The organism is Rhizobium sp. BK049, from assembly GCF_014193135.1.
Taxonomy (GTDB): domain Bacteria; phylum Pseudomonadota; class Alphaproteobacteria; order Rhizobiales; family Rhizobiaceae; genus Rhizobium.
In genome coordinates this window covers 1-57,329 of record NZ_JACHYV010000023.1, presented here as the reverse complement: position 1 = coordinate 57,329, position 57,329 = coordinate 1, and the positions used below count along the sequence as shown (strand labels likewise).

51 protein-coding genes and 4 pseudogenes (1 of these 55 running past the window's edge) are annotated in these 57,329 nt (G+C 58.8%); 31 read left to right on the top strand and 24 right to left on the bottom strand.

Annotated features, from left to right (window positions below; all coding sequences use genetic code 11):
* The 4 genes from FHT70_RS22070 to FHT70_RS22055 form a co-directional block, all read left to right on the top strand.
* Positions 1 to 347: the 3' portion of a glyoxylate/hydroxypyruvate reductase A gene (locus FHT70_RS22070; RefSeq protein WP_183704831.1), read on the top strand. The gene continues 577 nt to the left of window position 1, outside the view; only the last 347 of its 924 coding nucleotides appear in the window; its start codon lies off the left edge, out of view; it ends in the stop codon at positions 345 to 347.
* 27 nt (positions 348 to 374) lie between these two features.
* Positions 375 to 728 (top strand): cupin domain-containing protein, encoded by a 354-nt coding sequence (locus FHT70_RS22065; protein ID WP_113398673.1) that lies wholly within the window; start codon positions 375 to 377, stop codon positions 726 to 728.
* A gap of 107 nt (positions 729 to 835) precedes the next feature.
* On the top strand, positions 836 to 2,311 hold the full coding sequence (locus FHT70_RS22060) for an aldehyde dehydrogenase family protein (protein ID WP_183704830.1): 1,476 nt from the start codon (positions 836 to 838) through the stop codon (positions 2,309 to 2,311).
* Positions 2,308 to 3,351, top strand: coding sequence for a tartrate dehydrogenase (locus tag FHT70_RS22055; protein ID WP_183704829.1), 1,044 nt, complete (start codon positions 2,308 to 2,310; stop codon positions 3,349 to 3,351). The genes FHT70_RS22060 and FHT70_RS22055 overlap by 4 nt, the downstream gene beginning before the upstream one ends.
* Positions 3,352 to 3,521: 170 nt before the next feature.
* Here FHT70_RS22055 and FHT70_RS22050 read toward each other — a convergent pair whose 3' ends face one another.
* Positions 3,522 to 4,799: an FAD-binding oxidoreductase gene (locus tag FHT70_RS22050; protein WP_183704828.1), complete on the bottom strand. Its 1,278-nt coding sequence runs from the start codon at positions 4,797 to 4,799 to the stop codon at positions 3,522 to 3,524.
* 479 nt (positions 4,800 to 5,278) lie between these two features.
* On the opposite strand from FHT70_RS22050, the gene FHT70_RS22045 reads away from it, so the two are divergent.
* A complete protein-coding gene (locus tag FHT70_RS22045) occupies positions 5,279 to 6,109 on the top strand; it encodes a GNAT family N-acetyltransferase (RefSeq protein WP_183704917.1) in 831 nt (276 codons plus the stop codon).
* A 12-nt stretch (positions 6,110 to 6,121) separates the two neighbouring features.
* Entirely contained in the window at positions 6,122 to 7,495 is a 1,374-nt protein-coding gene (locus tag FHT70_RS22040; protein ID WP_183704827.1) for an aspartate aminotransferase family protein, read from the top strand.
* Between the two features lie 293 nt (positions 7,496 to 7,788).
* Here FHT70_RS22040 and FHT70_RS22035 read toward each other — a convergent pair whose 3' ends face one another.
* A complete protein-coding gene (locus FHT70_RS22035) occupies positions 7,789 to 7,989 on the bottom strand; it encodes a hypothetical protein (RefSeq protein WP_183704826.1) in 201 nt (66 codons plus the stop codon).
* A gap of 448 nt (positions 7,990 to 8,437) precedes the next feature.
* On the opposite strand from FHT70_RS22035, the gene FHT70_RS22030 reads away from it, so the two are divergent.
* Positions 8,438 to 10,273 (top strand): HAMP domain-containing methyl-accepting chemotaxis protein, encoded by a 1,836-nt coding sequence (locus FHT70_RS22030; RefSeq protein WP_183704825.1) that lies wholly within the window; start codon positions 8,438 to 8,440, stop codon positions 10,271 to 10,273.
* A gap of 113 nt (positions 10,274 to 10,386) precedes the next feature.
* On the opposite strand, the pseudogene FHT70_RS30450 reads toward FHT70_RS22030, so the two are convergent.
* Positions 10,387 to 11,047, bottom strand: a pseudogene (locus FHT70_RS30450) (DUF3422 family protein); the annotation flags it as partial.
* Positions 11,048 to 11,346: 299 nt separating this feature from the next.
* Here FHT70_RS30450 and FHT70_RS22020 point away from each other — a divergent pair.
* Positions 11,347 to 12,774, top strand: coding sequence for an aldehyde dehydrogenase family protein (locus tag FHT70_RS22020; RefSeq protein ID WP_183704824.1), 1,428 nt, complete (start codon positions 11,347 to 11,349; stop codon positions 12,772 to 12,774).
* Here FHT70_RS22020 and FHT70_RS22015 read toward each other — a convergent pair.
* Positions 12,768 to 13,697 carry a LysR family transcriptional regulator gene (locus FHT70_RS22015; RefSeq protein WP_183704822.1) on the bottom strand — a complete coding sequence of 310 codons (930 nt, stop codon included), beginning with the start codon at positions 13,695 to 13,697 and terminating at the stop codon, positions 12,768 to 12,770. The two genes, FHT70_RS22020 and FHT70_RS22015, sit on opposite strands and share 7 nt — an antisense overlap.
* A 303-nt stretch (positions 13,698 to 14,000) precedes the next feature.
* Between FHT70_RS22015 and FHT70_RS22010 the strand changes: the two are divergent.
* Positions 14,001 to 14,303, top strand: a pseudogene (locus tag FHT70_RS22010) (cupin domain-containing protein); the annotation flags it as partial.
* 291 nt (positions 14,304 to 14,594) lie between these two features.
* Here FHT70_RS22010 and FHT70_RS22005 read toward each other — a convergent pair.
* The 7 genes from FHT70_RS22005 to FHT70_RS21975 all read right to left on the bottom strand — a co-directional run bounded on the left by FHT70_RS22005 (position 14,595) and on the right by FHT70_RS21975 (position 21,406).
* Positions 14,595 to 15,038: an Lrp/AsnC family transcriptional regulator gene (locus FHT70_RS22005; RefSeq protein WP_097601030.1), complete on the bottom strand. Its 444-nt coding sequence runs from the start codon at positions 15,036 to 15,038 to the stop codon at positions 14,595 to 14,597.
* Between the two features lie 19 nt (positions 15,039 to 15,057).
* Positions 15,058 to 15,843, bottom strand: a complete 786-nt coding sequence (locus FHT70_RS22000) for a phosphotransferase (RefSeq protein WP_183704820.1) — start codon at positions 15,841 to 15,843, stop codon at positions 15,058 to 15,060.
* A 29-nt stretch (positions 15,844 to 15,872) separates the two neighbouring features.
* Entirely contained in the window at positions 15,873 to 17,270 is a 1,398-nt protein-coding gene (locus FHT70_RS21995) for an aspartate ammonia-lyase (RefSeq protein ID WP_183704818.1), read from the bottom strand.
* Between the two features lie 12 nt (positions 17,271 to 17,282).
* Positions 17,283 to 18,161, bottom strand: a complete 879-nt coding sequence (gene dapA / locus FHT70_RS21990; protein ID WP_183704816.1) for a 4-hydroxy-tetrahydrodipicolinate synthase — start codon at positions 18,159 to 18,161, stop codon at positions 17,283 to 17,285.
* Between the two features lie 44 nt (positions 18,162 to 18,205).
* On the bottom strand, positions 18,206 to 19,618 hold the full coding sequence (locus tag FHT70_RS21985) for an aldehyde dehydrogenase family protein (RefSeq protein ID WP_183704814.1): 1,413 nt from the start codon (positions 19,616 to 19,618) through the stop codon (positions 18,206 to 18,208).
* Positions 19,618 to 20,679 (bottom strand): homoserine dehydrogenase, encoded by a 1,062-nt coding sequence (locus FHT70_RS21980; RefSeq protein WP_183704812.1) that lies wholly within the window; start codon positions 20,677 to 20,679, stop codon positions 19,618 to 19,620. Before FHT70_RS21980 ends, FHT70_RS21985 begins: the two co-directional genes overlap by 1 nt.
* A gap of 250 nt (positions 20,680 to 20,929) precedes the next feature.
* Positions 20,930 to 21,406 carry an Lrp/AsnC family transcriptional regulator gene (locus FHT70_RS21975; RefSeq protein ID WP_183704810.1) on the bottom strand — a complete coding sequence of 159 codons (477 nt, stop codon included), beginning with the start codon at positions 21,404 to 21,406 and terminating at the stop codon, positions 20,930 to 20,932.
* A gap of 174 nt (positions 21,407 to 21,580) precedes the next feature.
* On the opposite strand from FHT70_RS21975, the gene FHT70_RS21970 reads away from it, so the two are divergent.
* The 9 genes from FHT70_RS21970 (at position 21,581) to FHT70_RS21930 (ending at position 29,960) form a co-directional block, all read left to right on the top strand.
* On the top strand, positions 21,581 to 22,981 hold the full coding sequence (locus tag FHT70_RS21970) for an aspartate aminotransferase family protein (protein ID WP_183704808.1): 1,401 nt from the start codon (positions 21,581 to 21,583) through the stop codon (positions 22,979 to 22,981).
* A 29-nt stretch (positions 22,982 to 23,010) separates the two neighbouring features.
* The gene (locus tag FHT70_RS21965; RefSeq protein ID WP_183704807.1) at positions 23,011 to 23,787 is read left to right on the top strand and encodes an amino acid ABC transporter ATP-binding protein; all 777 of its coding nucleotides are present in this window, start codon (positions 23,011 to 23,013) and stop codon (positions 23,785 to 23,787) included.
* A gap of 38 nt (positions 23,788 to 23,825) precedes the next feature.
* Complete coding sequence (locus FHT70_RS21960) at positions 23,826 to 24,644, top strand: transporter substrate-binding domain-containing protein (protein WP_183704806.1); 819 nt, start codon at positions 23,826 to 23,828, stop codon at positions 24,642 to 24,644.
* Between the two features lie 60 nt (positions 24,645 to 24,704).
* Complete coding sequence (locus FHT70_RS21955; RefSeq protein WP_183704805.1) at positions 24,705 to 25,418, top strand: ABC transporter permease subunit; 714 nt, start codon at positions 24,705 to 24,707, stop codon at positions 25,416 to 25,418.
* A gap of 1 nt (position 25,419) precedes the next feature.
* The gene (locus tag FHT70_RS21950) at positions 25,420 to 26,100 is read left to right on the top strand and encodes an ABC transporter permease subunit (RefSeq protein ID WP_126922462.1); all 681 of its coding nucleotides are present in this window, start codon (positions 25,420 to 25,422) and stop codon (positions 26,098 to 26,100) included.
* A gap of 23 nt (positions 26,101 to 26,123) precedes the next feature.
* Positions 26,124 to 26,477 carry a cupin domain-containing protein gene (locus FHT70_RS21945; RefSeq protein ID WP_183704804.1) on the top strand — a complete coding sequence of 118 codons (354 nt, stop codon included), beginning with the start codon at positions 26,124 to 26,126 and terminating at the stop codon, positions 26,475 to 26,477.
* 42 nt (positions 26,478 to 26,519) lie between these two features.
* A complete protein-coding gene (locus FHT70_RS21940; RefSeq protein ID WP_183704803.1) occupies positions 26,520 to 27,839 on the top strand; it encodes an FAD-binding oxidoreductase in 1,320 nt (439 codons plus the stop codon).
* 142 nt (positions 27,840 to 27,981) lie between these two features.
* Entirely contained in the window at positions 27,982 to 28,965 is a 984-nt protein-coding gene (gene eutB / locus FHT70_RS21935) for a hydroxyectoine utilization dehydratase EutB (RefSeq protein WP_183704802.1), read from the top strand.
* On the top strand, positions 28,965 to 29,960 hold the full coding sequence (locus FHT70_RS21930) for a cyclodeaminase (RefSeq protein ID WP_183704801.1): 996 nt from the start codon (positions 28,965 to 28,967) through the stop codon (positions 29,958 to 29,960). The genes eutB and FHT70_RS21930 overlap by 1 nt, the downstream gene beginning before the upstream one ends.
* Positions 29,961 to 29,986: 26 nt before the next feature.
* On the opposite strand, the gene FHT70_RS21925 is transcribed toward FHT70_RS21930, so the two are convergent.
* A complete protein-coding gene (locus FHT70_RS21925; protein WP_245421376.1) occupies positions 29,987 to 30,640 on the bottom strand; it encodes a LysR substrate-binding domain-containing protein in 654 nt (217 codons plus the stop codon).
* 42 nt (positions 30,641 to 30,682) lie between these two features.
* Positions 30,683 to 30,871, bottom strand: a pseudogene (locus FHT70_RS30445) (LysR family transcriptional regulator); the annotation flags it as partial.
* 430 nt (positions 30,872 to 31,301) lie between these two features.
* Between FHT70_RS30445 and ltaE the strand changes: the two are divergent.
* From ltaE to FHT70_RS21900, 5 genes and pseudogenes are all read left to right on the top strand, one after another.
* Positions 31,302 to 32,336: a low-specificity L-threonine aldolase gene (ltaE, locus tag FHT70_RS21920; protein ID WP_183704799.1), complete on the top strand. Its 1,035-nt coding sequence runs from the start codon at positions 31,302 to 31,304 to the stop codon at positions 32,334 to 32,336.
* 396 nt (positions 32,337 to 32,732) lie between these two features.
* Positions 32,733 to 33,171, top strand: a pseudogene (locus FHT70_RS21915) (ATP-binding cassette domain-containing protein); the annotation flags it as partial.
* A 106-nt stretch (positions 33,172 to 33,277) separates the two neighbouring features.
* Entirely contained in the window at positions 33,278 to 34,780 is a 1,503-nt protein-coding gene (locus FHT70_RS21910) for an NAD-dependent succinate-semialdehyde dehydrogenase (RefSeq protein ID WP_097601015.1), read from the top strand.
* Between the two features lie 109 nt (positions 34,781 to 34,889).
* Entirely contained in the window at positions 34,890 to 35,243 is a 354-nt protein-coding gene (locus tag FHT70_RS21905; RefSeq protein ID WP_183704798.1) for a cupin domain-containing protein, read from the top strand.
* Positions 35,244 to 35,477: 234 nt separating this feature from the next.
* A complete protein-coding gene (locus FHT70_RS21900) occupies positions 35,478 to 36,326 on the top strand; it encodes a GNAT family N-acetyltransferase (RefSeq protein ID WP_183704797.1) in 849 nt (282 codons plus the stop codon).
* 401 nt (positions 36,327 to 36,727) lie between these two features.
* On the opposite strand, the gene FHT70_RS21895 is transcribed toward FHT70_RS21900, so the two are convergent.
* From FHT70_RS21895 to FHT70_RS21880, 4 genes are all read right to left on the bottom strand, one after another.
* A complete protein-coding gene (locus FHT70_RS21895; protein ID WP_183704796.1) occupies positions 36,728 to 37,258 on the bottom strand; it encodes an Lrp/AsnC family transcriptional regulator in 531 nt (176 codons plus the stop codon).
* 304 nt (positions 37,259 to 37,562) lie between these two features.
* Complete coding sequence (locus FHT70_RS21890) at positions 37,563 to 38,243, bottom strand: GntR family transcriptional regulator (RefSeq protein WP_097601011.1); 681 nt, start codon at positions 38,241 to 38,243, stop codon at positions 37,563 to 37,565.
* A gap of 103 nt (positions 38,244 to 38,346) precedes the next feature.
* A complete protein-coding gene (locus tag FHT70_RS21885) occupies positions 38,347 to 39,717 on the bottom strand; it encodes an aspartate aminotransferase family protein (protein WP_183704795.1) in 1,371 nt (456 codons plus the stop codon).
* 8 nt (positions 39,718 to 39,725) lie between these two features.
* Complete coding sequence (locus FHT70_RS21880; RefSeq protein WP_183704794.1) at positions 39,726 to 40,802, bottom strand: phosphotransferase; 1,077 nt, start codon at positions 40,800 to 40,802, stop codon at positions 39,726 to 39,728.
* A 497-nt stretch (positions 40,803 to 41,299) separates the two neighbouring features.
* Between FHT70_RS21880 and FHT70_RS21875 the strand changes: the two genes are divergently transcribed.
* The gene (locus FHT70_RS21875; protein WP_183704793.1) at positions 41,300 to 41,989 is read left to right on the top strand and encodes a haloacid dehalogenase type II; all 690 of its coding nucleotides are present in this window, start codon (positions 41,300 to 41,302) and stop codon (positions 41,987 to 41,989) included.
* A 229-nt stretch (positions 41,990 to 42,218) separates the two neighbouring features.
* On the opposite strand, the gene FHT70_RS21870 is transcribed toward FHT70_RS21875, so the two are convergent.
* The 6 genes from FHT70_RS21870 to FHT70_RS21845 form a co-directional block, all read right to left on the bottom strand.
* Positions 42,219 to 43,541, bottom strand: a complete 1,323-nt coding sequence (locus FHT70_RS21870) for an FAD-binding oxidoreductase (protein ID WP_183704792.1) — start codon at positions 43,539 to 43,541, stop codon at positions 42,219 to 42,221.
* A gap of 19 nt (positions 43,542 to 43,560) precedes the next feature.
* On the bottom strand, positions 43,561 to 43,986 hold the full coding sequence (locus FHT70_RS21865) for a RidA family protein (RefSeq protein ID WP_183704791.1): 426 nt from the start codon (positions 43,984 to 43,986) through the stop codon (positions 43,561 to 43,563).
* A complete protein-coding gene (locus FHT70_RS21860; RefSeq protein WP_183704789.1) occupies positions 43,986 to 45,164 on the bottom strand; it encodes a DSD1 family PLP-dependent enzyme in 1,179 nt (392 codons plus the stop codon). The genes FHT70_RS21865 and FHT70_RS21860 overlap by 1 nt, the downstream gene beginning before the upstream one ends.
* A 78-nt stretch (positions 45,165 to 45,242) precedes the next feature.
* Entirely contained in the window at positions 45,243 to 45,968 is a 726-nt protein-coding gene (locus FHT70_RS21855; protein WP_183704787.1) for a 4-hydroxythreonine-4-phosphate dehydrogenase, read from the bottom strand.
* Between the two features lie 11 nt (positions 45,969 to 45,979).
* On the bottom strand, positions 45,980 to 46,954 hold the full coding sequence (pdxA, locus tag FHT70_RS21850; RefSeq protein WP_183704785.1) for a 4-hydroxythreonine-4-phosphate dehydrogenase PdxA: 975 nt from the start codon (positions 46,952 to 46,954) through the stop codon (positions 45,980 to 45,982).
* Entirely contained in the window at positions 46,951 to 48,162 is a 1,212-nt protein-coding gene (locus FHT70_RS21845) for a four-carbon acid sugar kinase family protein (RefSeq protein WP_183704783.1), read from the bottom strand. Before FHT70_RS21845 ends, pdxA begins: the two co-directional genes overlap by 4 nt.
* Positions 48,163 to 48,268: 106 nt before the next feature.
* On the opposite strand from FHT70_RS21845, the gene FHT70_RS21840 reads away from it, so the two are divergent.
* Positions 48,269 to 49,138, top strand: a complete 870-nt coding sequence (locus FHT70_RS21840; protein ID WP_183704782.1) for a LysR substrate-binding domain-containing protein — start codon at positions 48,269 to 48,271, stop codon at positions 49,136 to 49,138.
* Between the two features lie 121 nt (positions 49,139 to 49,259).
* Here FHT70_RS21840 and FHT70_RS21835 read toward each other — a convergent pair whose 3' ends face one another.
* Entirely contained in the window at positions 49,260 to 49,928 is a 669-nt protein-coding gene (locus FHT70_RS21835; RefSeq protein WP_097601001.1) for an FCD domain-containing protein, read from the bottom strand.
* Positions 49,929 to 50,132: 204 nt separating this feature from the next.
* On the opposite strand from FHT70_RS21835, the gene FHT70_RS21830 reads away from it, so the two are divergent.
* The 6 genes from FHT70_RS21830 to FHT70_RS21805 all read left to right on the top strand — a co-directional run.
* The gene (locus FHT70_RS21830; protein ID WP_183704915.1) at positions 50,133 to 51,803 is read left to right on the top strand and encodes an ABC transporter ATP-binding protein; all 1,671 of its coding nucleotides are present in this window, start codon (positions 50,133 to 50,135) and stop codon (positions 51,801 to 51,803) included.
* Positions 51,804 to 51,834: 31 nt separating this feature from the next.
* Entirely contained in the window at positions 51,835 to 53,505 is a 1,671-nt protein-coding gene (locus FHT70_RS21825; protein WP_097600999.1) for a peptide ABC transporter substrate-binding protein, read from the top strand.
* 72 nt (positions 53,506 to 53,577) lie between these two features.
* A complete protein-coding gene (locus FHT70_RS21820; RefSeq protein ID WP_097600998.1) occupies positions 53,578 to 54,528 on the top strand; it encodes an ABC transporter permease in 951 nt (316 codons plus the stop codon).
* A 32-nt stretch (positions 54,529 to 54,560) separates the two neighbouring features.
* Positions 54,561 to 55,439, top strand: coding sequence for an ABC transporter permease (locus FHT70_RS21815; protein ID WP_183704781.1), 879 nt, complete (start codon positions 54,561 to 54,563; stop codon positions 55,437 to 55,439).
* Positions 55,440 to 55,596: 157 nt separating this feature from the next.
* Complete coding sequence (locus FHT70_RS21810) at positions 55,597 to 56,931, top strand: FAD-binding oxidoreductase (protein WP_183704914.1); 1,335 nt, start codon at positions 55,597 to 55,599, stop codon at positions 56,929 to 56,931.
* 159 nt (positions 56,932 to 57,090) lie between these two features.
* Positions 57,091 to 57,329 (top strand): acetyl-coenzyme A synthetase N-terminal domain-containing protein (locus tag FHT70_RS21805; RefSeq protein ID WP_348649561.1); only part of this gene is annotated, 239 nt, incomplete at its 3' end.

The following is a 57,329-nucleotide window of genomic DNA, read 5'->3' as shown; positions in this document are numbered from 1 at the left end:
TGCCGCTCACGGAAGAGACGCGTGGCATACTCGATGCACGCCTCTTCGCGGCCCTTCCGCCCGGCGCATCGCTTATTCACGTCGGCCGCGGCGCTCAACTCGATCATGATGCGCTGATCGACGCACTCGATATGCATCAACTGTCCGGTGCGGTGATCGACGTCACCGAACCGGAGCCGCTTCCGCCTGAACATCCGTTTTGGCGCCACCCAAGGATCATGCTCACGCCGCACATCGCCAGCGTGACGCAGCCCGGAACCGCCGCCCGCTCGGTCATCGAGAACATCAAGCGCCATCGCGCCGGCCTCGACCCGATCGGACTGGTCGACCGCACCCGCGGTTACTGATCCACAGCAGGACACAAAGGAGAAACCATGTCACTACTCAAGACCATCGACCCGAACAGCACAGAGGCCCCGCGCGAATCCAAACCGGTTCCGGAGCGGCTAATCTCCGGTGACCCCTCATTCAAGACCTGGGCTCAGGATGTGGCACGCGATGGGCTCGTCCATACCGGTGTCTGGGAAGCAACGCCAGGCCTCACCCGCTCGATCAAAGGCGAGACCTTCGAGTTCTGCCACATCCTCCAAGGGGTCGTTGAGCTCACACCGGATGATGGCGAACCGGTTACCTACAAGGCAGGCGACAGTTTTGTCATGAAGCCGGGCTTTACCGGCACATGGCGCACCATCGAAACCGTCAGGAAGATCTACGTGACGGTGATGTAACCGCACCACCGACCACATCCCCACGAGTAACGCACGAGCCTATCGACAGACATAGTCGTCACAAAGGCCTCGTGCGGTCTCGCCCATATATCCGCAAGGACACGGCCATGGCTCTGAGTTTCAATCCCGACACAATCGAGTTGCCGAGAGGTCATTTCATCGGCGGGCGCTACATCGACGCCAAGGGCGAGCTACCGATGCAACGGCCGTCCGATGCCATCGCCTATGCCGACTGCCCCGTGGCCGACGCTGCCCTCGTCGATCAGGCGGTATCCGTTGCAAAGAGAGCGCTCCGCGAGAGCGGCTGGGCCACCCGTCGCCCGCGCGAGCGGACCAATGCGATGCATCGTTGGGCGGACCTGATCGAGGCTGAAGGAGAAACCCTTGCCCGGCTGGAAGCCGTTTCCTCCACGCGCCCGATCGGTCAACTCATTCAGGGCGATGTCGCGGTCACTGCCGAGCAGATACGCTTCTTCGCCGAATTCGCCGACAAGGAAGGCAGCGACCTCGTGCCGACGGACGACTTAAGCCTCGGCATGATCATGACCGAGCCCTATGGCGTCGTCGGCGCGATCACGCCGTGGAATTTTCCACTCTCCATGGCGGGCTGGAAACTGGGTCCGGCACTTGCTGCGGGCAATGCCATTGTCTTGAAGCCCTCGGAGATGACGCCCTTTTCGACGCTCTATCTTGCTCAACTTGCCGTCCGCGCCGGCATTCCGGAAGGCCTCATCAATATCGTTCTTGGCGACGGGCAGACCACGGGCCAGGCGATGACCGGCCATCCCGATATCGGAAAGATCAGCTTCACCGGCTCGACGGGGGCCGGGTCCGCGATCATGGCGAATATTGCCAGGACAGGCGTCAAGCCGATGACGCTGGAACTCGGCGGCAAGAGTCCGCAAATCGTCTTTTCCGACAGCGATCTGACGCTCGCTGCGAATGCGATCGCAAACAGCATCCTCTCCAACGCCGGACAGGCCTGCGTCGCGGGCTCACGGGTTATCGTTGAGGAAGCTGCGATGGAGCCGCTGGTCGCCGCCCTGCGCGCCCGAATGGCAACGATCGAGCCCGGCCCGACCTGGGACGAGCGCTCTAACTACTCGCCAATCATCTCCGAGCGTCAGATCGATCGGATCGACGCAATTGTGCGCGCGGCGCGCGACGCAGGCGCCGAATGCCCTGCCGGCGGCAACCGCCTCGAGCGGGAAGGCTATTTTTATGCTCCGACGCTACTGTCGAATGTCGACCAGGTCTCCCCTGCGATCACGGAGGAAATCTTTGGGCCGGTGCTGACGGTGCAGAGCTTCACCGATGAGGAAGAGGCGCTCGCACTGGCCGATCATCCCTCCTACGGGCTGGCGGCGGGGCTCTTCACCCGCGATCTCAACCGCGCCATCCGAACCACGCGCCGGCTGCAGGCCGGCACCATCTGGGTCAATCGCTACAGCCGCTCCCGCGACCATATCCTGCCGACGGGCGGCTACAAGCGTTCGGGCATCGGCAAGGATCTCGGACGCGAAGCCTATCATGCCAACCGCAAGAGCAAGAGTGTGCTCATCAACCTCCAGGATCAGACATGAAGACCTATTCCATCGCGCTACTGCCCGGGGACGGCATCGGCAAGCCGGTCACCGAGGCCGCCTGGGACGTGCTGCAGGCCACGGCGAAGACTTCAGGCTTTTCGCTTGAAGGGACGGCCTTTCCTTGGTCCTGCGACTTCTACAAACAAACTGGCGCCATGATGCCGAGGGATGGGATCGAAACACTCAGTCGCTTCGATGCGATCCTGCTCGGCGCCGTGGGTTGGCCGGCCGAAGTGCCCGACTCGGTTTCGTTGCATGGCCTGCTGCTGCCGATTCGCAAGGCTTTCACACAATATGCTAATATTCGCCCGCACCGGCTGCTGCCGGGCGTCTCGGGTCCGCTGAAAAGCGGTGCGTTCAATATCCTCTGCATCCGCGAAAACACCGAGGGCGAATATTCCGGCGCTGGCGGCCGCATCCATCAGGGGACAGATGACGAGGTGGCGGTGGAGACCTCCATTTTCACCCGAAAAGGCGTCGAACGCATCCTGCGCTTCGGTTTCGAGCAGGCTCGCATGCGGCGCGGCAAATTGGCCTCGGTCACCAAATCCAATGCCCAGCGATATTCCATGGTTTTCTGGGACGAAATCACCCGAAGACTGGCGGCCGAATATCCCGATGTCGAGGTGACGAGCTATCATATCGACGCGATGGCGGCGCGCATGGTCATGGCGCCGGAATCGCTCGACGTCATTGTCGCTTCCAACCTGTTCGGCGATATCCTCACCGATCTCGGTGCCGCAATCCAGGGTGGGCTCGGCTTTGCGGCGTCCGCCAACATCAATCCGGATCGCTCAGCGCCGTCCATGTTCGAACCGGTCCATGGATCGGCGCCCGACATCGCTCATCTCGGAATCGCCAATCCAATCGCCACGATCTGGTCGAGCGCCATGATGCTGGAGCACCTCGGAGAGACGGCCGCTGCCGCTCGCATAGTGTCCGCCATCGAAGCTACGACGAAGGCCGGGATCGGCGTCATTCCCGGAAAAGACAAGACCGAGACGATCGCGAGGGCAGTGCTCGAACGTCTTCTCTGAGGGGCCGCTTGAGTTCTTTCGCCGGCATCCGCGGAGCTATTCTCCTGGTTCCGACTACGTCAGCAAGCGCGGCAAACTCGGCCTTGATCTTTCATCTATTCTATCGGCGAAAAAGAAGGCGCGGATCGTGAGATCCGCGCCCTAGTTGGCGGCAGGGGAGGAGGGGCCGCTTATTGAAATCTGTCGAGGGTCTTGTAGTAGAGCCCGACGAGTGGCAGGAACCAGGGCTTGCCGAAATGGCCGGGAACGGCGGGCCATTCCAGACCTTTGAGCGGATTGCGATCCGCCTTGCCGAGTATGGCGTCTGCCATAATCATTCCCAGGTGGGTGGAGAGCTGCGCGCCATGGCCCGAATAGCCCATTGCATACCAGACACCATCTACATAGCCCGCCCGAGGAAAACGGTCCTTGGTCATATCGACCAGCCCGCCCCAGCAATAATCGATCTCGACATTGGCGAGCTGCGGGAATATCTGGGCAAGGCTCGCCCGCAAAATGGCGCCGCTCTTTTCGTCCGAACGTTGATCCGATGTCGCGGAAAAGCGGGCGCGGCCGCCGAAGATCAGCCGGTTGTCAGGCGACAGACGGAAGTAGTTACCAATGTTCATGGAGGTGGCGCAGGTCCGGTTGCCCGGCATGGTGGCGGCCACCTCCGCCTCGCTCAAAGGCCGGGTCGCGATCAGGAAACTGCCGATCGCAATGATGCGGCGCTGGAAATAGTTGAAGGAAGGTCCTGACCCATAAGCGCCGGTCGCGACCAGGACATGATCTGCTGTTACCTCCCCCCGGGAGGTCTCCAGACGGTGCTTGGACCCTGTCACTGTGTGCCGTGTTACCGAAGCCCTTTCGAATATCGTGGCGCCATGTCTGACCGCAGAATCGGCCAATCCAACGACATACCTGCCCATATGCATCATGGCGCTCTTTTTCGACAGCATCGCGCCATGGAAGGGAGAGCCAATTTCCGTCTTAAGATCACGCGCCGTCAGCAGCGCGGTATCCGGATCGACCTCCCGATGCACCGCTTCGAAATTCCGGGCGATCGTGTCGAAATGCTGCGGCTTTGACGCGAGTTTGAGCTTGCCCGCGCGCCGGAAATTGCAGTCGATCTTTTCTTCGGCGACGATCCTTTCGATCGTGTCTATCGAGTCGTCGAGGGCACGGTAGAGCGCCACCGCGCGTTCGACGCCGAGTTCACTCTTGGCAGCGATGAAGCTGTGGGCCAGCCCATTGTTGAGATGTCCACCATTGCGACCGGATGCACCCCAGCCAATATGGTTCGCCTCCAGCACGGCAACGCGCGCACCCGACTTTGCGAGCTGCCGCGCCGCGGCCAGCCCCGTGAAGCCCCCGCCGATAACGGCAACATCATAGTGGCCATCGACGGGGCCGATGCAGGCGCCCGCGAATTTCACTGCGGTGTCGTGCCAGTAGGATTCAAACTTCATCGCCTTGCTCCGCTAGAGGCCAATGCCGGCTGAAATGCTCTTGATCTCCACGTAGCCGTTGATCGGCTTGCGTGTACGATCAACTTTGTTCTGGATGTCGATATTGATTGCCGACACGAACATTGGGACTGCACGCCCGTAATCTAAGCTAGTGGATTTCGATCGGGGTCGAATCATCGAGTTGGTCCTTGGTTATGCCCGAGGCGCGTTCGTATGAGCAATTCTACGAGGGTTATGCAGAGTAAGTGGCCGCAGTTGCCACTCTACGAAGCAGATTCTTTCGTATTTCGTCGGTATTTGGCAGAGAGTTCCGACCGCGAGCCGCTGAGGCACCGAGCCATTCGCAGATTTGCTGTCAGCATAAGATGCGGTGACCGCACGCCAACACGGTCAAAGATGTCGCCAGTCTCCATTTGTCGGGACGATCTTCTTTTCGGCCGACGTTATTCTTCCCTTTTAGAAAAGCAGGGATCCAGACAATGCATATGACCCAACTCCACATGGTTCCGTTTGGCGCCGAACATCTTGCAGGCGCGCTGGCGCTTTCGCGACAGGCCGGATGGCCACACAGGCTGGCGGATTGGGAAACGGCACTTGCAATGAGCACAGGCGTCGTCGTGCTGGATAACGAACAGGTCGTCGGCACTACGCTCACGACGCGCTTTGGAGGCTGCGCCACAATAAATATGGTCATCGTCGCCGAAGCCATGCGCGGACGTGGCCTCGGCCGCCGCTTGATGGAAGCGGGTCTTGATGGTGCTCGCGGTGTGCCGTGCAGACTGGTCGCGACCCAGGAGGGCCTGCCGCTCTATGAAAAGGTGGGCTTTCGCCAAGTTGGCGACATCTTGCAATGTCAGGGCATCTGCGCGGCCGTGGAGGCGCCGATGGATGTCGAGTGGATGCAATCCGGCGATCTCCCGGAAATAGCCGCCTTGGACAACGTCGCCTTCGGTGCTGATCGCAGCAAGCTGATTTCCTATATCAAGGATATCGGGCGGTTTGCGGTGATCCGGCGCGATGGACATGTCGTAGGTTTCTCAGCAACGCGTTCCTTTGGCCGCGGTGAGGTCATCGGTCCCGTGGTAGCAAAGAATGCGGAGGATGCCCGCAAGCTCATCCTGTTCCAAATAGCGGCTCGAAACGACAAATTTCTTCGCATCGACACACCCAAGGACCTCGGCTTGTCGCAGTGGTTGGCCGAGTGTGGACTCGTCCATGTCGGTGGAGCGACAGCGATGCAGCGCGGCGGCGAGACCAATCCATCTCCCCATGTCACAACCTTCGCCCTGGCCAATCAGGCTTTCGGCTGAACGGAGATAACGATGCACAGCAACTCCCTTATCGAACTCGACCGCGCCCATCTCGTTCATCCGGTCGCCTCCTATCGCACCCACGAAACGCTCGGTGTGCGCGTCCTGTCCTCTGCGTCCGGCGCGAGCGTAACCGACATGACCGGCCGCCAGCTCATCGACGGCTTTGCCGGCCTCTGGTGCGTGAACGCGGGCTACGGACACGAAAGCATCGTTGAGGCTGCTGCACGGCAGATGCGAGAACTGCCCTACGCCACTGCCTATTTCGGTCTCGGTTCGGAGCCGGCGATCCGCCTCGCCGCGGCGCTTGCTGAGCGGGCGCCGGGCAATCTCAACCATGTTTATTTCACCCTGGGCGGATCGGATGCGATCGATAGCACGGTTCGCTTTATCCGTTATTATTATCACGCCAGGGGAACCCCGCAGAAAGACCAGTTTGTCTCCCTCGAACAGGGCTATCACGGCTCCTCGACCGTGGGCGCCGGGCTCACAGCTCTTCCCGCCTTCCATGCCGGCTTCGGCATACCGTTCGAGTGGCAGCACAAGATCCCCTCGCATTATGTCTATCGCAATCCCGTGGGTACCGATGCACAAACGATCATCAATGCCTCACGGCACGCCCTGCGGCGGAAGGTGGAGGAAATCGGCGCCGAACGGGTGGCCGCTTTCTATGCCGAACCGATCCAGGGTTCTGGCGGCGTGCTGGTGCCGCCGAGGGGCTGGATGAAGGCGATGCGCGATCTCTGCCGCGAACTCGACATCCTGTTCATCGCCGACGAGGTGATCACAGGCTTTGGCCGCACCGGCCCGCTTTTCGCCTGTAGCGAAGACGATGTGGTTCCCGATTTCCTCACCGTCGCCAAGGGCCTGACCTCCGGCTATGCGCCGATGGGCGCGGTCTTCATGACGGACCACGTCTATAGCACGATCGCCGACGGCGCCGGCGGTTCCGCCGTGGGCCATGGCTATACCTATTCCGCCCATCCGGTCAGCGCCGCGGTGGCGCTCGAGGTCCTGCGCCTCTATGAGAGCGGTCTTCTGGAAAACGGCCGGCGGGCAGGCGCTCGCCTTGTCGAAGGGCTGCAAGGCCTTGCCGATCACCCGCTCGTCGGCGACATCAGGGGCCGCGGCATGCTGGCCGCCGTCGAGCTTGTCATCGACAAGGCAAAGAAGACGCCGCTTCCGGCAGCGGCGGATCCTTCCCGCCGGATTTTCGACCGGGCTTGGGAAAACGGGCTGATCATTCGTGCTTTCGGCAATGGTGTGTTAGGCTATGCGCCCCCGCTTTGCTGCACTGATGGTGATATTGACGCGATCATTGCCCGCACGAGAACGACGCTAGATCAGACGCTGAACGACAGGGACGTCAGGGCTCTCATGCCATGACACGGAGTGCATTTGCTCGATCTCAGCTCACAGCTCTCGCTTACGAGGAGGCGCAGCTCGAATATTGCTGGCGTTTGCCGGCCCAAAAGGGAAAGAGGCTGCGGCCGTCGTTATCTCTCCAGGGAGCGGACGTTGGAGGCTGGGCACGCTGGCAGGACGTCGCCGGCACTGTGGTGCTGGCGGGCGGCTCACCCCCTTGTCAGCCAAAAGGGCTCAATCCGGACGATGATCGCTGTGCTTACCGGCAGCGCGTGATCCTCATCCTTCTGCGACTACTCGGACGAGCGCTTTCCTCAGGCCTTGGTGCCAGCTTCAATTCCGTCCTTCGAACCTAGTGTCGACGGCCTGCCGAGTGCGCTCCATACGACGGAGTTTCCAGAGAACGGCATGCCGATGGCGTTTAAGGCGATCAGCGGCCGTGTCAGGTCGACGTTACGGCACAGCAGTTCCGGTTCGCTCGCTATTTCGTGCCGATGTTTGCCGTCGTTGGCCAAGCCGGCGCCAAGGGGGCTGAGGATTGGCGCTCCGGCCGTGAAGCTTCGGCGCTAGCAGCTTGATGAACACACACCAATGGAGCGGATGCGCAGTTTCGAGACCGTCTTATTTTGCCCCTCGGTAGTGGGCCATTAATCAAGAAGCGCCGTATTGCGTCCGCCGACGATTAGCTCAACGTCGCGGGTCTTTGTGGGCAGGCCGGCCGAGCGCAACGACGATTAGCTGTTCGATTCCGCGTGCGAGAATGTCGCGGCATTTAGATCACCGCCCCAATGTATACCCTTACTGGCATCAAAGGAGAGAACTTTCTAGGGCTGGTTTGTAAACGACACATATAATTCCAGGAGCGACGGCTGGACAGTTAAAGTTAATCCTAAATTAGCACATCAGCCGAATTCTTGCGGTTATCTGCGCTGCACAGCCCGCCCTAGAGGACTGGAGAATTCTATGAAACGCCCGACCGTCAAGCAGACCCTCATTGCCGTTTTGTCTGTCATCTGTGCCTTCCTGATTGCATTGTCGTACAATTCTCTCAGTTCAATTTCGACACTGAATGACAGTGCTCAGCAGATTGGCGGCTTCTGGATGAAGCGGATGATCACCGCCAGGGATATCAAGGGAAACTTCTCTGATCTGAAGCTGGCCTATGCGCAGTACTTGCTGGAGGCGTCGCCGGAGAAGCGGGCCGCCGAGGTGAAACTGATCGACGAGACGAACGCCGCAGTCGAGCGGGCAATCCAAGAGTATGTGGCGGGCGTCCGGACGGACAAAGGTCGCGAGCTGATCAATGACGTCAAGTCAGGGCTCAAGAAATATAGCGAGCTCGCCGGGCAAATGGTCCAACTGCAGGACAACGGCAAGACCGCCGAGGCGGCCACTCTCTTTCGGGAGAGTATGGAGGCGCAATCTAATTTGGTGACACAGGAGATTGCAGACCTCGTGGGCTTCATCCTGGGACAGACCGAAACCTATGTGACCACAAGCGACGCAACCGCGAGCTACGCGTTCAGGACCACGGCATTGATTGCCACCCTTTCGATTCTGGTCACCTCGGCTGGAGCGCTCTTTGCCGTTTTCGGCATCGCCAATCCGATCCGCCGAATTGCCTCTTCAATGAAGATCCTCTCCGACGGAGATCTGCAGAGCGAAATCCCGTACGCTGGGCGTGGCGACGAGATTGGGGCTATGGCAGGAGCGGTGGAAGTGTTTCGACAGAACGCCATCAATGTTCTTCGACTGGAACAGGAAGCAGCGGTATCGCGAAGCGAGTCGGAGGCGGCGCGCGCCGCCGCTCAGGAGCGCGCCGAACGGGAGGCACAGCAGTTGCGCTTTGCAACAACGACCCTTGGCGATGGATTGAGACGCCTTGCGGGTGGTGACGTTTCTTTCCAGCTCGCGGAGCCTTTCGCTCCGGAATACGAGAGGTTGCGTGCGGATTTCAATGCTTCGCTTAGTCAACTCGGCACAACCATCGGCGCTGTACTGCAGACGGTGCACAGCATCGACAACGGAACACGCGAGATCGCATCCGGCGCGCAAGATCTCTCCAAGCGGACCGAACAGCAGGCCGCCTCCCTGGAAGAGACCGCAGCAGCCCTTGATGAGATTACTGCCAATGTGGCAACCGCGTCGAAGAGAACCGACGAGGCTCGCAATGTCGCCCACGAAGCCAATGTCAGCGCAGAACGTTCTGCTTCCGTTGTGTCCCACGCCGAACAGGCAATGAGGCGGATAGAGGAAAGCTCGGAAAAAATATCTAGCATCATCAGCGTCATCGACGACATTGCTTTTCAAACCAACCTTCTGGCGCTGAATGCTGGCGTCGAGGCCGCGCGAGCCGGAGAAGCCGGCAAAGGTTTTGCGGTCGTCGCTCAGGAAGTTCGCGAGCTTGCACAGCGCGCGGCGACGGCGGCGAAGGAAATCAAGGGACTTATCGAAAAGTCCTCAACCGAAGTCGGCACCGGCGTGAAGCTGGTTCTTGAGACCGGCCAGTCGCTAAACAAGATCGGCGAGCAAGTGTCTCAGATCAACCAGTTGATGGACGCAATTGCTACGTCCGCGCGTGAACAGTCCACTGGGCTGGCGGAAATCAATACGGCCGTCAATCAGATGGACCAGTCCACTCAACAGAATGCTGCGATGGTCGAGCAGTCCACGGCGGCGGCCGCGTCATTGTCAGCTGAGGCAACCAGGCTGCGCGAACTCGTCAATCAGTTCACTCTCGACCGTGAACCCGCTCAGGCGGCTCAGCCTAGACGTAACCTCCGCACCATGGCGGCGTGATGGCGATCAGGGACTTGTCCTCACGCAACCGGATAGGAGAACCAACAGCCTTGCTCTCTCCGCGGCCAATTTTTAGAGGAGTGCAAGGAGTTCTTAACGCGCGATCTCCAGCTTTAGGACCCTTCCTTTAAAGCATGCTTGACGCAGAGGATGGTGGTCGCAACAGCTCCCACAACCACTGGAACAGCGCCAAGCATGATCACCGGATCGATGTGGAAACCTGCATGGTCAGCTGTCTCATATAGGAACTTCAGCAGGCCCAGGAGATAGTAGCTGATCGCCATTATCGAAAAGCCTTCAACCGCGCGCTGGATCTTGACCTGTGTCGCAGCCCGGTCGGCCATTGCCTGGATCTGTAGTGCTTTCAGTTGTTCAGCTACCTGTTCTGCCCCGTAAATCGCGCGGACGGAGGGATTAATAGCTTGGCCGTCCATGATCACAAGCGTCTTGTTCCTGACCGTCGGCACCCGACTGGTCGGATCAGTCATAAGGAACTTAATCCTCGCTTCGCCTTATCGAGTTCCCAGCGGTTCCGATCGACTTGCGCGACGACGTTGACGTCTGGATCGGTAGCGATGATGCGTTCCCGGTCGAGGGCTGGCGATTCAGCTTTCGTGGTTATGGCGTTTGCCCCGCTGAGGACGTCGGCAATAAAGCCGGCGGCGCTATTTTTGCCTTCGAGACAGGCATCGGCAGATGGCGACGGACTGGAGAACCAGAAACGTAATACAGCTTCGTTCCATCTTTGGGTGCCTCGGCACGCAACGCGGCTTCAACGTTTTACTTCTCTTTTGGAGCGCCGGAATCGCTCAAGCGCCTCGCACGGAGAACCCACGAAGGTACGGGGTCGCGGCATTCCAGGCAGGGGGTGACGGCGAAATGCCAGCAACGGCAACGACAAGTTCGATCCTGGAGGCCACGCTGTTCAGGTGTTCAGGCGGCTCGAGTGACTCTGTGGTTAACACCTCTCTTAAGCAAACATTCAGCCCTCCTAAATGTCATCTTCCGGTCTTTCCGGGCATCTTATGCAGGGCAGGTCCAATGGTCCCAATGTCGTGAAGCGAGGTGAAATGATGCTGACGGGACGCGAGAGCCAGTTCTACATTGGTGGGAAGTGGCAGGAAGCGGTGGATGTAACCCGTTTGCCTGTCGTCAATCCCGCCTCCGAGCAGGTTGTTGGGCAAATCGCTGCGGGCGGTGCTAATCACGTCGATCTCGCGGTTGCAGCTGCGCGCAACGCATTCCCGCTTTTTTCTCAAGCATCTGTTTCCGAGAGGCTTGGTCTGCTCGGCAGGATGCATTCTCTCCTGAAAGAAAGAGCGGATACGTTCGCGGAAGCCCTCGTTATGGAAATGGGGGCGGCGATCAGCTTCGCGCGCGCATCCCAGGTTCCTTTCGCTGCCGAGCACATCCGTGTTCAGATGGAGATTCTCGAGAAATACCAATTCACCATGGTTGATGGGCGCACCGCAACCGTCAAGGAAGCGATCGGGGTTTGCGCGCTAATCACACCCTGGAACTGGCCACTTTACCAGATCACGGCTAAGGTCGCTCCCGCGATCGCAGCAGGCTGCACCATCGTCTTGAAGCCAAGTGAGTTGTCCCCTTACAGCGCTCTGCTCTTTGCCCAACTGATGCATGATGCCGGCACTCCGCCGGGGGTATTCAACCTGGTCAACGGCACTGGCGAGAGCGTAGGCGCAGCGCTCGCCAGCCACCCCGACGTCGACATGATCTCGATCACCGGTTCCACCCGCGCAGGGGTACTCGTCGCGCAGGCGGCCGCCCCGACTGTGAAGCGGGTGGTTCAGGAACTCGGCGGCAAGTCACCGAACATCTTGCTCACCGATGCCGATTTCAGCGAGGCGGTAGCGAAGGGCGTGCTCGCCGGAATGCGCAACGTCGGCCAGTCGTGCAGTGCGCCGACGCGCATGCTGGTACCTGCACATCGGCTCGGCGACGTGGAGGAACTGGCAAGCGCGGCTGTGCGTGCCATCCGTGTCGGCGCGCCGCTTGATCCTGCGACGGACATGGGGCCCATAGCCAATCGTGCCCAGTTCGAGCGGGTGCAGGTCATGATCCAGGCCGGTATCGATGACGGCGCTAAGCTGCTGTGCGGCGGTTTGGGCCGCCCGGCTGGCCTTAGTGGCGGCTTTTTCACGCAACCGACAATCTTTTCCGAGGTGACGCCCCACATGCGGATTGCTCGTGAAGAAATCTTCGGACCCGTACTTTCGATCATGCCCTACAAGGACGAGGAAGAGGCAATCGCGATTGCTAACGACACCGTCTATGGATTGGGCGCTCATGTTCAGTCTTCAGACCCGGAGCGTGCGCGCCGGGTCGCCACTCGCATCCGCGCCGGCCAGGTCCATATCAACTATCCGGCTTGGGATGGAGCGGCCGCCTTCGGTGGCTACAAGCGGTCGGGCAACGGGCGCGAGTACGGCGTATACGGGCTTGAAGAGTATCTCGAGACGAAGTCGATCCTCGGTTATTGACCAGGCTTCTCCGCAGGATCGGCTCTCCATGGCAGTGGTTTCAGCGACTGACGAAGCATTGTCAGGAAAGCGGCAGTGCGCGCACTTCGTCCGTGCCGCGATCCGAGGATGGCGACGATATCGGCCGACGGCAGCTTCCAGTTGGGAAGTACCTGCCTCAGCCGTCCCATCGCCAGGTCTTCTGCAACGGCCCATTCGGAGCGCATCATGATGCCCTGACCCGCCAGCGCCCAATCCCGAATAACGGCGCCATCATTACTCGACATGACGGGGTTGACGCGCACTGTCGCACTTTCCTGCCGTAAGCCCTTAAACCGCCAGAGCGTTACGTCCTCCTCGTTCTCGCGAACGACAAGGCAGCGATGTCGCGCCAGATCGGCGGGCGTAGTAATGGGCGCAGCCGAAGTTAGGTATTCGGGACTTGCGCAGAGAATCCGGTTGTTCGGCGCCAGCGTCGTCACGACTTGATCCAGATGCGCGGACGCCCCGATGTGAACAACCACCTCATAGCTGTCAACGATCAATGCCGTGGGATGGTCGGACAGTTGCAGGGTAGCGGTGGCACCACGATGCTCTCGAGCGAAAGCCTCCACGACCGGGGCGACGTAGATCCTACCAAAACCGTGAGGTGCTGCGACCCTGAGGTGCCCGCGGACCGTACCCCTGCGATCAGCAAGGGCTTCGGTAAGCGAGTCTAAAGCATCGCTGACGATAACGCTGTGGGAAGCGACCAATGAGCCCTCTTCGGTAAGACGCAGGTGGCGTCCGGAGCGGTCGATCAGTCGTACCCCGACTTTCTCTTCAAGAGCGCGCAGGCGCTGGGTCACCGCCGGAGGGGTGACGTTCAGCTTTCTCGCGCTTTCAGCGAGGGATTTGGAGGCTGTGAGGACCGAAAAAAAGGCAAGATCGTCGGATGTGAGCATTAATCTGCTCCTGAAGTGATCGTTCATAGAGGATTAATTGCCATCTTTAGGGTTTCGCGACAAGGTGAGATCAGGTTGGTTATCGGGTTCATGGAGCTGGCGACGTTGGCTTATCAGCCCGATGAGCTGGCCTCGGCAGTATTCAGCGGGTGCGGGGTGGAAACTGAATGAGGGAATGCGCGGGCCGATTTGGCCGCACTTGAACCGGAAGGGATCCCCTGAAAGATAACGCGCGACCGCTGCTCCGGACGGAGCTGCTATGCGGGCAATGGTCGCCAGTACCGCGTTTTGCCTTAGACATGTCAGTCAAAGCCTGGGCCGGAACGCCTGATCTCCCCGGCGATCCTTCGTTCAAGACCTGGGCCCAGGACGTTGCGCGAGGCGACATGAATTCACACCGGCGTCTGAGAAGCGACCCTGACGCGCTCCGTCAAGGGAGAGACATTCGAATTCTGCCACATCCTCGAAGGCGTCGTGGAAATCACCCCGAACTGTGGTGAACCCGTTACCTACAAAGCAGGCGACAGTTTCGTGATGAAACCGGGATTCATCGGCACATGGCGCACTGTGGAAACGCTTCGGAAGATCTACGTCGCCGTCAACTAACCAGCTCCGCCATCTGGTTACGCGAGTGTATCGACCCATGGGCCTGGAGAACAACCGGCCGTAAGACGGCGGAGAGGGGTTACTTTCCGCCGTGGAACATATGATCCCGCAAGCACATCGACGATGTCAAACCATGTGGCAGTATGGGAGCGTCTTCATTCGAAGCTTCATATGAGAACCAACAGTTCTGATGGGCCTGCTCGCTGATAAGATCCATAATCCGTTCGCATAGAGCGGATAGTCCGCCGATTAGGTTCGGGGCGAACACTGCCCGCATCTAACCGATCAGATTTATCTTCGGATTACGGAGGAGAGGGCGAACGCGGTCAGTGTATCGCGCACGCCGGGCATCTCGGCAATCAATTGCCAAATCTGCCGGATGCGGTCGGCCTCAGGGGACTCGACCCGCACGAGGAGATCGAAATCACCGGTCATAACGTCGCAAGCAACGACTTCTGGGATCTTGCGTAGCGCCTGAATGACTTCTCCGCCCCTCATGCGATCGTGACGATAGACGAAAATCAATGCGGTTGTGACGTTTTGGCTATTCCCACCATCCCCGGTGAGGATTGTATATCCCTTGATGAAGCCTTCTCGTTCGAGACGTTCGATTCGCACCCGCACGGCGTTGCGAGAAAGGTTCACCTTGGCCGACAAATCCGCATGCGAAATTCGGGCATTAGCCTTCAATTCGATAAGTATCTGTTCGTCAGTTCGATCGAGAAGATATTTCATGGATATTGAGCCGGGTCGCTTAACGTAGAATGTCGGAAGTTACGGACCGATAAGCTAACATGGCGATTTCCGGTAGTAATATTCTTTCCCTCTTGCTCGCAAATCGCTTTGATGTCGAAGCCATTACGAATCCTGGCAGCGCCTCCTTTTCCCCATCAGTCAGGCAACGGACGTCCTGATAACCCTGCAGCAGCGCTCGGGCCCGGTTTTTATTCAGCTCTCCGTTGATTTCACCCGCCCAACCGACAAGCGCATCAGCAAGCTCCGACACGAGCGCGTCGTCGTGCCGAAGCCTGAAATTGATCACTCCGCTGACTTCCTCTCCGAGGAAAAAGACGTTCTCCTGGACCAATGCGCCATGAATTGCGCCAATGCGAAGATCCGTCGGGTTGCACTTCGCTTTTAGTTCTAAGACGGTGTGCATTTCAGCCATCACACGGCCCAGGCTGAGGCATTTTGCCGGGTTTGCAAATGTGGGTGAGGCGCCGGGTACGAAGCTGACGATGGCGACCAATCGACCTGCGGCCCGAGACGTGGCGTGGCCATCGACAGTGCGCAGCGGCTTAGGGCAGGGGACGCCATGTCGATAAAGCGCCTCCATGGTTTCGAAGGCCCTTTCCAGATCTGAAGGTTGGGCTCCGCTCTCGAAAAGGGTAACGATGAATTCGCCTTCCCTCGTCCGAAACAGATAGGTCGTCTCGGAGTCGCCGTCCGCAATGCCAATCACAGACAGAAGCGACGTAAAACCATAAGCTGCAGTAATGAGTTGGCGATCTTCGTCAGAAAGCTCGGTAAAAACAGCCATTTCCTACCCTTATGCCGACGATGAACCCATCAGAAATTTGCGAAGGTGGCGCTACCTTCAAAGAGCTCTTCAACTTGATTGGAAGTTAAGATTCCTTCCTCTTCCACGACCTGCCGCAGCCCCCGCTTTTCGACCAGCGCTTTTTTGGAAAGCTGCGCTGCCTTACTGTAGCCGATTAGCATCGCCAACGGTGTCGCAAGGACGAGAGACTGATCGAGGAGGTCCTTGCAACGGTCGACATCAACTTCAATGCCGACGACGCACCGCTGCTTAAAAATTTCTATACCCCGCGTCAACATCCGCATGGATTGAAGGATGTTGAGGATGATCACCGGCTCCATCGCATTGAGTTGCAACTGCCCCGCACTTGCCGACAGGGTGACAGTGAGATCATTTCCGATAACCTGAAATGCGATTTGGTTCATCATTTCCGGAATGACGGCGTTGACTTTGCCGGGCATGATCGAGGAACCGGCCTGGACGGGCGGAAGTCGGATTTCTCCCAGGCCGCCCCTCGGGCCACTGCTCAAGAGCCGCAGATCATTGCAGACCTTTGTCAGTTTCACAGCAATTCGCTTGAGGACACTGGAGATGGAAACGAAGCCACCGGTGTCGGAGGTGGCCTCGATCAGATTTCGAGCTCGGATGAGCTGGATACCGGAAATCTGTGTCAGGTGGGCGCAAGCCGCGGCTGCAAAGCCGCGGGGTACGTTGATCGACGTTCCGATCGCAGATCCGCCGAGATTAACCTCTTTCATCAGCCTCGAAGCGGCCTGCAGTTGGTCGATATCTTCGTCGATCAGCTCGGCGAACGCACCAAATTCCTGCCCGACTGTCATTGGGACCGCGTCCTGCAACTGAGTGCGGCCGACCTTCAGCACAGTCGCATATTCATGCGCCTTGGCGCGAAATGCATCGCGTAGCCCGACCTGGGACTCGATTAGCCCTTCGCAAGCACGAAGAATGGTCAGACGCAGTGCGGTCGGATAGACATCGTTTGTCGATTGAGACAGGTTCACGTCATCATTTGGATGAAGCTTGTCATAGTCGCCCACATTCGCGCCGAGCTTCAAGAGCGACAGGTTCGCAACAACTTCATTGACGTTCATGTTGGTGGACGTTCCGGCGCCACCCTGCATCATATCGACCGGGAAGTTCTCATCAACGCATTTCAACTCGATGAGCTCATCGCAAGCCTCTGAGATTGCCGACGCCTTTTCCGCTGACAGCAAGCCGAGCTCAGCGTTCGCACGCGCGGCCGCTTTCTTGACCATAGCCATAGATTGAATGAGTTCGGGGAAGTCTTTTAGGCGAAGGCCTGAGACGGTGAAGTTAAGTTCGGCTCGACGCGTATGGACACCGTAGAGAACGTCACCGGGGATAGGCAGGGGGCCGATCAAATCGGTCTCTATGCGTTCGGTTCCCATTTGCCGTTCCCCCTAGTCCAGAATTCCGGCGTGGTGCATGGCATGAAGGATTACCTCTTTGACAGGATCACTCACCTCCACGAGAGGAAGGCGCAGGTCCCCTCGAATCTTTGAGAGTTGCGCCAGCGCGAATTTCACGCCAGCCGGGCTGGTCTCGAGGAATAGCGCGCGATGCAGGGGCATCAGTCGATCCTGAAGAGCCAGTGCCGCCGCGAAGTCGCCTTTCAGGCATGCCCGCTGGAAGTCTGCACACAGCCGGGGAGCAACGTTCGCGGTCACGGAAATGCAACCGTGGCCGCCATGGGCCATATAACCCAGCGCGGTGCCGTCTTCGCCGGTCAGAAGATTGAACTCATTGCCGCAGGCCATACGCTCCAGCGAGGGTCGCAGGAGATTGCCCGTCGCATCTTTGACACCCTTGACGTTCGGACAATCCTTAAAAATTCGGGCAAGCGTTGCGACTTCAATATCGATTACACTCCGACCCGGGATGTTGTAGACAATGATCGGAACCGTAGCTTCAGCATCGATGGCCTTGAGGTGCTGATAGATCCCCTCTTGGGTGGGTTTATTGTAGTAGGGCGCGACGATCAGCAAACCGTCCGCGCCGGCCTCCTGTGCATGCCGCACGAAGCTGATTGCTTCCTCCGTGCTGTTGGAGCCGGCGCCGGCTATGACCGGAACGCGACCATCCGCTGCCTTGATCGCGATTTCCACGACTCGCTTGTGTTCGGCATGGCTGAGAGTCGGGCTTTCCCCCGTTGTTCCGCAGGGGACAAGCCCTGACGTGCCCTCGGCGATCTGCCATTCGATGAGGCTGCGAAGCGCAACCTCATCGACTTTCCCATCGGCAAATGGGGTGACAAGGGCAGTGATGGATCCTTTGAACATCTTGACTTCCAAAAACGACGATGGGTTCAAACTGGCGCCGGCGATCAGTGCTGCAGCGACGTGATGCAAACGACCTTTGGCTGGGTCATGTCCTCATAAGCAAAGCGAACGCCTTCGCGTCCCATGCTGCCGTATTTGAATCCGCCAAACGGCATTGCGTCGAACCGATAGTCGGACGACTGGTTGATCATGACGCCGCCGGCGTCGATCCGCTTTGCTGCCTCCAGGGCGCTGGCAAGATCGTTGGTAAATATGCCGGCATGGAGACTGTATTCCGGCTTGTTAGCCATCTCTATTGCCTCTTCAAGTTCATCGAACGGCTGCAGTATGACGACCGGGGCGAAGACTTCCTCATTAAGTACGTCGCACGCGGCCGGCACGTTTTCCAGGACGGTCGGGGGATAGAGGGTGCCGGCCGGCTTGTGACCGCAAAGCAGCATCGCGCCGGCAGCGATTGCCCGTTCCACCATAGCGGCGGCTCGGTTCACCGCACTTTCGGAGATCATCGGGCCCATGTCAGTCTCGGGTTTCATCGGATCGCCGGTCTTCATCTGGGTAGTCCGGGCCACGAACTTGGTCTTGAAGCGTTCATAGATCGTGCGCTGCACCAGAATTCGCTGCGTTCCGATGCAGTTCTGGCCCGCCGCCCAGAAGGAACCTGACACGCAATCTTCCACGGCGGCGTCGACATCGCTATCTTCCATCACGATAACCGGCGCATTGCCACCGAGATCCATTGCGAGCTTCTTGATGCCCGCAGATCTTGCAATGGCCTCGCCCGTGACGAATCCCCCTGTAAAGGAGATCATGCGAACGTCTTTGGCCGAAACAAGTGCCTTGCCCAGGTCGGCGCCGCCGACAGCGACCGTGATGATCTCCTCCGGCAAGCCGCTTTCGATCAAGACCTCCACCAGCTTGATCGCCGATAGAGGCGTAAGCTCCGATGGCTTCAGCAGTACCGCGTTTGCGCCGGCGATGGCAGGGCCAAGCTTGTGCGCCACGAGATTGAGCGGGTCGTTGTAGGGCGTGATTGCCGCGATGATTCCTAGCGGCTCCCGGGTGTACCAGCCCTGACGCGATTCAGAGCCCGCATAGGCATCAAACGGAATGACTTCGCCAGCATTGCGCTTGGCTTCTTCGGCGGAGAGTTTCAGTGTGTTGACACAACGTGTCGCCTCCTTGCGGGCCTGGGCAATCGTCTTCCCCGCCTCCCGAACGATCAGGAGCGCAAACTCCTCCTTGCGTTCTTCGACGGTGGCTGCGGCCCTTTCGAGAATAGCAGAGCGCTGGTGGCGGGGGAGCGACCGGGCCATCTGCGCGCCGCGCCTGGCGCGTTCGAGCAACAGGTCCACAGCCTCGGCACTGGTCTCTCGGATGGCGCCGACAAAACTGCCGTCGAACGGATTAGTGACGATGATCTCGTTGGAAGAGGCGGGTTTCAAGGCGAGACCGGGCATCACGCTGCCTCCTTGGCGAAATTTGCCGACTGCGCATTATGTATAGCCACGATGTCGGACAGCAGTGCGTAGGCGGTTTCGACTCGACCGGCGCCCGGGCCGCTCACGGTGACGGGACCGAGAAGCTCTGTGTTCAACGATACTGCGTTGGTAGCGCCGTTGACGCCGGCGAGCGGATGTTCGAGGGCAAGCTGTTTGGGCGCGACACTGCCGGTTATCGTGCCGTCGGCATTGCGAACTGCTGACCCGACCAGTTTCCAACGACTCCCGGCCTTCGCAGCTGCTTGAATATCGGAGGGAGAAAGCTTGGAGATGCCGTTGCAGGAGACATCCTCCGACTTGAGATTTGCGCCCAGCAGCTCATTCGCCAAGATCACGACTTTCAGGCGAACGTCGAAACCCTCGACATCGGCAGTCGGATCGGCCTCGGCATAGCCCAGCGCCTGCGCTTCCGCGACAGCACTGGCGAAGTCCAGACCCTCCTCCATGCGGCAGAGGACGAAGTTCGACGTGCCGTTGAGGATCCCTTCGAACCCTTTCACCTCTGCGCCGGCAAGGGTCTTCTTAGCCATTCTTATGACGGGCGTGCCGCTCATGACAGAGCCCTCATATTCGAAGTGAACGCTGTTCGCCTTGGCAAGGGCCTTCAGTTCCCGAGCAGCGATCGCAACGGGCCCCTTGTTGGTGGTGACGACGTGCTTGCCCGAGTTGATAGCCCAGCGGCAGTGTGAAACCGCCGGCTCGCCGTCCGCCGGGTTCGTATATGTCGCCTCCACAATGATGTCTGCAGGCGCCGTCTTGATAATGGCTTCGTTGTCAGCCTCGCCGCTGCCGCCGGAGAGCCGACCGAAACCGCCCTTCGCGAAATTCGCCTCCACGAGGGTTTTGGCATCCAGACCGTTGGGCGAAATGACGGAGCCCAGATGGAGATCGCTGACCGCAACGATGTTCAGGCGGAAACCAAGATCCCGTTCCCAAAGCGGGCTCTTTGTTGCGATGAGCTCGGTCAAGGCACGGTTGACGCCGCCAAATCCGATTAGGGCAATATTGTAGATCTTCATGTGGTTTCCTCCGATGGAGCGATTTGTGCGCATACCATGCGATGCAAATCGCTCAGTCGGAACGGCACAAACAGACCAATCTGCCGTGCATTTTGCTCATGATGCTGATCGCTTGCCGCTTTTCCTGCCGTCCGGGTCCCGCACTCGGACGGACAAGCGGTCGGGCGAGAAGCTCACTCGCCCATGCGATCCCTCGATGTCTCAATTTTTGCGCAAAGTCGACGCGTTTGAGCGGCCGTCGGCGGCAATCTCAGGAGAAGTGATCAAAGTCGATCGGAACTGAAAAGCCTGTCTTGACGCGGTCCATGACCACCATTGTCTTGAACCCCTTGATGTCGGGATTTTCATAGAAGAACTTGCGGGTGAAGACCTCGTAGTCCTCCATGCTCTCGGCAGTGACAATCAGGACGAAATCCGCATCTCCCGTTACATAGTAGCCGTTCATCACTTCCGGCGTCTGCCGGATCGATTGCTTGAACCGGTCGACGATGTCGGCTCTTTCTCGCTCGAGCGTGACCAGTACAAGCATTGCGATTGGGCGGCCGACAGATCTGGGTTTCACAACCGCAATCTCCGCCTCAATCACTCCGGCCTCACGCAGCCGCTTGAGACGGCGCTGCACCGCGGTGGCCGAAAGACCGACCATCGCACCGAGTTCCTCGCTGCTATGCCTGTTATGATTCTGCACAATGCTGAGAAGACGAGCATCTAGGCGGTCGAGCTGCATTTGGAAATCTCCGCAGGATTTCATCGTTCGGTGGCCATTGAAAGCAGGAATTCCTCGTTAAAGCAACAACTGCGCCGGAATTCATCGTCTCAATACTTCTACGCTTCACGGACAAGACAGAGGCGGCAGACACGTTCGGCCCGACGATGACCTCGCTGCATGAGGAATTGAGAAATGACCAACATTGTTGAACTAGCTGAGATGGACCGCAGGACCGTTCTGCATCCATTCACCTACCTTAAAAATTACGCCGCCGGGGAGACCGATCCTACCATCGTCGAGACTGGAAAAGGCGTTCGTATCCGCGACGCATCCGGCCGGGAATATATGGACGGGTTTGCGGGCCTCTATTGCGTGAATGTCGGCTACGGCCGCACCGAAGTCGCCGAAGCGATCGCCCGGCAGGCCTACAAACTCGCCTATTACCATTCCTACGCCGCACACACGACCGAGGAACTCGCGCGACTTTCGGATCGGCTGGTGCGAATGGCGCCAGGCAACATGTCCAAGGTCTTCTACGGACTGTCCGGTTCGGACGCGAACGAGACGCAGGCGAAGATCGTCTGGTATTACAACAATCTTCGCGGGAAAGCGCAAAAGAAGAAGATCATCTCGCGTGAGCGTGGCTATCATGGATGTTCTGTGGTTGCCGGTTCCATGACAGGCTTGAGCTTTTACCACGATCATATGGATCTCCCGGTTTCGGGGATTCTGCGTACCGGCGTGCCGCATTTCTATCGCGGTGCGATGCCTGGCGAGACCGAAGAAGCCTTCTCACAGCGCCGCGCTGATGAATTGGAAGCGCTTATTCTCGCAGAAGGGCCGGAGACTGTCGGCGCCTTCATAGCGGAGCCGGTCCTTGGAACGGGAGGCATTATACCGCCACCGGCAGGATACTGGCCGAAAATCCAGGCCGTGCTGAAGAAGTACGACGTGCTGCTGATTGCCGACGAGGTGGTCTGCGGGTTTGGCCGCACCGGTGCCATGTTCGGCTCGGATCTCTACGGTATGGATCCCGATCTGGTCACCGTCGCCAAGGGCTTGACGTCAGCCTATGTGCCGTTGTCGGCGGCCATCGTTTCGCAGAAAGTCTACGAGGTCATGGAGGAGGCGACGCCGCGCGTGGGCTCCTTCTCACACGGCTACACCTATTCCGGTCATCCGATCGGCGCCGCGGCGGCGAACGCAGTGCTTGATATCGTCGAGCGCGAAAATCTGGCCCGACAGTCCGCGACGAAAGGCGCTTATCTTTTGCAACGGTTGAAGGCAGAGTTCGAGCAGAACCCGATCGTCGGGGAAGTTCGTGGCGTCGGCATGCTGGCAGCCATCGAGTTCGTTTCCGATCGTGGTAGCCGGGCTTCGTTCGATCCGGGCCTGAAGGTCGGCGCCCGCATCTCCCAAGCCGCTCGAAGTCGCAACCTCATCGCGCGCGCAATGCCGCATGGAGACATTCTGGGCTTTGCACCGCCACTTGTGATGACGGAAGCGGAAATCGACGAAATGGTTGCGATCGCAAGGGCTGCCGTCGACGAGGTGCTGCGGGAGCTGGACGCTCAAGGATTGGTGGCGGGATAACGAATGGACGATCGTCTGAGGCTTTGCGCATGAACGCACTTCTAAAGGTTCACGAACTCACCAAGACGTTTGGATCGACGAAGGTGCTGGATGGTATCAGCTTCGATATGAGAGAAGGTGAGGTCATTTCTCTGATCGGGTCCTCCGGGTGTGGAAAGAGCACCGCACTGCGCTGCATCAATTTTTTGGAGATGCCGACATCGGGTCGAATCGAGTTCATGGGCCAGTCCGTCTCCGTCGTCAATGAGGAGCGCGGCGGAAGCCAGATTGTCAACGCTCGCGATATCAGGAACCTTCGCAGACAGATCGGCATGGTGTTCCAGAATTTCAATCTCTGGCCGCACCTGAGCGTCCTGTCCAACGTGACCGAGGCACTCGTTTGGGTGCTGAAACTCGGGAAGAAAGACGCCGAAGAGGTTGCGCTGTCGGCCTTGTCGAAAGTCGGCATGGCGAGTTTCCGCGACCGCTACCCGCAACAGCTTTCCGGCGGGCAGCAACAACGCGTCGCGATCGCACGTGTTCTGGCAATGAGACCGAAACTGATGCTCTGCGATGAGCCGACATCCGCACTGGACCCCGAGCTCGTGGCTGAAGTGCTGAAAGTCATAAGGGCGCTGGCGGAAGCGGGGGCTACGATCCTTCTCGTCACGCATGAAATGCGGTTCGCACGCGATGTGTCGAACCGGATGATATTCCTGCAAAACGGCCGCCTTGAGCAGGATGACGAGCCGAAGGAACTGTTTCGAAATCCCGCAACGGAAGGGGTGAAGCGGTTTCTATCGACAGTGATGGCGGCCAACGCCTGAAAGCGCGCTACAACGAAAACCAAAAGGGGTAACAAATCATGATCAACAGCAATCTCATCAAGTCAGCATTCGCAACCGGCCTTCTCGTCTGCGCACTGGCGACGGGCGCGTCGGCAAAGGACGGCGTCCTGCGCATCGGGACGGAGGGTGATGCGCCGAAGTTCAGCATGGCCGATCCGAGCGGCAAGGTAACCGGGTTCGACGCCGATATCGCCAACGGCATCTGCGCCGAGCTGAAACTGAAGTGCGAATTCGTCGTACAGACATTCAGCTCGCTGGTGCCTTCCATGGATAAAGATCGCTTTGACGTCATTATTTCCGGCCTTGGTATCACCGCCGAACGTCAGAAGAAGATCGACTACTCCATCCCCTATGCGACAACACCGCTCTATTTCGCTGTCGCCAAGGACTCCCCGCTTGCAGGCCTCAAGAGCCTCGCCGAAATCGAAAAGGCCCTCCAGGGCAAGAGTGTCGGCGTCGTCACCGGGACGACCTACGCCAGGTTCATGGAGAAGCGGATGCACGGCGCCGATCTTAAGACATACGACGCCGTCACGCAGCTGACCGCCGATCTCGCGAGCGGCCGTATCGACGCCGCCTTCGCGGATTCGCCGACATGGATGGATTTTTTCGCAACGCCTGACGGCGCCAACTTCACCAGGATCGACCTGAAGATCATGGCCATGGATGACCCAGACGTTCTTGGCCATGGCATGGGAGTCGGCATGCGCAAGGGCAATACCGAACTCAAGACCAAGGTCGATGCCGCCCTCTGCAAGATGATCAACGATGGCAAGGTCAAGGAAGCCTCGATGCATTGGTTCCAGGACGACTACACGATTCCCTGCAAGAAGTGATTGTTTCGAACATGAAGCCTGCCTTGGCACATACCAAGGCAGGTCACGGGGATTGTTTCCATGTTGGGTGACCTCTGGGTGTTGATGGTGGAGCAAAGTTGGGCGCTGGCTCTGCTGAAAGGAAGTGTCGTCACGATCGTCATCGGTTTGACCGGAATGGCACTCGGTTTTCTGGTTGCGACCCCCTTGGCCATCATGCGCTGGCGGAAGGTCGTGTTTGTCTCGCAACTTGTCGACGGGTACAGCGTTCTTGTTCGTGGCGTCCCGGGCTTGCTGGTCATCTATCTCCTGTTTTTCGGGTCGATCGAGTGGGTGAATGAGATTACGGCTGCGTTCGGCTACCAGGACTCGGCTGATGACGCATACCCCTACATCGTCGGGGTGATCGCGATTGCCGTCATCTCGTGCGCCTATTCGATCGAAGTCATCCGGGGTGCGCTTCAGGCGGTGCCGCACGGTCTGCTGGAAGCCGCTCAGTCGCTCGCCTTGCCAAGAGGGGTAACCTTTATGCGCATCACGTTCCCACTGGCACTGCGGCTGGCGCTTGGTGGGATCAACAACGTCTGGCAGATGACGATCAAGGATACTTCGCTCGTCTCGGTCGTCGGCTTACAGGAATTGATGAGGACGGCTGCCATCGGTGCAGGAATCACGCGATCCCCGTTGCTTTTCTACTGCATCGCTGCAGCACTCTTCTTCTGCATGACCGCAGTCAGCCAAACCGCGTTTTCGAGCGCAGAACGTGCGCTCGACCGCGGCTTCCGAGGACGCTGATATGGATCTCGGAATAATTGCATATGCCATTCCGTTCCTTGTCATAGGTGCCAAGACGACGTTGCTGATCGCCGTATTCGGCGTCGGTATCGGGCTTCCCTTTGGTGTCGCCGTCGGGCTCGCGCGCTGCTCCAGGAGCCGGGCATTGCGCCGCGTATGCGACGCCTACTGCGCGATCTTCCGCGGCACGCCAATGCTGGTGCAGGTCTTCGTCATCTATTACGGCTTGGCCCAGGTGAGCTTTATTCGTCAGAACCCCATTCTGTGGTGGATGATCGGAGATGGGCTGAACGCTGCAATCCTTGCCGTGGTGCTCAACACCGGTGCCTACACGGCGGAGATTTTCCGCACGGCTTTCCTCTCCCTGCCGAAAGGACTTATTGAAGCGGCAGAAGCCTGTGGCATGCACCCGTGGCACGTCTTCAAGAGGGTGAAGTTCCCGCTTGCCGTACGCCAGGCACTTCCCGCTTATAGCAGCGAGGCGGCGATCATCGTGAAGGAATCCAGCCTCGCATCCACGATCACCGTTCTGGAAATCACCGGATATGCGAAGCGGCTCATGAGCGAGACTTTCGCGATCATGGACATCTTCATCGTCACCGCAGCGTTCTATCTCACCATCAACGTCGTCGTTCTGACGGGTTTGAAACTCCTCGAACGGCGCCTGTCGTTTGTCCGATAAACAGATCCAAGAAAGGTCTTCCAATGTCCAAACTCACTTTCGTCGACTACAGCAATCTGCCTGAACCGCGTAAAGGCCAGCCCGCGCCTGAAAGGCTGGTCGAGGGAAATCCACAGTTTCTCTCCTGGGACATCGCGCAGACTGCCGACGGCGTCGTTCGCTCCGGCGTCTGGGAAGCGACGCCCGGCGCCTACCGCTCGATCAAGGGCGAAACTTTCGAATTCTGTGTCATTCTGTCGGGTGTGTCCGAACTGATTGAGGATGGCTGTGAGCCGCGACGCATCGTTGCCGGCGACGCTTTCGCCATGCATCCGGGTTTCGTCGGAACCTGGAGGGTGATCGAAACGACGCGCAAGCTTTGGGTCTGCCGAGACTAAGCCATCATCACTTCAAATCATCTTTCCGGAACGTAAGCTCTCATGGCCCAGGCTCAAGCGCATCCCATTAAATCCACGCCCTACTGGTGGGAGGACAGCACATTTCCTTCCCTGCCAGCGCGGAACGTCGAGAAGACATGCGACGTGGCGGTCGTTGGGGGAGGGTACACGGGTTTGTCGGCAGCGCTCGAACTTGCCCGTGCCGGCAAGCATGTCCAGCTGTTCGACCGTCAGGCTCTTGGCGTTGCGGCATCGGGCCGCAATGGGGGCATGGCCAGCGGAAGCATCCGCCCGGGGCGGAAGGATTTGGTCAGGCGGTTCGGGCAGGAGAGGGCGCAAGCCATTCTCCTGGAAGGTAAGGCGGCGCGAGAGGATCTCTGGCGCTTCCTCAGAGACGAGAATATCGAATGTGATTTCTCACTGTCTGGCGCCTTCAACGGGGCCATGACGGCTGATCAAGCCGACGAACTCCGTCGTCAGGCAGACTTTCTCCATCAGAATCTCGGCATCGAGGCATATCCGGTGGAAAGGGCCGATGTTCCGAAGTTCATCGGAACTGACCTTTATGTCGGCGGCCTTGTGCGCAAAGATATCGGTGGGCTGCAGCCGGCCAAGCTTCTTGCGGCCATGGTCCATCTGGTAAGTTCGTCGAGAGCGGTCATACATGAAAATACCGCAGTCATTGGATCGACTAGCGAGGCCGGAGGCGTGCGAATTCAAACGCGGCGCGGAGAGGTTTTCGCCAGAAAACTTCTTGTCTGCACTGATGGCTACACCGACGGTTTCGACCCGTGGCTGCGTCGCCGGCTTGTTCCTGTCCGTAGCAGGATAATTGCAACCGAGCCGCTCGACAGGGAGGTGATGGATCGGCTGATGCCGCCACGCATGATGTATGGCGACCTGCGTAAGCTCAGCTACTATTATCGGCCCTCGCACGATGGATCTCGGATCTTGTTCGGCGGACGCGACGGGACGACTGAAGGGGACTCCGCTGCTCCGATTGCACATCTGCAAAGCGAACTTGCTCGGCTCTTTCCCGAACTTGCAGGAATAGGTCTTACACACAGCTGGTTCGGCTATGTCGCCATGAACCGCGACATGATCCCGCGCATGTTCACCCGCGGAAATACAGTTTATGCGACCGGCTATTGCGGCTCCGGTGTCGTATGGGCCAGATGGCTGGGCAAGAAGGCGGCGTTCAAGATCCTCGGTGACGGGGAACAATCGCGCTCTGCGTTCGACTTCGATGCCGCTCCGAGGGCCGTCCCATTCTTCAACGGCAAACCCTGGTTCATTCCTATCGTTTACTCGATGTATGCGCGGCACGACAGGAAGATGCTCCTCAGACGCCTTAAGGGCTGAGGTTCAGATGTCATACTTGTTTGTGCAAGTCCGCCACGGCGCCGAAAAAAGTTCTTGCCGTCCGCTTGCAATCAAGTCCCTGGCGTTGGCGCTACGCTCAGCAGGCAACAACTGGCAAAGGCCGGAGCTAAGGTGAACAGACATGATTAGTCTGAAAACGATTGAGCAGGCGCGCGAGCGCATCAGCAAGCACATCCGCATCACGCCTGTCGTCATGTCGGCGACACTGTCCGAGCTGGCCGGGACGCAGGTCAGCCTGAAGCTGGAGCATCGCCAGTTGACCGGAAGCTTCAAGCTTCGTGGAGCCACCAATGCCGTGTTGCAGCTCACCCAATCCGAGCGGGATAGAGGCGTTGTTGCGGCTTCCACTGGCAATCACGGACGCGCGCTCTCATATGCCGCCGGCGCGATTGGCTCCCGAGCGACCATTTGCATGTCGCATCTCGTGCCGGAAAACAAGGTGTCCGAAATCCGCCGGCTCGGCGCTCGCGTACGGATCGTCGGGTCATCCCAAGATGAAGCGCAGGTCGAGGTTGATCGTCTCGTCGCGGAGGAGGGCCTCAGCATGATCCCGCCCTTTGATCACCCCTGGATCATCGCCGGCCAAGGCACCGTCGGACTTGAAATCGTCGAGGCGATGCCTGACGTCGCCGCGGTTCTCGTTCCCCTGTCCGGCGGCGGTTTGGCAGCAGGTGTCGCGTCGGCGGTCAAGGCGGTGCGCCCGGATGCCAAGGTAGTCGGTATAACTATGGAAAGGGGAGCGGCGATGAAGGCTAGCATCGATGCGGGGCACCCGATCCAGGTCGAAGAGCATCGAAGTTTCGCCGACTCGCTCGGAGGCGGCATCGGATTGGCCAATGCCTGGACGTACCCGATGTGCAAAACCCTTCTCGACGACGTGGTGCTCGTCAGCGAGCGCGAGATAGCCGCCGGCATACGTCACGCCCATGCGTATGAGCATGAGATAATCGAGGGGGCGGGCGCAGTCGGCATTGCTGCGCTGCTCTCAGGTAAACTGGCGCAGGTTGAAGGCCCGATCGTTGCCATTCTTTCAGGTGGGAACATCGACATGGCATTGCACATGAAGGTGGCCAACGGCCTCGACACAATTGGTGAGGGAAGCTGATGCCGAAAATAAGAATATTGACCGAGTCAGAGCTTCGAACCATCGTTCCGCTCGACATGGATGCGGTGACTTGCGTTGAAAACGCCTTCCGCGCACTGGCCGTGGAAAACGCGGTTCAGATGCCGCCGATTTTGCGCCTCGACGTGCCCGACAGCAGAGGCGAAGTCGATGTGAAGACGGCTTATATTCATGGTTTGAGCAGCTTTGCCATTAAGGTCAGCCCTGGTTTCTTCGATAATCCGAAGATCGGACTTCCGAGCACTAACGGTCTGATGGTCTTGCTGTCGAGCAAAACGGGCTTGGTGCAGGCGCTCTTGCTGGACAATGGCTATCTCACCGACGTTCGCACAGCGGCCGCCGGCGCTGTCGCGGCAAACCATCTGGCACGGAAGGACGCGTCGATTGCAACGGTCTTCGGGGCGGGCGTTCAGGCCAGGCTGCAACTCGAGGCCCTCATGCTGGTGAGACCTATTCGAGAGATCCGCGTTTGGGCGCGTGATTATCGACGGGCGCAAGCGCTTGTTGAGCAGCTCGGAGCAAGACAAAATGTTTCCATTTCCGCATTTGAGGATCCGCGAAGCGCGATCGCCGGGTCACAGATCGTCGTCACGACGACACCTGCCGACCGACCGATTGTCGACGCCACGTGGCTCGAACCCGGACAGCACCTGACCGCCATGGGTTCGGACGCAGAACATAAGAACGAGATTGACCCCATTGCTATCAAAGCGGCAGATGTTTACGTGGCTGACAGCATCAAACAAACGCGAAGACTGGGTGAATTGCGCCATGCCATTCACGCAGGTCTCGTCGCAAGCGATGCTGATTTTCCGGAACTAGGTCAGATCGTTGCAGGCGCCAGACCGGGCCGCAGAAGTGCCTCAGACATCACCATAGCCGATCTTACGGGCACCGGTGTTCAGGATACCATTATTGCCACGCTGGCGTTTGCGCGCGCAGAAGAACGAAGTGCCGGCACGTTCTTTGAAAGTTGACAGTCGTTGGCTCTTTGCCGCCGACCTCATGACGCAGCATGAAAATCTTCTTGGATGGTGGCGAGAAGCCAAGACACGAATTGATCGATTCCAGCTGTCCTCCTCGCCAGTGCCGAACGAATAACGCCGTAATGTGAACCATCAGGCTGAAAGCCGAATGGTGCGGTCAGGCGGCCTTTGCGGATATCGTCAATGGCAATGATCTTTGGGCACATGGCCACACCAAGACCGCTGGCTGCGGCCTCCACCATCAGGAAATGATGGTCAAGAACGCGAGTCGAGCGCGGCTTCGGCGCGTCCGGATGAGCGGTGGACCACTTCTGCCATCCATCCGGTCGGGTCTTTGCAGCAAGCGCGACATAACCGCCGGCAGCAAACCGATCCGTCATGGCGGGATGCATGACGGGACCGACTTCCTCCTCGATCAACCGTTCGACCTGCCAATTCGCATCGATCGCGAAATCAAGCCTGCGGATCGCAAGGGTAATACGGTCGCGCGCGAAATCGAAACCTCCACCACCGACAGAAAGATGAAAGTCGATTTCGGGATGGCGATCCTGAAATTCCGAGAGGCGCGGGATCAGCCATCGCATGGCGACGGATCGTTCGCATGAAACGACGATCGGCGGTGACAGATCGACCTTGCGGATATCCTCCAGCGCCGCCGAAACGAGGGACAAAGCGTCTGTCGTCGCCTGCGCGAGCCGTGAACCCTCTCCCGTCAGCCTTAGGCCACGCCCATCAACTTCCAGCAAACGAATGTTTAGGTGTTCGGAAAGTTTCGAAACGCGCCGGCTGACAGCACCGTGCGTCAAATTCAACTCAGCCGCAGCCGCACGCACGGAACCAAGGCGCGCAACGACCTCAAAGGCACGCAGGTCATCGAGGGATGGAATGTCCGAACGCTTCATTGGTGACAGACTATCACCGGTATGTTTGAAATCATATCAATTTCCGTCTCGAACTAAGGAGGAACAGTCGAGGCGGGCGCTCTCCTGAAAGCGCGGCTCCTCGAATGTGAAGAGTAGGACAGACGGCAACGGTTCGCACGCTGTCTCCATCGAAGAGGGCTGCCGCATGTTTTGAATTCGATGCATCATATGTGACGTCACGGCGCGGCAGCCGCTTGAGACAGGCCGCGAAAGATCGAGCCAAAGTTCGATGTCGGAGGTGGTGGCCAAAGGCAGTTGCAACACCACATTGATATGGCGCCATGACTCAACGCGAAAGATCGCATTATTGGTGATCCTGTATCACCAAAATTCGTCAGTTTATATTGATAGTCCGAGCCTATCCTTTCGCTAGTATTGCCGATACAGCCAAACCGATAAGGTCTCGATCATGCAAGCCAATGCTATCCGCCTGGACTTCCGCTCTGATACGGTCACTCGTCCCACCCGTGGCATGCGTGCGGCGATGGCTGCCGCCGTGGTGGGCGACGATGTCCTTGGCGACGACCCGACGGTCAAGGCGCTCGAGGCCCGACTTGCCGCACTGTTCGGCAAGGAAGCGGGACTGTTCGTGCCAACCGGCACCATGTCCAATCTCGCTGCGATCATGAGCCATTGCCAGCGCGGCGAGGAATTTCTCTGCGCAACCGGAGCTCACACCTATCTGTGGGAAGCCGGAGGCGCTGCGGTGCTGGGCTCGGTCCAGCCGCAGCCATTGCCGGTGCGCGCCGACGGCACGATCCCCATCGAGGAGCTTCACGCCGCGGTGAAGGACGATGATCCGCATTTTGCGATCACGCGACTGGTCAGCATCGAGAACACGTTCGCCGGGCGGGTCCTGCCGCGCGATCATCTGGCCGAGGTCGTCGAATTTGCGCGGGAGCGGAAGCTCGCCACCCATCTCGATGGTGCGCGGCTGTTCAACGCGGCTGCGGCGCTCGGCGTTGATGTCGGGTACCTGGCAGAGGGCTTCGATAGCGTGTCGCTGTGCCTTTCAAAGGGGCTGGGGGCGCCGCTCGGATCAGTGCTAGTCGGCGATGCCCCATTGATCGCCCGTGCGCGCCGGTGGCGCAAGATGCTCGGCGGCGGGATGCGGCAGGCAGGGATAATTGCAGCGGCTGGGCTGTACGCGCTCGACCATCACGTCGACCGGCTGGTCGAGGACCACGCCAATGCTCGGGTGCTCGCGCAAGCATTTGCGGAGATTGAGGGGCTGAAGGTGACTCCCCCGCAATCAAACGTGGTCTTTGTCGAGCTCTCGCCCGATCTGGCGGCCCGGCTGTCCGAGGCGCTACGTGAACTCGGCATCGCGGCGAGTTTCTGGCCCGGTGGGCGAATGCGCTGGGTCACCCATCTCGACGTCAATCGTGTCGCCGTTGACGAGGCAATCGCAGCGGTGCGCGAGATCACTGAGGGCCGGACATGAGAGACGTCATCGATCCACAATTGATCGTCAGAATAACAAGCGTCACTGCCGCACCAAACAGCCCTTTCGCCGTCATAGCCCAATGACTGCGCCGCTCTGACGTGGAGCAGGATTGCGTGCAGACCGGATGGGCGGTCGGAACTGGCGGAAAGACTGCCAAGGCAGGGGCGCTTCCCATATTTACCTGGAGAAGCGCCGATATTGTAGGCGGGGTCTGGTGGAGATGCCGTAGGTGGCAGGGAGACACCACCGGTGGCGACGGTAAGCAAGTGACAGTAGGCGGCACGAGAGCTTAAGGCAGCGATTACTGCCCATACGCTCATCAATTTTCGGGTAACCTTTCGGCGGCCGGAGAAAACCGCACCCCCGGCGTACAATCCCAGCCAGGCAAAGCCGATGATTCCCATCGACTCACTCACCATGTCCTTCGGCGCGTATGTGGCTGTCCAGGATGTCAATCTCAGTGTCCCCGATGGCGAGTTGCTATCGTCGGACGCACCGTATGCGGCAAGAGCACCATACTCAATGCGATCGCCGGCCTCCTGAAATCGGCTAGTGGCATCGTTTCCATCGATGGTCAGCCGGTGCGCGGGATCCAGAACGACATCGGTTACTTGTTCCAGCAGGATGCATTGCTTCCGTGGAAGACCGCGATCAGCTCGTGGAGCTCGGTCCCATGTTCAAGGGTGTCGGCGCTGCCGAACCTCGCAAGCGGTCGATGAGATGGCTCGCGCAAGTTGGGCTAAAAGGTTTCGAGCACCGCAATCCGCATCAGCTTTCCGGCGGTCAGCGCAAGCGCGTGCAAATGGCGCAGTCGCGGATTGCAGGGCCCCGGGATTTCGGAAGATTGAAAATAATCCGCGAGACCAATTTGATCTATATTGACACCAATCGCTAAACCAATTCTATATTGATCGCACAACGATCCTGATTGGTAGCGAATGGTGGTGAACGTGAAAGCAACTCCGACACTTGAAGCAAGCCGTGCGCCTTCGCAGGCGGCTGTAGCATGCGAAGCTCCCACGCAACTGTTTATCGGCGGCGAATGGGTTTCGGCAAAAGGTGGCCGGACCTTCGATGTTATTGATCCTTCGACTGCGGAAGCCATCGCCACAGTTTGTGATGGCGACATCCCGGATGCAATGGCGGCCGTCGACGCGGCAGAGAAGGCGGCTGCGGTCTGGAAGGCAACGTCGCCGCGGCGGCGCGCAGATGTCCTGATGAAGTGTTTTCACCTCCTTCTCGAACAAGCAGAGTGGTTGGCGCAACTGATCACGGTGGAAAACGGCAAGGCGCTTCCCGACGCGAGATCGGAGGTCGCCTATGCGGCCGAGTTTTTCCGCTGGTATGCCGAGGAGGCTGTGAGGGCTCCCGGAGAATTTGGATCAGCACCTTCGGGCGCAAACCAGATCATCGTCAGCCATGAGCCGATTGGTATCGCCGTATTGGTAACGCCTTGGAATTTCCCGGCAGCGATGGCGACCCGAAAAATTGCGCCGGCATTGGCTGCAGGCTGCACTTGCATCCTGAAGCCGGCAGCCGAGACGCCTCTGACCGCGCTCGCCATTGGAGAACTGATGCGGCAGGCAGGTGTTCCCGCCGGAGTGGTCAATATAGTTCCGACGAAAAAGGCTGGACCTGTGGTTAGTGCAATGCTGCACGACAAGAGGGTCCGGAAGCTGTCGTTCACCGGCTCGACCGGCGTTGGCAGGATACTGTTGCGCGAGGCCGCGGACCAGGTCGTCAGTTGCTCAATGGAATTGGGCGGCAACGCGCCTTTCATCGTATTCGACGATGCCGACCTGGAAACGGCGGTCGCCGGCGCAATGGTTGCAAAGATGCGCAACGGCGGTGAGGCTTGCACGGCCGCAAACCGCTTCTACGTCCAAAAAGGAATTTCTGCTGACTTCATACGCCGCTTCGCGGAGGAGATGGCAGCGCTCAACGTCGGGCCGGGGCTGGCACCGGATACGCAGCTTGGACCACTGATCACCGATGCCGCGGTCGTCAAGGTGGAGCGCCTGGTAGACGATGCGATAGCCAAGGGAGCCCAGCTGGTGACAGGCGGTAGCAGGTTGAGCGGCGAGGGTTTCTATTATTTGCCAACCGTTCTCGCCAATGTCTCTCCGGACGCCGAGATTCTTCGCGAAGAAATCTTCGGTCCGGTTGCGCCGGTGATTGTGTTTGATACCGAGGACGAGGTCGTCGATCTGGCCAACGACACCGAATACGGGCTTGTATCCTATATCTTCAGCCGAGACCTCAAGCGTGTGCTTGCGGTCGCCGGCAGGCTGGAAAGCGGCATGGTCGGGATTAACCGCGGTGTCGTTTCCGACGCTGCGGCGCCGTTCGGCGGCATGAAGCAGAGTGGCCTCGGCCGCGAAGGCAGCCATCACGGCATGCTCGAATACCTGGAAACGAAGTACATCGCCGTCACCTGGTAGGTCGTTGCGAGCACCGCCGGTTACTGGTTGACGATCAGGTGCCGAGGTCAGGGAGGCTCCGAAGACGGAACAATGACGCAGGTATATGTAGCAAGAATAGGAGAGATGAATGTCCCTACTGAAAACCATCGACCCGGATCCATCCTTCGAGCCGAAGCATAGAACTGCCGAGCCGGATCGCCTCATTTCGGGCAGCCCCGCTTTCAAGACGTGGCTGCAGGACACCGCCAAGGACGGCAAGGTCAATACCGGTGTTTTCGAGGCGACGCCCGGTGAAACGCACTCCATCAAAGGCGAAACCTTCGAATTTTGCCATCTTATACACGGTGTGATCGAACTGACGGAGAAGGACAAGGACCCGGTCATTTATCGAGCCGGCGACAGCTTCGTGATGAAGCCGGGCTACGTCGGGGTCTGGAAGACGATCGAGACGGTGCGGAAGATTTTCGTCACCGTCACCTGATCATTCGAGCAAACGATGCCGTCATAACGTTCATCTTCGCATCTGCAGGCGGGACGGGGCGAGGCGGCAGGCAAGCCGTTTCGGTCGCCGAGATTTGAACCTGATGGGCGGTTTGTCCGTCGCTCTTTACTCGGCTTGTATATCCGTGTCGTCCGGCACGGCCAGGAGTCTCGCTTCTCCGCCGCGGCTTCATAGATCCTTCGCTCTTATCAATGGTGAGCAGGAGACCTACGAATGGATGAACTCATGCAAACGGAATCGATCATTCTTGCCCCCTTCGAGGCTCATCATGTGGGCGGAGCCCTCGCGCTGTCGCGTGCAGTGGGTTGGGCGCACAGGAGGGAAGACTGGGAAATGATACGGTCTCTGAGCGAAGGACGCGTTGCGCTCGCCGGCGACCGGGTTGTGGGTACCGCCCTCATGACTCCCTTCGGCGACACCTGCTCTGCCATTAACATGATTATTGTCGATGAAAGCCAGCGAGGCCTGGGGGTGGGAAGAAAATTGACCACCGCCGTGTTGGAACTCGCTGGTGAGCGTGAATGCCGATTGACGGCGACGATTGACGGCTTCCCTCTATATGAAAAACTCGGATTCATCGCGACCCACCAAATCCTCCGTCATCAAGGCATTGCCGGTCAGGTCGGTGCTCCTCATAATGTTGAGTGGATCGGGCCTGGCGCGCTGCCGGCAATCAAAGCGCTCGATCGTATGGCATTCGGGGCCGACCGTGACGCGATATACAACGTCCTAGCGAATGAGGGGAGTTTCGCCGCCATCCGGAAAGGTGATCGTATCGTCGCATTTGCGGCAACCCGGTTGTTCGGAAAGGGTGAAGTCGTCGGGCCCGTCGTTGCGGAAAGCCCGGAACAGGCGAGGGACTTGCTTGCCTTCATCCTCTCGGGCAAGGAAGGTCGCATTGTAAGAGTCGATATCCCTGAACAGACCGGCCTTTCGTCATCGCTTGCGGATTGGGGGCTGCCTAAGGAGGGTAGCGTCGTTGCGATGGTTCGCGGTGCGGCGGGTCGATCAGAAACACCGGCCGTCCAAATTTTCTGCCTTGCGAGCCAAGCTATTGGCTGACAGAAAATCCGAAGTGCGATGCGGCGACATTGGACAGATGTGACTGCCACAGGCAAAAAGCGTCTCGCCGCAAAGGCGTCCGCGCGCGTGGCGATCACGAAGATGCACTGAATATTCCGGCAAGGTCGATTATCCGAATTCCCGCGAAACAAGAGCCGCAAACGCTTTTTCATCGTCCCTTTACGTTTATGCTGCGTGTCAACAGGTACGACCATTCTGACGGGCGGCTCCTTAGATGCAATGCTGGCTGTCCTCCACAGCATTGCCGCAGCGCTCGGAGGGCTGGCCGGATCTGAGTCTGCATTGGCGTTTTCCCTTTCTAGCCTTGAGCATGGCGCTCCCGCTCTCGCAACATCCACGGCTCCGCCGCTTTGAAATGATGGGCACCCATAGCCTGTTCTTCAGTCGTGGTCTCTCATCATTCCAGCGGCACGAGATGCCGGCTGTCGAGGTCTGGTACACTGGAGCATGCTTTCAAGCGGCAAATGCATTTTGATCAGGGGCGATTTCAGGACGACGAAGGTGAAGTACTTGTCAATGCCGATCTCCAAATCGCGGAGCTGTTCCATGATCGTCTGGTACTCGTCGATTCCGGTGGTGACAAATTTTACGAGATAGTCGTAGCCGCCCGAAACCAAATGGCACTCGATAACCTGATCGACCTTCTCGATAGCGCTGATAAATCTCGCGAAGTCCCGTTGACCGTGGTTTTTCAGCGTGATTTCGGTGAACACCGTCAGCGTCTGACCCAGTTTTGCGATATTGATCTGCGCAGAGTAGCCCTGAATATAGCCCATCGCCTCCAGCTTTCTTACCCGCAACAAACAGGGACTTGGCGAGAGGTTGACCATTTCCGAAAGCTCGACATTCGTCATCCGGCCATTCGTCTGCAGTGCGTTCAGTATCTTGACGTCAATCCGATCAAGTTTCATTGGCTAATTCCCACTGATGAGGATGGCGCCGGCGAAATGGCTTCCTTGCTTTGTGATCGTTCCAAGTCATCGTCGGCCACGTGTCTCTAGAAAATCGAAGAGTGGATCGCGTCGCAGACGGCCTCGGTAACCTCCCGGGTAGTGGCTGAGCCGCCCACGTCGGGAGTAAGGATTCCGTGGCTCAAGTTGACTGCCGGCGACCGTTACCGGGCATGCGATTGGCGTCGAACCCGCGTCGCCGGCATCCTCAGCGCCGCCCGAGAGGCGGTCTTTTCCGAAACGTCACATTCCCAGGGAGCGCTGGTCAGCGTTGATCGAGCAATTTGATCTGGAGATCTTCCCAATGCTCCTGGAATGCATCCCGCGCCGTATCGTAGTGACGGCTCCTCAAGCTGTTGATGAGCCGCTCGTGTTCTTCCGCCATTTCTTCAGCGGTGGAGTAGAAATCCTGCCGCTGTGCGAGAAGAAGCTCGATCTCGCCCTCAAGGTCCGAGTAGGTCCGCTTGAGCCGAGGGCTACCGCTGGAGGCGATGATCGCCCGGTGGAAGTCGCGGTCCGCAGCAACCAGCAAGGATCTGTCGGAGGACAGCGTCGACCTGTGCATGACATCGACCGCCTCCAGCGCCTGAGAGGGGATAATGCCGGTCAGCACGATCAGACGTATGGCCTCGCCCTCAATGGCGCCGCGCACCCGCGTGATATCGACAATATCGTCTGGCCCGAATTCGGGCACCACAAAGCCCCGGTTCGGTATCTGACGCAACAGACCTTGCGTGACGAGCACCTGGGCTGCTGTACGGAATGTGTGCCGCGAGGTCGAATGCTCTTCGCACATCTTCACGTCGCGTAGGAATTCGCCCGGTTGGAAGTCCCCTGACAAGATTCGCCGTCGCAAGGCGTGAGTCAGGACCTCCACTGCGCTGCTGGGCGGCTCGACGTTCATCTCTGGATCTTCGGCTCGGTTCTTGGCGGGCAGCGACGGCATGGCTTTGGCTTTGCTCGTTGTTTATGTCGTATACCTACGCCACATGGGGCGGCGCAGGGCAAGGGAGATGACATCGTGCCTCTGCGCTGCATGCTGGCGGCTCCTAGATCTGCACGGACCGAAGCGCCTCGTCGACGCCTTCGAGCAAACGCGCCGCGTTGGCCGATGTGAAGATGAGCGGGGGCCTGATCTTCAGGATATGTGCGTCCGCTCCCGTCGCGGATATAAGGATGCGCCTGTCGCGCAGGGCATTGACCGCCGCAAGCGCTCGGTCCATGTCGGGTGTTTTCCGGTCTCTGTCCGTAATGAGTTCAACGGCGAAATAGAGGCCGGCCCCACGAACATCGCCGACAAATTCGTATTTTTTCTGCAGACTCCGGAGGCCGTCGAGAATTTCGCCGCCGACCTTGACGGCATTGTCCAACAGGCCTTCCTCGAGAATCGTGTCGAGCACGGCTCTTGCTGCGGCGATAGCGACGGAGTTGCCGCCAAACGTATTGAAGTAGCGCATGCTGGATCCGAATTCGGCAACGAGTTCGGGCCGCAGCACCACGCCGGCAACGGGATAGCCGTTGCCCATGGGTTTGCCCATTGTGACGATATCCGGATCGACTTTGTGACGGTTGTGGCCCCAAAGATGGGTGCCGGTCCGCCCGAATCCGGATTGCACCTCGTCGGCAATGAACAGGCCACCAGCCTTGCGCACAACTTCCGCCACCGGCGCCAATACGTCCGTCGGATCGACGTAGAGACCATCGGAAGAGAAGACGGAATCTGCGATGAAGGCCGCTAGTCCGCCGCCATGCCGCTCCATGTCGGCGATCTGTCGTGCGACATCCTCCGCCATCCGCCGGCCGATTTCCTCGACGGGCAGGCGATAGGAATCCGGCGCGGCAACCGTGCGAAGATAGGGATCCAAAGCCGACTTCCTGCCGAGCGACGGCGAGATTGCCGCCACCGCGCCGCTGTTGCCGTGATAGGCTTCCGCCGTGACGATGACGCCGGTTTTGCGTGTGTGGTAGCGTGCGATCCGCAAGGCGAGATCGTTGGCTTCCGAGCCCGTGCATGTGAACATCGCGCATCCGATCCGGCCGAGTTCGCCACCGAACGTATTGATCAGGGCTTCGGCATAGTCCAGCAGCGGCTCCTGCATGTAGCGCGTGTGGGTACAGAGTACCTCGAGCTGCTTCTGGATCGCCTCGACGACACGCGGATGAGAGTGACCCAGCGAAACCACGTTGTTGTAGGCATCAAGATATTCGTTACCGTGCTTGTCATAGAGGAAGACGCCCTTCGCACGGCAGATCTCAACTGGCGACTTGTAGAAGAGCCGATAAGCAGGCCCGAGCAGCCTTTGCCGCCTGGCGACATGCGCCAGATCTTCACTTGTGAGATGAGACGTGTCCTGAGGGTTGAAGCCATTTGGCATGTCGCCACGGAAGCCCTTGGGCAGGGTAGTCGCTTGTTTGGACATTGTTGTTCCTATCGTGCCAGAAGATCGCAAATCTGTGCGGTCGAAATTGAGTGAAACCACTCGAGGTGGGCCCAGCCGGCTTCTGTATTGCGCAGGATATAGCGGCCATTCTCGGGGAAGATCTCTGCGCGCCAGCATGTCAGCAGCGCACGAACCGCAAGACGTCCCATCGACAGGAAGGGAATGAGCCGGAGCTCCTCATCCGTCAGTTCGGCATGGCGGAGATAACCGCGCAGAACGTCGCGCGCTTCGTCGAACAGGTCTCGCCGGTTCCCATGGTCGAACGTTTTTGGCATCTGGTTCATCAACGCCGTAGAGACATCGACGGCGATGGCGGTACGAACCGCATCGCCGAAGTCGATGACGCCGGTCAGGAACTGTGGATTGGTGTGATCGACGACCAGGTTCGACGTATTGAAGTCGTTGTGGAGCACTTGCTGCCGGCACAGATCGAGCTTCGGCTTGATTTCGGCAAACCGCTCGAGTGCACGGACGGTCCAGGCCCGCTTGCCGCCCTCAGGGATGAAACTCAGCAGATCGGTCAGGTCGAGCAGATGGGTGACGTCCCATGCCACCGTCCGGCCGTCCGCGGGGTGCGAGAAATCGGCCATTGAATGACGCAGTTTTGCCAGGATTTCGCCGATCCGTTCACGCTGTGGAGCTGTGCAAGATGTCCGGTCGAGCGGGGTGCCGGCAAGGAAGGTAATAAGACGCACGACTCGCCGCTCGCCGCCACTCGTAGTGACAATCGGCAACTCCGCCCCGTCGACATCGCGAAATGTGCGGGGGATTGGTAGATCAGGGGCTCGCTGCTCCAGATGACGCATCAGCGACACCTGGAAATCGAGTTCCTCGATCCGCTCCGAAGGATGAGCGATCTTCAATACAAACTTCCCCTGGGCGGCGCAGTCGAGGAGGAACGTGTCGTCCTTTTCTGTTTCAAAGCGCGTTGCCGAGCCGCGCGTGCCATATAGTCGCTCGGCAATTCGTTCGGCTTCTGCAGTGCCCACGGTATGGCACGCCTCGGAAAGCTCAGGGACGCGGGCTGGCCCGCATTGATGCTTGTAACCCATCTTCAAACTCATTCCCGTCCTGCCTCGGAAGGGCAGTTTCGATGACCTCAGTATGTCATACTTCAATTTTTGTACAACAATTTATTTCGATGGCGAATGGGATCAATTTCAGCTTTTTTGATGACTTCAAGCTTGGCCAAGAAGAAAAGCGTCGTTTATTCAACGCAATAGATGGCTGCTGATGGCTGTTTTAGTGGCGAGGCGCACACGTCGCCGGGAAATTTCAGAGCCGAAGGCCCAAAAATTGTTGGACAATCTGTTGCCATTGTCCGAAAGTTATGCCAGTGTGCTCCCACTGGTCGGAATGCAGTGAACACGTCGGATTGATCCGCTTTAGTGGATTGGCCAGGTATCTGAAAAGGCAGAGGAAATTGACCAGATTCGCAAAGGTACCTGCCGCGTCCGCATTGGGGGTCCGTCGGGACCGCGACCTCTTAGACAGGCGGCATGCCCGCCACATGACCTTGGATAGGCACACCGTGCCATGAAAATTGGAAGGAATACATGCGATGACTGAATTTCGACCGAAGTACGTGACCTTCGACTGCTACGGCACGCTCACCAATTTCGACATGGCCGGCGCAGCGCGACGCGTCTACGGCGAGCGCCTCTCCCCTGAAGCGATGTCAGCCTTCATCGAGGCTTTCAGGGGCTATCGCCTTGACGAGGTGCTGGGCCCATGGAAACCGTTCGTCGAAGTGGTTCACAATTCAATCGAACGCAGTTGCAAACGTATCGGTATCCCGTTCAAACCCGAAGACGCGCAACGGATCTATGATGAGGTGCCAACCTGGGGTCCGCACCCGGACGTTCCGGCTGGCCTGTCCAAAGTGGCCAAGGAAATTCCGCTGGTCATCTTGTCGAACTCCATGAAAAGCCTGATCATGTCGAACGTGGAAAAACTGGGCGCACCCGTCCATATGGTAATCACGGCAGAAGAAGTCGGGGCATACAAACCTCTGATGAAGGGCTTCGAATACATGCTCGACAAGCTCGGCTGCGGACCGGAAGACATCACTCATGTGTCCTCATCCTTCCGCTACGACCTGATGACTGCCTATGACCTGGGCATCAAGAGCAAGGTCTGGGTCAACCGCGGCCATGAGCCGGCCAATCCTTTTTACGAATACATCGAGATCAAGGACATCGGTGGGCTAGCCGCCGCCGTTGGCCTGGAGCCAGCCCTCAAGCGTGCTTGAAAACAGGGCTCAGGCGCTGTTGCTATGATGAGAGGGGGCGCTCCGTTCGCCTCCTTCTTATCGTTCGAAGGAAACAAGCACGGCCTTTCGCAAACTCCTCCCTCAGGCGTGGCCAGCTGTCCCGGGGCACTTCGGAACCCCCTGGTTCCTGCTGCTGGTCGGCATATATTGCAAGACGCTGGACAGCGTCGGCTAGGAAAATCTGTCCTGCACTGGCCTTCCCGCACGGTCAGAGACCGCCTACCTTCACTGTGGAACCGTCAAAGAAGCGCGACAGCCGAAAGGGCGCGGGATCGACGCAAGGCCTATCGTTCGCAACCAGGTCGGCTGCCAGGCGGCCGATGCCCGGGCCAATGCCGAAGCCATGGCCGGAACCGCCCGCGGCCAAATAAAGCCCTTTCACATGATCGGACGCCGAGATGACGGGCACCGCGTCCGGTGTGCAATCCACATAGGCGCCCCAGCTGTCGGCGATCTCAATGCCCCTTAGCGCCGGGAACTGTTCGGTGACGCCTTTCAGAATAGCCGCGATCGTCCTGCGGCTCGGTCTTGGATCGAGAACGCGGATTCGCTCGAACGGCGAAACCCCATTCTCGTTCCAGCGGGCGAAGGCTTCCGGTCCGTGAAACATCGATCTCCCAATGCCGATCTGGACCGCTTTCAGTCGCTTCAGAAACATCGGCATGAACCAGCGCGCATAGCGGAGGCCTTGCGGCGTGATATCCAAGGTCGCCCTGCCGCTGATCGCAAGCGTGTAACTGCCATCCAGCCTGCGGGTCAGCGAGCACTCCGGTGTATAAATCGCCTCGCCGAGACTCGTTGTAGGGCGTGTACGAATTGCGGTTTGGCGCACGCTTGCCTGCGGGAACTGTACGCCGTACTGGCGACAGAACAGGGAGGCCCACGCACCGCCGGCGTTCAGAACGGCCTGCGATCTGATGATACCTTTTTCCGTGATGACGCCCGCAACTGCACCATTGACAATATCGAGGCCTCTCGCAGCGCATTCCTGGTGGATCGTCGCTCCGAACTTCCGGGCACCATTCGCGATCGTCGGCGCCGCAATGGCCGGCTCGCCCTTCCCATCATCGACGGAATGGACGCCGCCAAGCCACCGGCGGCCTTGCGCGGGAATTCTGTCATGCGCCTCCTGGGCAGTCAGCATCTTCGTATTGACGTTGAATTGCCGGGCAAGATCAAGCCATTGTTCCCATTCCGCCAGCTGCTGCGGGTTGTCTGTCGCATAGAACAGGCCGCATTGGCGGAAGCCGACGTCTTCGTCGATTTTCGCAGCAAATTGGTCCCACGCCTGCATGGAAACCCCCGAGAGCGGCAGTTCGCGCTCATCGCGGTTCTGCCGCCGGCACCAGCCCCAGTTTCGGCTTGACTGCTCACCCCCGACATATCCCTTTTCAATCAAGGCAACGGAGAGCCCCCGCTCTGCGAGAAAAAATGCCGCCGATGCGCCGATAATGCCGCCGCCGATGACGACGACGTCGGCCTTCGCTGGAAGCTCTTGATCGCTCTGTATGCGTTTGAGGAATGGTGACATCGTGGCTGACCTGAATTGATTAGTCGGAGCTGTTTTCTGTCTGCCGCGCCGGAGCGTCTCGCGCGAGAACGGCGACCGCGTCGATCTCGACGAGATAGCCGTAGTGCAGTTCGGGCACCGGAACCACAGTGCGCGCCGGGCGCGCCTCGCCCAGCCGCGCTGCATAAACCTGGTTGAAGCGCGGCCAGTTGCTGACGCCAACGATGTAGGCCGTCACCCTGACGAGATTGTCCGGGCTGCCGCCTGCGGCTTCGAGAACCGCCAGCATATTCTCGATAGCCTGCCCCGCCTGCGTCTCGAACTCATTGTCGGGAAGCGGCGCCCCATCCGGCCGAATCGGGAGCTGCCCTGATATATATAGATGCTCGCCCGCCAGTTTGGCCTGGACATAATGACCCGCAGGGCGGGGCGCGAGGTCGGTATAGATGGTCACGACGTCCGACATCACCAGCCTCCGAAGCGCGGCCAGCAGGTCTCAACTGCATGCGAGCCACCGCGGACAACATGATAGACTGAGTGCTGTGCTGCGGTTGCGCAAGCATGGTTCGGCAGGATCCGCACCCTGTCTCCGACCGCCAGGTCAGGCAGGCGAGCGTCCGACCCGGGTCGCACGGCTATAATTCCATGCTCCTGATTTGCATCGGCAACAATGATGTCGAGATAGGCGTTGCCCTCGAGGTCGCAGACGAGGCCGTATCCCTGATCGACGGCCTGCTTGCCGGTGCCACGGTCACGCGACAGCGACATCCATCCGCCATCGGTGATGATCCAACCCTTTTCGCGCTGATGGCCGATTACCGTCGCCAGAACGCTGAGCGCGATGTCGTCGACTTGGCAAATGCCGATGCCTGCCATTACCAGATCGAAGAACACGAACACGCCGGCGCGGACTTCGGTCACTCCAGTAAGGTCCTTCGCGTGGTGGGCCGTTGGCGTCGAACCGACACTGACGACCGGGCACGGCAGACCCGCATCGCGCAGAAGACGCCCGGCATCAACAACGGCCAAGCGCTCCGCTTCCGCATAACGCTTCTGCTCCGCGACGCCCCCACCCTTATAGCTATCCCCAGCATGGGTCAGAACGCCACGCAGCTCAGCCCCTGCCGCCAGGATCTTTCCGATCTCCAGCAACTGAGCATGATTGGCGGACACCACACCCGAGCGATGGCCATCGCAGTCGATCTCGATCATGGCTGGGATCCGCATTCCGGCGTCTCGGGACGCCGCGGCAACCGCCTGCGCCTGCTCGAGGGTATCCAGTACGACCACGAGATCGACGCCCTTGGAGCGCAGCTCAACGACACGTGCAAGCTTTGCCGGCGCGATGCCGACCGCATAGATCATGTCGCGAACCCCATCGGCCGCGAAGTTCTCGGCTTCCTTTAGCGTGGAAACCGTCGCCGGTCCCTCGGGCGCACTCATGACCCGCCGGGCCACGTCGATAGACTTCGCGGTTTTCAGATGCGGTCGAAGCGACACGCCCATGCCATCGAGCCGGTTTCGGAGACGGGTGATATTCCGGTCCATCCGCTCCGCGTCGAGAACCAGACAGGGCGTTTCCAGCGTCTCGAGGGTGGTCGTGGCCGCTAAGCGAGTGGAGGGGTCGAACGTCGTTAGATCCATCTATCTAATCTCCAAATTCGAAATTCACCTTGGCGCTAAACCGTAAAGATTGCAATTAATGGTCGGTGAAGGTTCGATTCAGCAGGTTATTAATGGTGACAGCGTGATATCACCCGCGTCAGCCTGAATCCGCGTGAGCACGTCGATCTCCTTCTCGACCTCCAACCGCAGATTGGAACTGCCTGAGAACGCCCCATTGAAAGCCGCCGTGCCGATGGTAAAACCTGCGGCTCCGGATCGTACGACGGCCGCCATCCTTTCAGGACTGTCGATCGATCCGGCAACGACGACAGGCTTTTCGACCGCTTCGCACACGCACGTCATCAACGCTTCGACATCGCCGTTGAAGCGATAGGCGAGCAGATCGAGACCGCTTACACCCTGGATCGCCGTCAATTGCCGGGCACTTTCCACAATTGTTTCGATCGTCCCTTCGAGCCTGCTCGGATGTCCCACGATCTTGCCGGGGAAGGGATAGTACTGGATGTTCCTCCCAGCGATAATTGGCAAAACGACATTCGGTCGGGTTCCACCCATCAGAATGTCGACGCCAAGGTCAACGGCGGCCTGCGCGGACCGGCGCTCACTCTCCTTGTCGAGGCTGACAACTTCCAAATAGAGCGTCGCGCCCGCCTTCTTGATCGCAGAAGCAAGGCCCAAAAGTTCATCGAACGGGAGGCCGATATCCTTGAACCCCACATGTCTGATGCCTGCGGCAAGCACATCCTTGAGGCGCTCGGCCGCGTCGGCAACGGTCCGATCCTGATTGGTCAGCATGAAAATGAAGTCGGGAGTCTGGGGCATCGAAAGCGCTCCTAGATTGCGTTGAGAAGCAGGGCCTGATCGAAGGCATAGCGAAGAGAGGAATGGTCGGCCGTGCCCCGGCCCGCGATATCGAATGCGGTGCCGTGATCGACGCTGGTACGGATGAAGGGCAAGCCGATGGTGACGTTGACGCCTTTGTCGAGGCCGAAATACTTGACCGGAATGAGCCCCTGATCGTGGTATTGTGCAACGACGATGTCGAACTCGCCCTTGCGGGCCCGCATGAAAATCGTGTCTCCGGGCCACGGGCCGGAAGCGTTTATTCCACATTCCTGAGCGCGCCTGATCGCTGGCGCGATGATGTCGAGATCTTCACGCCCGAACATGCCGTTTTCACCGGCATGGGGATTGAGGCCGGCGACCGCAACGCGGGGCGAGGCGATGCCATAAGCCTTGCCTGCCTTGTGCGCCAATTCGATCGTTCTGAACACCGAATCCTGCGTCACCAAGTCGATTGCGTCGCGCAACGACACGTGGATCGTCACAAGAATGACACGCAACTCGTCGTTGGCCAGCATCATCGCAAACTTGTCGGTCCCCGACCGTTCGGCGAGGATTTCGGTGTGGCCGGGATAATTGAGCCCGGCCTTCTTCATTGCTTCCTTGTTGATCGGAGCGGTCACGATTGCTCCGATGTTCCCTGCCAGCGCTTCGTCGATCGCTCGCACGACATAGTCGTAGCTTGCGCGCCCGGCGCGAGCGTCCACCTGACCGATCGGCATATCGTCCGGCAGATCCGAGATATTGAGTACGGGCATGAGCGTCGCGTCGGGGACCGCCTCATCGACCGACGCGATGGGCTGCACTTGGAGAGGAAGAGCCAAGGCCCGAACCGCGCGTTCCATCACCTTTGCGTCGCCGATCACCACCGCCTGCTCCGGCAGTCCGTCCGCGAAAACGCGCGCGATGATTTCCGGGCCGATTCCACAGGGATCGCCCATCGTTATGCCAGCAGGTTTTTTCATTTCTTATCTCCAAGCCAGAGGCCCCGAAGCAACTCGGCTGAATTCAGCAGGATATTGGACGAGCCGAAGCCGCCCGCCTTTGTGATGATGTGAACAGGATGGGGGCCGTTCGTGCGGCCCACCGGGATGCCCGGATCGACCTCGCCGAGGAGATTGAGAGAGCCGATCTCGAGTTCCTTCAGAACGGATTCGGCGGTGTCACCGCCAGTCAGGAAGAGTCCGGTCACCGGATAATGCTCCATAATCGCGCGGACAGCCTTGCCAAGAGCGATCGCGATGGACCGAGGAGCGGCGGAGGTAGCACGGTCCGACGTGGTTAGAATAACGTCACCGCTGGTTCCGGATTGTCTGTATTGGGCAGCGGCGTTTTCGGCTGCGAGGTCGGCCGAGCGAGACGCCACCTCTGCGTCGATGATGATCTGCCGGACGGTGCCAGTGCTCATCAGCCGTGAGCATTGCTCGCGGCTCAGGGGATTGACGCTGCCAACGACGAAGAGATTGATCGCCGCCGCGAGGGGCAACAGTGTGGGGTCATCGGCGCGACCCACATAGTCTGCCAATGCGATTGCCAGTCCTGGAGAACCGCACCAAAGGATGGACTTCGGATCCGCCGCCGATTTCACCAGCCGAGCCAGATCTTCCTGCGTTGTTGCATCGGCGATCAACAACTTCCGGTGATCCGCGGTCAGTTCGCCGGCCTTCAATACACGGAGTTCCGCAAGCCCAAGGTGACGGATCTCAGCCTGCGGGATATCTCGAAACAGATACCGAAGGTGCGAGTCCGCTATGGGGTGGAGCGGGTCCTTTGCAAACTCGGTTTCCTCCAACGGCACGCCATGAAGAAGCTGACGCCCTCCTTTAGTAGTGCGTCCGCCTGCAGGGAAAGCTGGAGCGACAACTGCGATGGTCCGGCCAGACGCCGCGAGCGCGGCTTCTATCTCAGCTCCAACGTGGCCGCGAATGGTGGAATCAACAGTATTGTAAAGAATTTCTGCGGATGCCACGCTTTTTGCCGCCTGTGTCGCCCGATCGACAGCGTCCTTCACGGATGCGGCCCGGCTTGCCTTGTTAATAGAGATGATCGCCACATCTTCCGGCGATGATCGTCGGTAATCGGTGAAGACAAGGCATCTGTGCCCCATACTCACGAATGGTGCGGCGCCATCCGTTGCACTTGTCAGATCATCGGCCAGAATTCCTACCTTCAAAGTCGCCGTCCTATCGGTTTTCGTGTGACGAGGAGATACTAGCGCTATTGCTTTTGCCGGAAAAACGATCAATTCTGACTGAAATCCGTCACTTTAACTCACAGATATGGCCGCACGATTCCCATCTTTATCCGCGCTCAGAGTGTTTGAAGCAGCTGCACGGAATTTGAATTTCGGGCGTGCCGGCGATGAATTGTTCGTTACACACAGCGCCGTCAGCAAACAAATCCGCTTGCTTGAGGACGACTTGGGAGTGGCCCTTTTTGAACGAAGAAACAGGGCCGTTTTTCTGACCGATCCAGGGCGGCGTCTGCTAATGACGATGAGCGAAGTGTTTCGCCAGATCAGCAAGTGTTGCGACGAAATCAAGGGTGGCGGCTCGGCACCCCTTGTACTTTCATGTGAACCGACATTCACGCAGCGCTGGCTGATTCCGCGCCTTCCGTTGTTTAACGCACTTCATCCTGAGATTGAGGTTCACGTCTTTGCCGCCGGTGGCCCTGTGAACTTCGACAGAAGTCATATAGATCTGGCGCTACGGAGAAGCGATTTCGGCTGGCCGCCGGAACTGTTTGTGGAAACGGTAGTCGAAGAACGCGTCGGCCCCGTGTGCGCGCCAAGGCTGTTAGCTTCCGGCAGAGATGAAATCCTCTGCTTGCCTCGCATTCATTCGGCCACCCGTCGAGATGCGTGGACGCGGTACATCTCCGACAACCAACTCGCAGATCCAAACCCACCCGGCAGCCAGGTCTTCGAGCATTTCTATCTGAGTATCGAGGCGGCAATCGCTGGGCTGGGTGCTGCGATCGGCCCAGAGCCGCTCGTCGCCGACGCTGTGGAAAGCGGGCAACTGGTGGCTCCCCACGGGTTTTCCGGCAACGGCTACAGCTACATCCTGTTGAGCCGACTTCCTTTCGAAGACGATGCCAGAAAACGAACCTTCCTCTCCTGGCTTCGGCGACAGGTTGCTCCCTGAAGCGCGCAATTTGGCAACACTTCGGCGCCGACCTCTGCGTCAAATGGCGAGAACGCATCCGAGACGGTCACGGCGGGACACGTGAGAACACGCCTGGAGACCAATTGCTCAGACCAATCTCTCAAATGCTAGGTCCGAGTATGTTGGTTCTGGCTTCAATGATGTGGTCGTACATCGTTCGCTCGGCCTCTCTGCTGTCACGATCCTTGATTGCGTCCAGGATAGCCTGATGGCTGACGATATAGGCCGTCATGCGCTCTGAGGTCAGCGATTGTTCTTTCATCTTCCCCCAGAGGTTTCCCGCCCGTACTGCGTGTATGCCTTCATAGAGGGAGGCTAGAAGACCGTTACGCGCGGATTGGACGATGATGCGATGAAAAACGGCGTCCCACTTCTCGAACTCGCCCATAGATTCCGACGCATTGCCCCGGGCGATTGATTTCTGCATTTCTTCGACTTCCTGCCTGGTCGCGCGTAATGCTGCCAATGCCGCGATCTTGGGTTCTATGATCAGCCGAGCCTCAAAGACTTCCGCCGGATAGGTGCGGAATGTGTCTCCTTCATAGGTAGCCGGCGGGCGAAGGGCGCTCGAGCTCACACCGCTGCCAGCGATAAAGGTGCCTCTGCCGACGTGCCTGATAAGGCGGCCTTCCTTCTCCAGCGAACTGAGCATCCTCCTAAGGGCGGTACGCGGCAGCCCGAGTTTCAGCGCCAGGTCGCGCTCCGGGGGGAGTCGATCACCTGGTTCCAGACCTTCCGCTTCAATGAAGTCTTTCAACACCACGCTCATATGACCTCCAACAAATATTTTGCGAAACCAATTTGATCTATATTGACACCAATGGCAAGACCAATCTTATATTAGTCACAGAACCAAAGCCGATTGGTTGCAAATGAGATCCTAGAATAAGCTGTGCACCGCTCGAGAGGCAATGAGCGGCACGCGTTAGGCAGCGACGAAAACTCAATCAAGAAGCTGCGTAGAAAAGGAGATATATCGATGGCAACTGAAGCTGTTACAGCAGGCGACGCAGCGCTTTCGGTGCGTGCCCTGACAGTCGACCTGCCAAAAGGCATGGAACGGGCTCATGCCGTCGAAAATGTATCCTTCGACCTGAAGCGTGGCCAGATCCTTTGCATCATCGGCGAGTCTGGATCGGGCAAGTCTGTAACCGCAAACACCATCATGGGTCTCTTGCCCAAGATTATTCCGGTCTCATCGGGTGCCATCAATCTCGATGGAACGACCATAGTCGGCGCGCCGACAAAGAAGCTGCGCCAGCTACGCGGCCGCGTCGTGTCCATGATCTTTCAGGATCCGCTTTCGGCGCTCAACCCGCTGATGACGGTGGGCGAGCAGGTTACTGAAGTGATGGCGGCCCATGGTCTGGGCAACAAGGCCTCGCGCCGTGACCGCGCCCTCCAATTGTTGACTGAAGTGGGCCTGCCGGATCCGGAATTGATGTACCACCAGTATCCCTTCCGGCTTTCCGGTGGTCAACGCCAGCGGGTCATGATCGCGATGGCGCTGGCCCTTGAGCCGACCGTGCTGATAGCAGACGAACCCACGACAGCCCTTGACGTAACCACGCAGGCGCAGATCCTGAAGCTCATCCGAGACATCCAACGCCGCAAGGGAATGAGCGTCATGTTCATCACCCACGACTTCGGGGTCGTGGCAGAAATCGCCGACAGCGTCGTGGTTATGGAGAAAGGGCGGATTGTCGAGCAGGGCACCGCCGATCAGATTCTCAAGTCACCCAGCCACCCCTACACCCAGCGCTTGATCGCAGCCGTTCCGCGCCTCACGGGCGAGGACAGAAAACTCAAGGTGCAAACGAGCGACGAGGCAATTCTGACCGTCAAAGGCTTGTGCAAGACTTATCGCAGCGGCAGTGCGCTGTTCGGAAGTCAGCGTGTCGTGCCTGCAGTGCAGGACGCCTCATTCACCTTGGTTGCTGGCCGCACCCTTGGCATTGTCGGCGAAAGCGGCTCCGGAAAGTCGTCGTTGGGGAGACTCCTGATCAAGCTTCAGGACAGCGACAGCGGTCAGATCCTGTTTGAGGGCAAGGACATCGTCAAGCTCTCTGAATCCGAGTTCCGGCCGCTGCGTCCTCGGATTCAGATGATTTTTCAGGATCCCTTTGCGTCGCTCAATCCGCGCTCAACTATCGGTCAGATTTTGACCGTCGGGCCCGTCGCACATGGGATGCCCTACGCGCAGGCGCGCGACGAAGCGCGGGCGTTGCTATCTCATGTCGGTCTCGATGCTGGCGCCTTCGGCCGCTACCCGCACGAATTTTCGGGTGGTCAGCGCCAGCGCATCGGCATCGCGCGGGCCTTGATGTTCAAGCCCAAGCTGCTGATTGCCGACGAAGCAGTCTCCGCGCTCGACGTGTCCATCCAGGCCCAGATCCTCAAGCTGCTTGACCAAATCCAGCGCGAGACCGGCGTATCAATGGTCTTCATCACGCATGATCTTCGTGTCGCCAGCCAGATCTGCGACGAAATTGCTGTGATGCAGAAGGGCCGGGTCGTCGAGCGCGGCCCGCCGTCTCAGATTTTCCTGAAACCGCAATCCGATTACACGCGTGAGCTTGTGGCAGCAATCCCAGGAGAACGAAGCAGAGACAATTGCGAAAGCGTAATCGGCTCACGGCAGTAGGTTCCTAATGAGCAAAAAGAGAGGGAATGAAATGACAAAAGAGTCTACGACCAAAACGAATATTTCTCGGCGCGACGCACTGCGCCTCATGGCAGCCGGCGGCATTGCATGCTTTGCTGCCCCCAACCTGATTGGCAAGCCTGACATTGCCTGGGCACAGGACAAGAAACCTGCCGGTCGCGTCGTGGTCGGGCTTTCGCAGGAACCGACCGTGTTCAATCCGCTCATGGCACATATCGAAACGGACGATGCGGTCCATTTCTCGCTCTTCGACGCCCTCTTTCGCATGGATCCGCAAGGCGTGCTTCAGCCCAATCTTGCGCTAGAAGTGCCCACGCAGAAGAACGGCGGCATCTCGGCGGATGGCCTGAACTGGCGCGTTCGCCTGCGTGATGATGTTCGCTGGCATGACGGCAAGCCGTTTACGGCTGAGGACGTGAAGTTCACCCTCGAACTGATCACCAATCCGAAATTCCGAGCGTGGCGCACAGGCGGTCATTCCTTGGTGCGCGACCTAACGGTGGTTTCGCCAACTGAAATCACCTGGCGGATGGAGCAGGTCTTCGCTCCTTACCTGTCATTTCTCACCGAGACCTTCATCGTGCCAAAGCACCTTCTCGAGAATGAGGCCGATCCGAACGCAGCAGCCTTCAACCAGGCACCCGTCGGCACGGGCGCCTTCAAGTGGAGCCAGCGCGTGGCCGGCGACCATCTCGAGCTGGCAGCGAACACGGATTACTTTGGGGACGGCCCCTATGTCGAACAGGTTGTATTCAAATACATCCCCGACCAGACGGTGCTCTACACCCAATTCAAGAGCGGCGACATCGACCTCACAGACCAGGCGTACATCACGCCCGACCACTACGACGAAGCCAGCAAATTGCCGGGCCGCGTGGTGAGCCTGGTCCCCGGTGCCTCTGTCGAATCGTTCTATCTCAATCTCGAGCGGCCGCAGTTCAAGGAACTGGCGGTGCGTCAGGCACTCTATGCTGCAATGGACAGAGCCGCGATCATCGACGCCCTCTATTTCGGCGTGGTGACAACGACCGAAACCTTCATGCCGAAGGAGTCGTTCTACTTCAATCCGAAGCTTCCGGCACAGGAATTCAATCTCGACGCCGCACGCAAGCTCCTCGACGACGCCGGTTGGGTACCGGGGTCGGATGGGATCCGTGAAAAGAACGGCGTGAAACTCGCATTCAACAATTCGACGACATCGGGCAACAATCTCCGTGAGCAGGTGCAGCAGTTCCTGCAGCAAACGTTCGCAGAAATTGGCGTCCAGATGACGATCTCGAATCTGCCGGCGGCCGTCATGTTTGGCGAATTCTGGCTGAAGTCACAATTCGACACGGCGATCTCGGGCGTTACGCATCTGATCGCCGCCGACCCCGATGCAACCAATCGTCTTGCGAGCAGCGCGATTGCCGCGAAGGGTGGAAAGGGATCGAACGTCGGCCAGTATTCCAATCCGGAAGTGGATGCGCTGCTGAAGAAGGGCGCCCAGACCTTCGATCCGGAAGCGCGTCGTGAAATCTACTACCGTATCCAGGAAATCGTGCGTCAGGACCTTCCCTTCCTTCCTCTGTTTGCCGCCACCTATGTGGTTGGCAAGAAGGAAGGCCTTGAAGGCTGGGAGCCGAACACGAACACGCGCACGGCATCCTGGCATGCTGCCGGCTGGCGCTGGAAGAGCTGAGTTCACCTCCCGCCGTCGCCGCCGCGCCTCGCGGCGGCGACTTCTGTTGACGCTATCACAGGGAGAGCCTGAATGCGCAGCTTCCTAATTAACCGGTTCGCTCAGAGCCTCGTACTGCTCCTGATCGTTTCCGTCATCGGCTTCGTGGTCCTCAACCTGATTCCGGGCGGCCCCCTGGCACAATTCGGGCTCGATGCGAGCATGACTCAGGACGACTTGAACCGACTGGCGGAGCAGTTGGGCCTGAACCGTCCTCTGTGGGTGCAGTATCTGGATTGGGCCTGGCGCCTGTTGACAGGAGACTGGGGACACTCCTTCCGCGACGGGGCACCAGTTCTCGAGGTGATTGGACGGCACCTCATGGCAACGCTGCTGCTGATGGGCTCGTCCACGGTGATCGCGATCGCTATCGGTACGTGGATTGGTGTTCGCGGCGCTGTAAAGCGTTATTCGGTTTTCGATTATATGGCGACAGTCGGTGCCATGGTGGCCCTTTCGATCCCGACTTTCTGGTTCGGACTGATCGGGATCTACGTCTTCTCGCTCAGACTTGGCTGGCTGCCAGCCGGCAACATGTACACGATCGGTGACGAATCCGTTCTGAACTATCTCCACCATCTCATTCTGCCCAGTGTCGTGCTTGCGCTAGTGCATGTAGCCATCTGGAGCCGCTACATGCGAACGGCTACTCTCGACGTGATCAATCAGGAGTTCATCAAGACCGCCCGCGCCAAAGGACTAAGCGAGCGTCGTATCCTGATGAAACATGTCATCGGCAATGCCCTCCTGCCGATGATCACGCTCCTTGGGATGCAGCTTCCCAGCGTCCTGACGGGTGCTCTGGTCACCGAGACGGTGTTTACCTGGCCGGGCATGGGACGCCTGTTCCTCGACAGTCTCGGCTACAGCGACTACCCCGTGGTGATGGGATTGCTCATGTTCTCGGCGATCCTTGTCGTGGTGAGCAACCTCGCCGCCGATATCGTTGTTGCCATTATCGATCCCCGTATCCGTCTGAGTTAAGCGCCATGAACGCTCATCAGGAGTCAGCCATCATGACCGCCATTGCCGCAAATTCACCCCGGGAGCGCTGGTGGAACAGCCGAACTGCGCACCGCTTCATCAAGCACCATCTGGCCCTCATTGGAATGGTGATGATCGTTCTGCTGACGCTGGCCTGCGTCCTGGGGCCCCACCTGTTGCCGTACGATTCACTTTATATCGATCTGCGCGCCCGCTTCGCTCCGCCCCTGACCGGGCAACATTATCTCGGCACGGACCCGCTGGGACGAGACCTGGCCGCCCGCTTGTTCATGGCGGGGCGGATTTCGCTCCTGGTCGGTTTCTCGGCGATGCTGTTGTCGACGCTGATCGGAACCCTTGTCGGCGTGGTGGCCGGATATAGAGGCGGCCTGGTCGGCACGGTGCTGATGCGTGCCGTGGATGGCTTCCTTTCCTTCCCATCCATCTTCCTCGTGCTTGCTCTTGCCGCGGCATTGAAGCCAAGCCCGATTATGATTACCGTCGTCATCGCTGCTACAAGCTGGATGGAAGTTGCCCGTATCGTCGAGGCGGAGGTTCGCTCTTTGCGCGAGCGCGAATTCGTGCTGGCCAGCCGCATGTTGGGACTGAGCGCAACGCACATCATGTTCCGCGAAATCCTTCCTAATGCCATGGGTCCGATCATCGTTGCCGCGACCCTGACCGTCGCGCGCGCGATCCTGATGGAGGCCTATATCAGCTTCCTTGGCTACGGAATTCAGCCGCCGCTGCCCAGCTGGGGTAATATGCTGAACGGCGCACAGCAATATCTGGGGACGGCGCCTTGGCTGGCGATCATTCCCGGCGCGGCCATAACGATCGCTGTCACAAGCTTCAACTTCATCGGCGACGGGCTGCGCGACGCGCTCGATGTCCGCGGCGATCACAGCTGAGAAACATTTTCACGCGAGAGCAGACGAAACATCCGCGCTGGACGCGTCCTCGACGCCCGAGCATCGGGAGTAGCCCGTGCTCACAAAGACTAACTTTCAAACTTTTATCGCTCCTGTCGGAGATGACTGGAACGCGGTGCCCAGAGGAATAGTGATTATGCCGGTGCAGGTTCAGAAAGTAAGTGATAGCGCCTCTTTTCCAAGCCAGGTTGACGTCGTCGTCATCGGGGCGGGGATCGTGGGTACCTGCACGGCCTATGAGCTTGCGCGCAAAGGGGTATCCGTAGCCCTGCTCGAAAAAGGCATTGTCGGTGGCGAGCAGTCGAGCCGCAACTGGGGATGGGTTCGCCAGCAAAACCGCGACCTCTATGAACTTGCACTGGCCATGTACAGTCTGCGGCGCTGGGAGGAACTGAGCACCGAGACTGGTCGCGACCTCGGCTTCCGCCGAACCGGGATCCTTTACTGCACGAAAAACGAGGCTGATGTCGCCCGATGGGAAAAGTGGGGCCACGCTGCACGTCTTCAAGGATTTCATAGCCAGATTCTTAGCGCGTCCGAGGCCAATGAGCGCGCGTCTGGTGGCACATCCTCGTGGATCGGCGGAGTTTGGTCTCCGACCGACGGGAGAGCTGAGCCTAGTCTTGCTGTGCCTGCCATCGCGGAGGCCGCGAAGGAAAATGGCGTATCGCTCCATCAAAAATGCGCCGTTCGGGGCCTCGACATTAGCAATGGCCGGGTAACAGGCGTGTGGACAGAGCGGGGACTTGTGAAGGCCGGCACTGTTGTTTGCGCCGGCGGGGCATGGGCTTCCCGGTTTTCTCATCGATATGGCATCGAGCTTCCAGTCGCAAACATCTCCGGGACCGCAATTAAGACGACTCCCGCCCCCGAGATCATTCAAGCAGGATGCCTCTCGGCTTCAAACTTCGTGTTGCGGCGCCGGACAGACGGCGCCTACACGATCGCCGTACCGGGACGTGGCACGCTCGACATCACGCCGCGGGGGATGCGATATGCGCTCAAATTCTACCAGATGTATCGCAGCAAGATCGGCAAGAAGTTGAAGTACCGTCTGAACAGCAGCTTCTGGAATGGGCCCGATGCTATCAGCAACTGGGAGAACGATGAAGTCTCGCCGTTCGAAAAAAACCGCATTCTCGATCCTGCGCCGGATGCGGATCTTGTGAAGCTGGCATTGAAGAACCTTGAACGCGAATACCCAGCGCTCAAGGGAATCGGGGTCGAGCGTGCATGGGGAGGGCTCATCGATACTTCGCCAGATCTTGTCCCCGTTATTTCAAGAGTGGAACAACTGCCTGGTTATGTGATTGCCGCGGGGTTCAGCGGACACGGCTTTGCCATCGGACCGGGTGCCGGTCGGTTGGTCAGCGAGATCGTCATGAACGAGACCCCGCTCACGGACATCTCACCCTACAGGCTAAGCCGGTTCCTCGACGGTTCGGCGATCAGACGACCGGAAATGATGTAACGGTCGACGTTTGATTGCAGTCCACGATGCTGCTGTCAGTGTGCCTATAAACCGGCCTCAAACAGACAAATGGGTCGAGACATCAATCAGACAGAACTGGCTTCATAATTCTCATCGAGCGGGATCAATTTTCAAGAGCCAATCACAGGGAGCTAATCAGTGGTCCTCGAGCGCTACACCGTGCCGCGTCTCATCCGCGAACAAGCATTCATAGACCGGGATAAGTACCTGAAATGGTACGAGGAAAGCATCGAAAATCCAGATAAGTTCTGGGGCAAGCACGGCAAGCGGATCGACTGGTTCAAACCTTATACCAAGGTCAAGAACACCTCCTTCACCGGCAAGGTCTCGATCAAATGGTTCGAAGACGGCCAGACGAACGTCTCCTACAATTGTAT

Excerpts from the sequence above, each read along its gene's own strand:
- FHT70_RS22065 (WP_113398673.1), top strand. The coding sequence starts at position 375 with ATGTCACTACTCAAGACCATCGACCCGAACAGCACAGAGGCCCCGCGC.
- FHT70_RS22060 (WP_183704830.1), top strand. The coding sequence starts at position 836 with ATGGCTCTGAGTTTCAATCCCGACACAATCGAGTTGCCGAGAGGTCAT.
- FHT70_RS22055 (WP_183704829.1), top strand. The coding sequence starts at position 2,308 with ATGAAGACCTATTCCATCGCGCTACTGCCCGGGGACGGCATCGGCAAG.
- FHT70_RS22050 (WP_183704828.1), bottom strand. The coding sequence starts at position 4,799 with ATGAAGTTTGAATCCTACTGGCACGACACCGCAGTGAAATTCGCGGGC.
- FHT70_RS22045 (WP_183704917.1), top strand. The coding sequence starts at position 5,279 with ATGCATATGACCCAACTCCACATGGTTCCGTTTGGCGCCGAACATCTT.
- FHT70_RS22040 (WP_183704827.1), top strand. The coding sequence starts at position 6,122 with ATGCACAGCAACTCCCTTATCGAACTCGACCGCGCCCATCTCGTTCAT.
- FHT70_RS22030 (WP_183704825.1), top strand. The coding sequence starts at position 8,438 with ATGAAACGCCCGACCGTCAAGCAGACCCTCATTGCCGTTTTGTCTGTC.
- FHT70_RS22020 (WP_183704824.1), top strand. The coding sequence starts at position 11,347 with ATGCTGACGGGACGCGAGAGCCAGTTCTACATTGGTGGGAAGTGGCAG.
- FHT70_RS22015 (WP_183704822.1), bottom strand. The coding sequence starts at position 13,697 with ATGCTCACATCCGACGATCTTGCCTTTTTTTCGGTCCTCACAGCCTCC.
- FHT70_RS22005 (WP_097601030.1), bottom strand. The coding sequence starts at position 15,038 with ATGAAATATCTTCTCGATCGAACTGACGAACAGATACTTATCGAATTG.
- FHT70_RS22000 (WP_183704820.1), bottom strand. The coding sequence starts at position 15,843 with ATGGCTGTTTTTACCGAGCTTTCTGACGAAGATCGCCAACTCATTACT.
- FHT70_RS21995 (WP_183704818.1), bottom strand. The coding sequence starts at position 17,270 with ATGGGAACCGAACGCATAGAGACCGATTTGATCGGCCCCCTGCCTATC.
- dapA (WP_183704816.1), bottom strand. The coding sequence starts at position 18,161 with ATGTTCAAAGGATCCATCACTGCCCTTGTCACCCCATTTGCCGATGGG.
- FHT70_RS21985 (WP_183704814.1), bottom strand. The coding sequence starts at position 19,618 with ATGCCCGGTCTCGCCTTGAAACCCGCCTCTTCCAACGAGATCATCGTC.
- FHT70_RS21980 (WP_183704812.1), bottom strand. The coding sequence starts at position 20,679 with ATGAAGATCTACAATATTGCCCTAATCGGATTTGGCGGCGTCAACCGT.
- FHT70_RS21975 (WP_183704810.1), bottom strand. The coding sequence starts at position 21,406 with ATGCAGCTCGACCGCCTAGATGCTCGTCTTCTCAGCATTGTGCAGAAT.
- FHT70_RS21970 (WP_183704808.1), top strand. The coding sequence starts at position 21,581 with ATGACCAACATTGTTGAACTAGCTGAGATGGACCGCAGGACCGTTCTG.
- FHT70_RS21965 (WP_183704807.1), top strand. The coding sequence starts at position 23,011 with ATGAACGCACTTCTAAAGGTTCACGAACTCACCAAGACGTTTGGATCG.
- FHT70_RS21960 (WP_183704806.1), top strand. The coding sequence starts at position 23,826 with ATGATCAACAGCAATCTCATCAAGTCAGCATTCGCAACCGGCCTTCTC.
- FHT70_RS21955 (WP_183704805.1), top strand. The coding sequence starts at position 24,705 with ATGTTGGGTGACCTCTGGGTGTTGATGGTGGAGCAAAGTTGGGCGCTG.
- FHT70_RS21950 (WP_126922462.1), top strand. The coding sequence starts at position 25,420 with ATGGATCTCGGAATAATTGCATATGCCATTCCGTTCCTTGTCATAGGT.
- FHT70_RS21945 (WP_183704804.1), top strand. The coding sequence starts at position 26,124 with ATGTCCAAACTCACTTTCGTCGACTACAGCAATCTGCCTGAACCGCGT.
- FHT70_RS21940 (WP_183704803.1), top strand. The coding sequence starts at position 26,520 with ATGGCCCAGGCTCAAGCGCATCCCATTAAATCCACGCCCTACTGGTGG.
- eutB (WP_183704802.1), top strand. The coding sequence starts at position 27,982 with ATGATTAGTCTGAAAACGATTGAGCAGGCGCGCGAGCGCATCAGCAAG.
- FHT70_RS21930 (WP_183704801.1), top strand. The coding sequence starts at position 28,965 with ATGCCGAAAATAAGAATATTGACCGAGTCAGAGCTTCGAACCATCGTT.
- ltaE (WP_183704799.1), top strand. The coding sequence starts at position 31,302 with ATGCAAGCCAATGCTATCCGCCTGGACTTCCGCTCTGATACGGTCACT.
- FHT70_RS21910 (WP_097601015.1), top strand. The coding sequence starts at position 33,278 with ATGGTGGTGAACGTGAAAGCAACTCCGACACTTGAAGCAAGCCGTGCG.
- FHT70_RS21905 (WP_183704798.1), top strand. The coding sequence starts at position 34,890 with ATGTCCCTACTGAAAACCATCGACCCGGATCCATCCTTCGAGCCGAAG.
- FHT70_RS21900 (WP_183704797.1), top strand. The coding sequence starts at position 35,478 with ATGGATGAACTCATGCAAACGGAATCGATCATTCTTGCCCCCTTCGAG.
- FHT70_RS21895 (WP_183704796.1), bottom strand. The coding sequence starts at position 37,258 with ATGAAACTTGATCGGATTGACGTCAAGATACTGAACGCACTGCAGACG.
- FHT70_RS21890 (WP_097601011.1), bottom strand. The coding sequence starts at position 38,243 with ATGCCGTCGCTGCCCGCCAAGAACCGAGCCGAAGATCCAGAGATGAAC.
- FHT70_RS21885 (WP_183704795.1), bottom strand. The coding sequence starts at position 39,717 with ATGTCCAAACAAGCGACTACCCTGCCCAAGGGCTTCCGTGGCGACATG.
- FHT70_RS21880 (WP_183704794.1), bottom strand. The coding sequence starts at position 40,802 with ATGAGTTTGAAGATGGGTTACAAGCATCAATGCGGGCCAGCCCGCGTC.
- FHT70_RS21875 (WP_183704793.1), top strand. The coding sequence starts at position 41,300 with ATGACTGAATTTCGACCGAAGTACGTGACCTTCGACTGCTACGGCACG.
- FHT70_RS21870 (WP_183704792.1), bottom strand. The coding sequence starts at position 43,541 with ATGTCACCATTCCTCAAACGCATACAGAGCGATCAAGAGCTTCCAGCG.
- FHT70_RS21865 (WP_183704791.1), bottom strand. The coding sequence starts at position 43,986 with ATGTCGGACGTCGTGACCATCTATACCGACCTCGCGCCCCGCCCTGCG.
- FHT70_RS21860 (WP_183704789.1), bottom strand. The coding sequence starts at position 45,164 with ATGGATCTAACGACGTTCGACCCCTCCACTCGCTTAGCGGCCACGACC.
- FHT70_RS21855 (WP_183704787.1), bottom strand. The coding sequence starts at position 45,968 with ATGCCCCAGACTCCCGACTTCATTTTCATGCTGACCAATCAGGATCGG.
- pdxA (WP_183704785.1), bottom strand. The coding sequence starts at position 46,954 with ATGAAAAAACCTGCTGGCATAACGATGGGCGATCCCTGTGGAATCGGC.
- FHT70_RS21840 (WP_183704782.1), top strand. The coding sequence starts at position 48,269 with ATGGCCGCACGATTCCCATCTTTATCCGCGCTCAGAGTGTTTGAAGCA.
- FHT70_RS21835 (WP_097601001.1), bottom strand. The coding sequence starts at position 49,928 with ATGAGCGTGGTGTTGAAAGACTTCATTGAAGCGGAAGGTCTGGAACCA.
- FHT70_RS21825 (WP_097600999.1), top strand. The coding sequence starts at position 51,835 with ATGACAAAAGAGTCTACGACCAAAACGAATATTTCTCGGCGCGACGCA.
- FHT70_RS21820 (WP_097600998.1), top strand. The coding sequence starts at position 53,578 with ATGCGCAGCTTCCTAATTAACCGGTTCGCTCAGAGCCTCGTACTGCTC.
- FHT70_RS21815 (WP_183704781.1), top strand. The coding sequence starts at position 54,561 with ATGACCGCCATTGCCGCAAATTCACCCCGGGAGCGCTGGTGGAACAGC.
- FHT70_RS21810 (WP_183704914.1), top strand. The coding sequence starts at position 55,597 with ATGCCGGTGCAGGTTCAGAAAGTAAGTGATAGCGCCTCTTTTCCAAGC.